General features: G+C 56.0%; 57 protein-coding genes (2 of these 57 only partly in view). 41 read left to right on the plus strand and 16 right to left on the minus strand.

Features of this window, described 5'->3' with window-relative positions; translation table 11 throughout:
• A protein-coding gene (rsmD, locus tag HUO07_RS04165) for a 16S rRNA (guanine(966)-N(2))-methyltransferase RsmD (protein ID WP_176302504.1) crosses the window boundary here: on the minus strand, nt 1-567 show its 5' portion. 66 nt of this gene lie to the left of the window's left edge; only the first 567 of its 633 coding nucleotides appear in the window; the start codon lies at nt 565-567; its stop codon lies off the left edge, out of view.
• Between the two features lie 90 nt (nt 568-657).
• Here rsmD and ftsY point away from each other — a divergent pair, with 90 nt between their 5' ends.
• The 4 genes from ftsY (at nt 658) to rpoH (ending at nt 4,658) form a co-directional block, all read left to right on the plus strand.
• Complete coding sequence (ftsY, locus tag HUO07_RS04170; protein ID WP_176302505.1) at nt 658-1,953, plus strand: signal recognition particle-docking protein FtsY; 1,296 nt, start codon at nt 658-660, stop codon at nt 1,951-1,953.
• On the plus strand, nt 1,950-2,618 hold the full coding sequence (gene ftsE / locus HUO07_RS04175) for a cell division ATP-binding protein FtsE (protein WP_008959902.1): 669 nt from the start codon (nt 1,950-1,952) through the stop codon (nt 2,616-2,618). Before ftsY ends, ftsE begins: the two co-directional genes overlap by 4 nt.
• Nucleotides 2,615-3,658: a permease-like cell division protein FtsX gene (ftsX, locus tag HUO07_RS04180; protein WP_176302506.1), complete on the plus strand. Its 1,044-nt coding sequence runs from the start codon at nt 2,615-2,617 to the stop codon at nt 3,656-3,658. Before ftsE ends, ftsX begins: the two co-directional genes overlap by 4 nt.
• 133 nt (nt 3,659-3,791) lie before the next feature.
• Nucleotides 3,792-4,658 (plus strand): RNA polymerase sigma factor RpoH, encoded by an 867-nt coding sequence (gene rpoH, locus HUO07_RS04185; protein ID WP_008959900.1) that lies wholly within the window; start codon nt 3,792-3,794, stop codon nt 4,656-4,658.
• A gap of 86 nt (nt 4,659-4,744) precedes the next feature.
• Here rpoH and slmA read toward each other — a convergent pair whose 3' ends face one another.
• From slmA to coaBC, 5 genes are all read right to left on the minus strand, one after another.
• Complete coding sequence (gene slmA, locus HUO07_RS04190; protein WP_176302507.1) at nt 4,745-5,353, minus strand: nucleoid occlusion factor SlmA; 609 nt, start codon at nt 5,351-5,353, stop codon at nt 4,745-4,747.
• Nucleotides 5,354-5,372: 19 nt separating this feature from the next.
• The gene (gene argB / locus HUO07_RS04195) at nt 5,373-6,272 is read right to left on the minus strand and encodes an acetylglutamate kinase (RefSeq protein WP_113268485.1); all 900 of its coding nucleotides are present in this window, start codon (nt 6,270-6,272) and stop codon (nt 5,373-5,375) included.
• A 119-nt stretch (nt 6,273-6,391) separates the two neighbouring features.
• Nucleotides 6,392-7,777 carry a phosphomannomutase/phosphoglucomutase gene (locus tag HUO07_RS04200; RefSeq protein WP_176302508.1) on the minus strand — a complete coding sequence of 462 codons (1,386 nt, stop codon included), beginning with the start codon at nt 7,775-7,777 and terminating at the stop codon, nt 6,392-6,394.
• An 87-nt stretch (nt 7,778-7,864) separates the two neighbouring features.
• On the minus strand, nt 7,865-8,323 hold the full coding sequence (dut, locus tag HUO07_RS04205; RefSeq protein WP_176302509.1) for a dUTP diphosphatase: 459 nt from the start codon (nt 8,321-8,323) through the stop codon (nt 7,865-7,867).
• Complete coding sequence (coaBC, locus tag HUO07_RS04210) at nt 8,320-9,657, minus strand: bifunctional phosphopantothenoylcysteine decarboxylase/phosphopantothenate--cysteine ligase CoaBC (RefSeq protein ID WP_176302510.1); 1,338 nt, start codon at nt 9,655-9,657, stop codon at nt 8,320-8,322. Before coaBC ends, dut begins: the two co-directional genes overlap by 4 nt.
• Nucleotides 9,658-9,829: 172 nt before the next feature.
• Between coaBC and radC the strand changes: the two genes are divergently transcribed.
• From radC to ald, 7 genes are all read left to right on the plus strand, one after another.
• A complete protein-coding gene (gene radC / locus HUO07_RS04215; protein ID WP_101147429.1) occupies nt 9,830-10,504 on the plus strand; it encodes a RadC family protein in 675 nt (224 codons plus the stop codon).
• A gap of 258 nt (nt 10,505-10,762) precedes the next feature.
• Complete coding sequence (gene rpmB, locus HUO07_RS04220) at nt 10,763-10,999, plus strand: 50S ribosomal protein L28 (RefSeq protein WP_022520205.1); 237 nt, start codon at nt 10,763-10,765, stop codon at nt 10,997-10,999.
• A 25-nt stretch (nt 11,000-11,024) separates the two neighbouring features.
• Nucleotides 11,025-11,180, plus strand: a complete 156-nt coding sequence (gene rpmG, locus HUO07_RS04225; RefSeq protein WP_007111734.1) for a 50S ribosomal protein L33 — start codon at nt 11,025-11,027, stop codon at nt 11,178-11,180.
• A 157-nt stretch (nt 11,181-11,337) separates the two neighbouring features.
• On the plus strand, nt 11,338-12,180 hold the full coding sequence (mutM, locus tag HUO07_RS04230; RefSeq protein WP_176302511.1) for a bifunctional DNA-formamidopyrimidine glycosylase/DNA-(apurinic or apyrimidinic site) lyase: 843 nt from the start codon (nt 11,338-11,340) through the stop codon (nt 12,178-12,180).
• A gap of 153 nt (nt 12,181-12,333) precedes the next feature.
• Complete coding sequence (locus HUO07_RS04235; protein ID WP_176302512.1) at nt 12,334-13,524, plus strand: class I SAM-dependent methyltransferase; 1,191 nt, start codon at nt 12,334-12,336, stop codon at nt 13,522-13,524.
• Between the two features lie 34 nt (nt 13,525-13,558).
• Nucleotides 13,559-13,993 (plus strand): acyl-CoA thioesterase, encoded by a 435-nt coding sequence (locus tag HUO07_RS04240; RefSeq protein WP_176302513.1) that lies wholly within the window; start codon nt 13,559-13,561, stop codon nt 13,991-13,993.
• 175 nt (nt 13,994-14,168) lie between these two features.
• Nucleotides 14,169-15,287, plus strand: coding sequence for an alanine dehydrogenase (gene ald, locus HUO07_RS04245; RefSeq protein ID WP_176302514.1), 1,119 nt, complete (start codon nt 14,169-14,171; stop codon nt 15,285-15,287).
• Between the two features lie 31 nt (nt 15,288-15,318).
• Here ald and HUO07_RS04250 read toward each other — a convergent pair whose 3' ends face one another.
• On the minus strand, nt 15,319-15,567 hold the full coding sequence (locus HUO07_RS04250; RefSeq protein ID WP_101147424.1) for a SlyX family protein: 249 nt from the start codon (nt 15,565-15,567) through the stop codon (nt 15,319-15,321).
• A 112-nt stretch (nt 15,568-15,679) separates the two neighbouring features.
• Here HUO07_RS04250 and HUO07_RS22010 point away from each other — a divergent pair, with 112 nt between their 5' ends.
• Nucleotides 15,680-16,219: a cold-shock protein gene (locus HUO07_RS22010; protein ID WP_281362637.1), complete on the plus strand. Its 540-nt coding sequence runs from the start codon at nt 15,680-15,682 to the stop codon at nt 16,217-16,219.
• A 77-nt stretch (nt 16,220-16,296) separates the two neighbouring features.
• Here HUO07_RS22010 and HUO07_RS04260 read toward each other — a convergent pair whose 3' ends face one another.
• From HUO07_RS04260 to map, 7 genes are all read right to left on the minus strand, one after another.
• Nucleotides 16,297-16,686 (minus strand): hypothetical protein, encoded by a 390-nt coding sequence (locus HUO07_RS04260; RefSeq protein ID WP_035564767.1) that lies wholly within the window; start codon nt 16,684-16,686, stop codon nt 16,297-16,299.
• Entirely contained in the window at nt 16,683-17,855 is a 1,173-nt protein-coding gene (gene dapE, locus HUO07_RS04265) for a succinyl-diaminopimelate desuccinylase (RefSeq protein WP_176302515.1), read from the minus strand. The genes HUO07_RS04260 and dapE overlap by 4 nt, the downstream gene beginning before the upstream one ends.
• The gene (gene dapD, locus HUO07_RS04270; protein WP_176302516.1) at nt 17,842-18,867 is read right to left on the minus strand and encodes a 2,3,4,5-tetrahydropyridine-2,6-dicarboxylate N-succinyltransferase; all 1,026 of its coding nucleotides are present in this window, start codon (nt 18,865-18,867) and stop codon (nt 17,842-17,844) included. The genes dapE and dapD overlap by 14 nt, the downstream gene beginning before the upstream one ends.
• 57 nt (nt 18,868-18,924) lie before the next feature.
• Nucleotides 18,925-19,269 (minus strand): Spx/MgsR family RNA polymerase-binding regulatory protein, encoded by a 345-nt coding sequence (locus tag HUO07_RS04275; protein ID WP_176302517.1) that lies wholly within the window; start codon nt 19,267-19,269, stop codon nt 18,925-18,927.
• 31 nt (nt 19,270-19,300) lie between these two features.
• On the minus strand, nt 19,301-20,497 hold the full coding sequence (dapC, locus tag HUO07_RS04280) for a succinyldiaminopimelate transaminase (protein WP_176302518.1): 1,197 nt from the start codon (nt 20,495-20,497) through the stop codon (nt 19,301-19,303).
• A gap of 90 nt (nt 20,498-20,587) precedes the next feature.
• Nucleotides 20,588-23,263, minus strand: a complete 2,676-nt coding sequence (locus HUO07_RS04285; RefSeq protein ID WP_176302519.1) for a [protein-PII] uridylyltransferase — start codon at nt 23,261-23,263, stop codon at nt 20,588-20,590.
• Nucleotides 23,263-24,054, minus strand: coding sequence for a type I methionyl aminopeptidase (gene map, locus HUO07_RS04290; protein ID WP_176302520.1), 792 nt, complete (start codon nt 24,052-24,054; stop codon nt 23,263-23,265). The genes HUO07_RS04285 and map overlap by 1 nt, the downstream gene beginning before the upstream one ends.
• A 347-nt stretch (nt 24,055-24,401) precedes the next feature.
• Between map and rpsB the strand changes: the two genes are divergently transcribed.
• From rpsB to tilS, 18 genes are all read left to right on the plus strand, one after another.
• The gene (gene rpsB / locus HUO07_RS04295) at nt 24,402-25,151 is read left to right on the plus strand and encodes a 30S ribosomal protein S2 (RefSeq protein ID WP_176302521.1); all 750 of its coding nucleotides are present in this window, start codon (nt 24,402-24,404) and stop codon (nt 25,149-25,151) included.
• Between the two features lie 228 nt (nt 25,152-25,379).
• Nucleotides 25,380-26,249, plus strand: a complete 870-nt coding sequence (tsf, locus tag HUO07_RS04300; protein ID WP_176302522.1) for a translation elongation factor Ts — start codon at nt 25,380-25,382, stop codon at nt 26,247-26,249.
• A 178-nt stretch (nt 26,250-26,427) separates the two neighbouring features.
• On the plus strand, nt 26,428-27,207 hold the full coding sequence (gene pyrH, locus HUO07_RS04305) for a UMP kinase (protein ID WP_176302523.1): 780 nt from the start codon (nt 26,428-26,430) through the stop codon (nt 27,205-27,207).
• 4 nt (nt 27,208-27,211) lie between these two features.
• The gene (frr, locus tag HUO07_RS04310; protein WP_101147412.1) at nt 27,212-27,769 is read left to right on the plus strand and encodes a ribosome recycling factor; all 558 of its coding nucleotides are present in this window, start codon (nt 27,212-27,214) and stop codon (nt 27,767-27,769) included.
• Between the two features lie 93 nt (nt 27,770-27,862).
• Nucleotides 27,863-28,651, plus strand: coding sequence for a polyprenyl diphosphate synthase (gene uppS / locus HUO07_RS04315; protein ID WP_176302524.1), 789 nt, complete (start codon nt 27,863-27,865; stop codon nt 28,649-28,651).
• The gene (locus HUO07_RS04320) at nt 28,644-29,474 is read left to right on the plus strand and encodes a phosphatidate cytidylyltransferase (protein WP_176302525.1); all 831 of its coding nucleotides are present in this window, start codon (nt 28,644-28,646) and stop codon (nt 29,472-29,474) included. The genes uppS and HUO07_RS04320 overlap by 8 nt, the downstream gene beginning before the upstream one ends.
• Nucleotides 29,471-30,688 carry a 1-deoxy-D-xylulose-5-phosphate reductoisomerase gene (gene ispC, locus HUO07_RS04325; protein ID WP_176302526.1) on the plus strand — a complete coding sequence of 406 codons (1,218 nt, stop codon included), beginning with the start codon at nt 29,471-29,473 and terminating at the stop codon, nt 30,686-30,688. Before HUO07_RS04320 ends, ispC begins: the two co-directional genes overlap by 4 nt.
• 47 nt (nt 30,689-30,735) lie before the next feature.
• A complete protein-coding gene (gene rseP, locus HUO07_RS04330; RefSeq protein WP_176302527.1) occupies nt 30,736-32,094 on the plus strand; it encodes an RIP metalloprotease RseP in 1,359 nt (452 codons plus the stop codon).
• A gap of 100 nt (nt 32,095-32,194) precedes the next feature.
• Nucleotides 32,195-34,546 (plus strand): outer membrane protein assembly factor BamA, encoded by a 2,352-nt coding sequence (bamA, locus tag HUO07_RS04335; protein WP_422822680.1) that lies wholly within the window; start codon nt 32,195-32,197, stop codon nt 34,544-34,546.
• Nucleotides 34,547-34,668: 122 nt separating this feature from the next.
• A complete protein-coding gene (locus HUO07_RS04340; protein ID WP_176302663.1) occupies nt 34,669-35,169 on the plus strand; it encodes an OmpH/Skp family outer membrane protein in 501 nt (166 codons plus the stop codon).
• A gap of 53 nt (nt 35,170-35,222) precedes the next feature.
• Nucleotides 35,223-36,257: a UDP-3-O-(3-hydroxymyristoyl)glucosamine N-acyltransferase gene (gene lpxD, locus HUO07_RS04345; protein WP_176302528.1), complete on the plus strand. Its 1,035-nt coding sequence runs from the start codon at nt 35,223-35,225 to the stop codon at nt 36,255-36,257.
• 159 nt (nt 36,258-36,416) lie between these two features.
• Nucleotides 36,417-36,860 (plus strand): 3-hydroxyacyl-ACP dehydratase FabZ, encoded by a 444-nt coding sequence (gene fabZ, locus HUO07_RS04350; protein ID WP_008959868.1) that lies wholly within the window; start codon nt 36,417-36,419, stop codon nt 36,858-36,860.
• Nucleotides 36,857-37,624, plus strand: coding sequence for an acyl-ACP--UDP-N-acetylglucosamine O-acyltransferase (gene lpxA, locus HUO07_RS04355; RefSeq protein WP_035564734.1), 768 nt, complete (start codon nt 36,857-36,859; stop codon nt 37,622-37,624). The genes fabZ and lpxA overlap by 4 nt, the downstream gene beginning before the upstream one ends.
• 17 nt (nt 37,625-37,641) lie before the next feature.
• Complete coding sequence (gene lpxB / locus HUO07_RS04360; RefSeq protein WP_176302529.1) at nt 37,642-38,814, plus strand: lipid-A-disaccharide synthase; 1,173 nt, start codon at nt 37,642-37,644, stop codon at nt 38,812-38,814.
• Complete coding sequence (rnhB, locus tag HUO07_RS04365; RefSeq protein ID WP_176302530.1) at nt 38,804-39,436, plus strand: ribonuclease HII; 633 nt, start codon at nt 38,804-38,806, stop codon at nt 39,434-39,436. Before lpxB ends, rnhB begins: the two co-directional genes overlap by 11 nt.
• A gap of 38 nt (nt 39,437-39,474) precedes the next feature.
• A complete protein-coding gene (gene dnaE / locus HUO07_RS04370) occupies nt 39,475-42,981 on the plus strand; it encodes a DNA polymerase III subunit alpha (RefSeq protein ID WP_176302531.1) in 3,507 nt (1,168 codons plus the stop codon).
• 103 nt (nt 42,982-43,084) lie between these two features.
• Nucleotides 43,085-44,041, plus strand: a complete 957-nt coding sequence (accA, locus tag HUO07_RS04375) for an acetyl-CoA carboxylase carboxyl transferase subunit alpha (RefSeq protein ID WP_176302532.1) — start codon at nt 43,085-43,087, stop codon at nt 44,039-44,041.
• Nucleotides 44,022-45,362 (plus strand): tRNA lysidine(34) synthetase TilS, encoded by a 1,341-nt coding sequence (tilS, locus tag HUO07_RS04380; RefSeq protein WP_176302533.1) that lies wholly within the window; start codon nt 44,022-44,024, stop codon nt 45,360-45,362. The genes accA and tilS overlap by 20 nt, the downstream gene beginning before the upstream one ends.
• Here the strand turns inward: tilS and ppx are convergent.
• The gene (ppx, locus tag HUO07_RS04385) at nt 45,325-46,878 is read right to left on the minus strand and encodes an exopolyphosphatase (protein ID WP_176302534.1); all 1,554 of its coding nucleotides are present in this window, start codon (nt 46,876-46,878) and stop codon (nt 45,325-45,327) included. The two genes, tilS and ppx, sit on opposite strands and share 38 nt — an antisense overlap.
• A 549-nt stretch (nt 46,879-47,427) precedes the next feature.
• On the opposite strand from ppx, the gene rho reads away from it, so the two are divergent.
• From rho to HUO07_RS04420, 9 genes are all read left to right on the plus strand, one after another.
• Nucleotides 47,428-48,687, plus strand: coding sequence for a transcription termination factor Rho (rho, locus tag HUO07_RS04390; protein WP_176302535.1), 1,260 nt, complete (start codon nt 47,428-47,430; stop codon nt 48,685-48,687).
• A gap of 57 nt (nt 48,688-48,744) precedes the next feature.
• Nucleotides 48,745-50,235 carry a 4-hydroxy-3-polyprenylbenzoate decarboxylase gene (gene ubiD, locus HUO07_RS04395; RefSeq protein ID WP_176302536.1) on the plus strand — a complete coding sequence of 497 codons (1,491 nt, stop codon included), beginning with the start codon at nt 48,745-48,747 and terminating at the stop codon, nt 50,233-50,235.
• Nucleotides 50,236-50,296: 61 nt separating this feature from the next.
• Nucleotides 50,297-51,037, plus strand: a complete 741-nt coding sequence (locus HUO07_RS04400) for an NAD(P)H-flavin reductase (protein WP_176302537.1) — start codon at nt 50,297-50,299, stop codon at nt 51,035-51,037.
• Between the two features lie 59 nt (nt 51,038-51,096).
• Nucleotides 51,097-51,225, plus strand: coding sequence for a hypothetical protein (locus HUO07_RS22015; protein WP_008959857.1), 129 nt, complete (start codon nt 51,097-51,099; stop codon nt 51,223-51,225).
• Nucleotides 51,226-51,333: 108 nt separating this feature from the next.
• Entirely contained in the window at nt 51,334-51,465 is a 132-nt protein-coding gene (locus tag HUO07_RS22020) for a hypothetical protein (RefSeq protein ID WP_269801109.1), read from the plus strand.
• Nucleotides 51,466-51,612: 147 nt separating this feature from the next.
• A complete protein-coding gene (locus tag HUO07_RS04405; protein ID WP_176302538.1) occupies nt 51,613-51,783 on the plus strand; it encodes a hypothetical protein in 171 nt (56 codons plus the stop codon).
• 2 nt (nt 51,784-51,785) lie between these two features.
• Entirely contained in the window at nt 51,786-52,871 is a 1,086-nt protein-coding gene (locus HUO07_RS04410) for a 3-deoxy-7-phosphoheptulonate synthase (protein ID WP_176302539.1), read from the plus strand.
• Nucleotides 52,872-52,948: 77 nt separating this feature from the next.
• Complete coding sequence (locus tag HUO07_RS04415) at nt 52,949-53,461, plus strand: DUF3087 family protein (RefSeq protein WP_176302540.1); 513 nt, start codon at nt 52,949-52,951, stop codon at nt 53,459-53,461.
• Nucleotides 53,462-53,506: 45 nt separating this feature from the next.
• Nucleotides 53,507-54,238 (plus strand): MliC family protein, encoded by a 732-nt coding sequence (locus HUO07_RS04420; RefSeq protein WP_176302541.1) that lies wholly within the window; start codon nt 53,507-53,509, stop codon nt 54,236-54,238.
• A 44-nt stretch (nt 54,239-54,282) separates the two neighbouring features.
• On the opposite strand, the gene HUO07_RS04425 is transcribed toward HUO07_RS04420, so the two are convergent.
• A complete protein-coding gene (locus HUO07_RS04425) occupies nt 54,283-55,353 on the minus strand; it encodes a metal-dependent hydrolase (RefSeq protein WP_176302542.1) in 1,071 nt (356 codons plus the stop codon).
• A 127-nt stretch (nt 55,354-55,480) separates the two neighbouring features.
• On the opposite strand from HUO07_RS04425, the gene gloA reads away from it, so the two are divergent.
• The gene (gene gloA / locus HUO07_RS04430; RefSeq protein ID WP_101147392.1) at nt 55,481-55,921 is read left to right on the plus strand and encodes a lactoylglutathione lyase; all 441 of its coding nucleotides are present in this window, start codon (nt 55,481-55,483) and stop codon (nt 55,919-55,921) included.
• A 37-nt stretch (nt 55,922-55,958) separates the two neighbouring features.
• On the plus strand, nt 55,959-56,154 hold the start of the coding sequence (locus HUO07_RS04435; protein WP_101147391.1) for an META domain-containing protein. It continues 263 nt past the right edge of the window; the window shows 196 of its 459 coding nt (coding positions 1-196); it begins with the start codon at nt 55,959-55,961; its stop codon lies off the right edge, out of view.

Here is a 56,154-nt window from a genome sequence, read left to right on the forward strand (position 1 = left end):
CCAGTTGGCGGGCACCTCTGGGGCAAGCGATGTCTCGGTTTCTAGGTAAATCATTGCCCCGTCACTCAACCAGCCGCCACTCTCCAGCGCTTTACAGCATGGTTCGGCCAACTGCTGATGAAAGGGCGGGTCGAGAAATACCAGTGAATAGGGCTGTGCAGGACGTGTCAGGTAGGTCTGAACATCGTTAATATGCACCGCGCTTGAGGTAATATGCAGAGAGGTCAGATTAGTCGACAGCTGCGCTGCCACCCGCGGGTCGCGCTCGACAAAATCGACACAGGCCGCACCGCGAGAGACCGCTTCAATTCCGAGTGCGCCGGTACCGGCGAAGAGGTCGAGTACCTGTTGACCATAAAGCTGCTGCCCTAGCCAATTGAACAGCGTTTCACGCACGCGGTCAGGTGTTGGGCGCAGGCCGGGGCTATCCAATATGGGCAGCTGGCGGCGGCGAAACTCACCGCCGATAATGCGCAGTTTGCCAAGTGATTTACCAAGCGGTTTGCCACCTCGCTGAGCAGGCGTGCGGCGGGAAGCGGATGAGCGGGAGGAGCGTTGTCGTGTCATGAGGCGGATTGTAGCGGGCTGCTTATCCAAAGTCTCGGGTTAGGGTGTTAGCATAACCTTAATGTTCACTATTTATATTGAGTAACACACATGTTTGGTTTTTTTAAGCGTAAGAATAAGCAAGACCCGCAGCAGGCGCCAGAGGAAGAACAGCGTCTAAAAGATCAGCCTCAAGAGCGAGCTGATGAGGGGGGCATTGAGGCTCCAGATACCTCTTCGGAAGCCGTTGAGGAGGTCCCGCCCGTGCCGGATACTTTGCCAGAGCCAGAGCCAGAGCCAGAGCCAGAGCCAGAGCCAGAGCCAGAGCCAGAGCCAGAGCCAGAGCCAGAGCCAGAGCCAGAGCCAGAGCTAACGCCCGCCCCAGAGCCAGTTCGTGAAACGGCTCAACGTCCTGCTTTACAGGAAAAGCCAGTCGCCGAAAAAAGTGAACAGCAAGGCGAACAGAAAGGCTGGTTTGCGCGCATCAAATCAGGCCTTGGGAAAACCCGCGCCAATCTAACCGACGGCATCGCCGATCTGTTTTTAGGCAAGAAACAGATTGATGACGAGCTGCTGGAAGATCTGGAAACGCAGCTGCTAATGGCCGATGTCGGTATTGACGCGACGACCGAGATTATTGGCCGCCTGGAAGCGCGCGTCTCACGCAAAGAGCTAAATAACCCTGAGGCGCTTTACCGTGGCTTGCAGGAAGAGCTGTCCACCATGCTGGCGCCGGTCGCCAAGCCGCTGGTGCTGGAGAAAGCGGGCAAGGGGCCGTTTGTTATTTTAGTGGTGGGTGTTAATGGCGTGGGTAAAACCACCACCATCGGTAAGCTCACTCAGCGGTTTCAGCGCGAAGGCAAAAGCGTTATGTTGGCGGCTGGTGACACTTTTCGTGCCGCGGCCGTTGAGCAGCTCAAAGTATGGGGCGAACGCAACCATGTGCCGGTGATCGCCCAGCACACCGGTGCGGACAGCGCCTCGGTAATTTACGATGCGGTAGCGGCCGCCACTGCGCGAGGTGTAGATGTGCTGATCGCCGACACCGCCGGGCGGCTGCATAACAAAAGCCACCTGATGGAAGAGCTGAAAAAAGTCCACCGGGTGATGCAGAAGCTAGATGACACCGCGCCACACGAGGTGATGCTAGTGTTGGATGCGGGCACCGGGCAAAACGCTATATCCCAAGCCAGCACCTTTAATGATGCCGTGCCAGTGAGCGGGATCACGCTAACCAAGCTGGATGGCACCGCCAAAGGCGGCATTATCTTTGCACTGGCCAAACAGTTGGAAACACCCATTCGCTTTATCGGCGTAGGGGAGGGTATCGACGACCTGCGCCCCTTCGAGGCTAATGATTTTGTCCACGCGCTGTTTGACCGCCAAGGGGACGATGCCAGCGCATGATTGCCTTTGAGCATGTGGGAAAACGCTACGGCGGTCGTTTCGAAGCCCTGGCGCATCTCAACTTTCGGGTCGCTCGGGGCGAGATGGTGTTTCTGACCGGCCACTCCGGTGCGGGGAAAAGCTCGCTACTACGCTTAGTGATGCGTCTTGAGAAACCTAGTCGCGGACGCGTCGTCGTGGCGGGGCACGATATTGCCCAACTGCATGCCAGTCAGGTGCCGTTCTATCGGCGTCAGATTGGCGTGGTCTTTCAGGATCACCAACTGCTATTTGATCGCAGTATTTTCCACAATGTCTCGCTGCCACTGGAGATCCAAGGGGTTGAGCCCCGTGAAGCCGCCCGCCGCGTGCGTGCAGCGTTAGATAAAGTGGGGCTGCTGCACCGTGAAAAGGCGTTGCCGATAGAACTGTCGGGTGGCGAGCAGCAGCGCGTCGGTATTGCCCGGGCGGTGGTCAATAAGCCTGCGCTACTGCTTGCCGATGAGCCCACGGGTAATCTGGATCCACAGCTGTCAGCGGATATTATGGCGCTGTTTGAGGATTTTAACCGAATTGGTACCACGGTAATGATCGCCAGCCACGACTTGGCCCTGATTGCCCAGTTGCGCCACCGCATCCTGCGTTTAAGCGATGGTCGTTTGGTGGCCGACGAGGGGGCAGCATGAAGTCCTCCGCGACCCCAAGGCGCCAGCAGGGAGCGGCATTAAAAACGCCGCGTAAAGCCGCTGCTAAACCACTGGCCGATAAACCCTCACAGCGAGGTGCGCGTTCCCAGCAAACGCGCTTTTCCAGCCGCCTGCGGGCCTGGGGACGCCACCATCGCAGCATGGCGTGGGATAGTTTTCAGCGCTTGGTACGTTATCCCTTGGGTAACCTGCTGACGATGCTAGCCATCGCCATTGCCCTGGTGCTGCCCGCTGCGTTGTGGTTGACCCTGGACAGTGCGCGCCTGCTGGATGCCGAGCTTGATGAAAGCGCCACGCTTACCGTTTATCTGGAATTGAGCACCGACGCTGCCCAGGCGCAACGTATAGAAGAAGCGGTCAACGCTGAGCAGAGCGTGCTCGAAACCCGGTTGATCAGCGCTGAGCAGGGCATGGCGGAGTTTCAGCAGTCGCTGGGGCTGGATAATGCCTTGGCGGGTTTGGAGAGCAACCCGCTGCCCATCAGTATCGTGGTGCACCCGTCAAGCATCGAACCGGTCGCCATGCAGCAGTTGGCTGCTACGCTTGAAGCCTTTTCTGGGGTTGATGAGGTGCGTCTTGATCTGGCCTGGGTGGAGCGACTGAGGAATCTGGCTGAACTGGGAAGGCGCGTTGCCCTGGCGCTGGGAGCGCTGTTTGGCCTGGGCGTTTTGCTAGTGGTTGGCAACACTATTCGCCTGTCGGTGGAAAGTCGCCGCCGCGAGATTGAAGTGGTGATGCTGATTGGCGCCACTCACGCCTTTGTCAGACGCCCATTTCTGTACAGCGGGGCTTGGTACGGTGTCGGTGGTGGGCTGTTAGCGCTGGGTCTGTTAGGCCTGGGGAATCATTGGCTTTCTCTCCCGGTAGCTGCCCTGGCGGCGAGCTACGGTGCCAGCTTCTCATTACCTCAACTCGACGTGACAGGCTCTACAATTCTGCTATCTTGCAGTACACTACTAGGCTGGTTGGGTGCTTGGTTGGCGGTAACTCGCCATCTCTCAAGTATCCGCCCAAAATGATTCAGCAGGCCGATTCAATAGCGCGTGAACCTTATTCTCGCGATAGGGTCTTTGTAGGACAGAATTTAAGGTAATAGGTTATTGATAACGTGCTACGTCAACCACGATGGGTTACAGGGGAGACCACCTGCACATGAGCACTAGTCTTATACCGGTGGGGCAGCTTTCACCCGGCGGTGATCTGGGCGGCTATATCCGCGCAGTTAATGGAATTTCGGTTTTAACCGCTGATGAAGAGCGAGAGCTCGCCTATCGCCTTTACGATGACGGTGATCTAGAAGCTGCTCGGCGTTTAGTGATGTCACATTTGCGCTTTGTGGTTCACATTGCGCGTAGTTATTCTGGCTATGGGTTACCCCAAGCCGATTTAATTCAAGAAGGTAACGTCGGCTTAATGAAAGCCGTCAAGCGCTTCGACCCTAATCAAGGCGTTCGTCTGGTCTCTTTTGCCGTGCATTGGATCAAAGCGGAAATTCACGAATTTGTGCTGCGTAACTGGCGTATCGTCAAGATTGCCACCACCAAAGCACAGCGTAAGCTGTTCTTTAATCTGCGTAGCGCGAAGAAGCGCTTGGCGTGGCTGAACAACGACGAAGTGTCCGCCATTGCTAAAGATCTCGACGTTAAGCCTGAGATCGTGCGCGATATGGAAGGGCGTCTCTCCTCTTACGATGCTGGCTTTGATGCGCCCGCAGGCGATGATGAAGAGAGTACCTATCAGGCGCCGGTGCATTTCCTGGATGACGCCGCATCAGACCCTGCCACGCAGTTGGAAGATAGCAACTTCGAGGAAGACTCGACGCGCCGGTTACAGGTCGCGCTTGAGGGGCTTGATGAGCGCTCGCGGGATATCCTGCAGCGTCGCTGGTTAGCCGATAGTAAAGAGACGCTGCACGACCTAGCCGATGTCTATGGGGTCAGCGCTGAGCGTATTCGTCAGCTTGAAAAGAATGCGATGAAAAAGCTGCGCCAGAAAATGGGCGAGCCGATGGTGGCTTAAGTCAGCTGGTAGTATTTGTCGTATTAAAAAACCGGCCCTTGCAAAAGGTGCCGGTTTTTTTGTGTAGCCTTCATCTGCGGTTTAATCTAGGCGGGCTGTGCCGCGGCGCGCAGTAGTTGCGCAGATAACAGCGACCATTGATCTTCCCAGTGTTCGGTGGGTAGGCGCTTAAAGTCGCTGCGTACGTACTGCGAAATCCGGCCTTCTGCCTGGGCCGCTAGCAAATTAGCGGCGGCGGAAGCGGGAATCGTAGGGCGCAGACCTTCACGCAGCTCGGCTTCGCGCAGAATCTGCTTGAGCTGCATCTCCAGGCGTTCAAACAGTTGATTAACCCGCTGGCGTAGCCGGGCTGTTTCGCCGGTGAGTACGTCGCCCCCCATCACCCGGGCCAGCCCAGGATTTTTCTCAGCAAAGCCCAGTAGCAGCGCCAAGATGGTGCCGCAACGGGTAGTGGCGTCGGGCACGTCGTCTAAAATACGCGTAATGCGTTCAAAAATGCTCTCTTCAATAAAATCAATCAGCCCCTCAAACATACGTGCTTTGCTGGGGAAGTGACGGTAGAGCGCTGCTTCTGAAACACCTACCTGACGAGCGAGAGCGGCGGTAGTAATGCGTTTGCCACTGTCTTCTTCAAGCATCAATGCCAGTGCTTGGAGTATCTGCTCGCGGCGGCGAGGTTTTTGATCTTCGCTCATGATGTGCCCTCCGTCGCGGTTAGCTCGCGTCCGTGATTAGGGTGCCCACCCCAGCATTGGTGAAAATTTCCAGCAATACCGCGTGGGGGACACGGCCATCAATAATGTGCGAGCTATTCACACCGCCTTTCACCGCATCCAGTGCGCAGCGAATTTTGGGCAGCATGCCGCCATAGATAGTGCCATCTTCGATCAGGGCATCGACTTGTGTGGTGGTTAAGCCAGTGAGCACCTCGCCTTCAGCGTTCATGAGTCCGGCGACGTTAGTGAGCAGCATCAGCTTTTCAGCGTTAAGCGCTTCGGCAATCTTGCCCGCTACCAAGTCAGCATTGATATTGTAGCTATGGCCCGCAGCATCGACGCCAATCGGGGCGATTACCGGGATAAAGTCGCGCGCTGCCAGCATCTCAATCAACTCGGTTGAGATCGACTCCACTTCGCCCACGTGGCCGATATCGATAATTTCCGGGGCCGTCATTTCGGGGCTTTGATGTTCGACCTTGAGTTGGCGGGCACGAATTTGCGCGCCGTCCTTGCCGGTCAGGCCGATCGCCTTGCCGCCGCTCTGGTTGATCAGATTCACGATGCTTTTATTAACCAAACCGCCCAGCACCATCTCGACCACGTCCATGGTTTGCGAGTCGGTGACGCGCATGCCGTTGACGAAGCGTGACTCGATATTGAGCTTTTTGAGTAGGTCGCCGATTTGCGGCCCGCCGCCGTGCACCACTACCGGATTGATGCCGACTTCCTTCATTAGCACGATATCGCGGGCAAAGGAGTCAATCAGGGTGCTTTCGGTCATGGCGTTGCCGCCGTATTTGACCACCACGGTTTTACCGGAAAACTGCTGAATATATGGGAGGGCTTCGGAAAGCACCTCCACAACGACCTGCGGGTCGCGACTGGCTGAACTCATGAGGTTGTCCCTTGCGAACGTTTATTATGCTGCTAACGTTTATGTCGATTGTGTCGTGAGGGTCGCGCTTTCTAAGCGCGCGATCCCTTCAGTGCCTGACTTTGTGAAGAGCTATCCCATTACTGGGGCAGCTCGATATCTGGCGCGACGCGCTGTAGCGCGTTATTAAATACCGCTTTGATACGTGCGAGGGCGGCATCGTCCTTCCCTTCAAAGCGCATGACCAGGGCAGGCGTGGTGTTGGAGGCGCGGCACAATCCCCAGCCATCCGGGTAATCAACGCGAATGCCATCTAACGTGGTTTTGATACCTTCGCCGAAGTCGCCCTCGCGAGCAAGCTTATCCATTAGAGAAAATTTGTTAGCGTCGGTAACCGCAATATTTATTTCCGGGGTACCAACGTCTTGGGGAAATGTGGCGAAAAAAGTATCCGCATCGTCAGGCTGGTTGGCGAGAATTTCTACCAGCCTAGCGGCGGCATAAAGGCCATCGTCAAAACCATACCAGCGCTCTTGGAAAAAAATATGTCCGCTCATCTCTCCGCCCAACTGAGCGCCGGTCTCTTTCATGCGCGCTTTGATCAGGGAGTGACCGGTTCGCCACATCTCAGGCTCGCCCCCAGCATCACTAATCACTTTGACTAGATTGCCGGTGCACTTGATGTCAAAAATCACTTTGGCGCCGGGCAGGCGCGTGAGCATATCGGTGGCAAATACCATCAGCAGGTGGTCGGGATAAATCAGCTTGCCGGTGGAGGTGACCACGCCTACTCGGTCGCCATCGCCATCAAAGGCAAGCCCGATATCAGCGCCCGTTTCTTGCACCTTGCGCATCAAATCCTGCATGTTTTCCGGTTTGCCAGGATCCGGGTGGTGATTGGGAAAGTGGCCATCGATCTCATCGAACAGCGCAGTTGTATCAATGCCCAAGCGGGTCAGCAGCTGCGGGCCTAGCTCGCCAGCAACCCCGTTGCCGCAGTCGACCACGGCTTTGATCGGCCGGTTGATCTTAACGTCACCTAATATGCGCGCTAAATACGTTTCGCGGAGATCCTGCTGGGTGATGCTGCCTTGACCGCTCTCCAGGTTGCCAGACTGAATACGCTCAAACAGCGCGGAAATCGCATCGCCGGAGAGCGTTTCGCCGCTCAGCACGATTTTAAAGCCATTGTAATCAGGCGGGTTATGACTGCCGGTAACCATCACGCCTGATTGGGTGCCTGGCAAGATATGGGTGGCGAAGTACAGCACCGGCGTGGGCACCATGCCGATATCAATAACGTCTCGTCCTGCAGCATTCAAGCCACGCATCAGCGCTGCTTGCAGCCGAGCGCCTGAAAGGCGACCGTCGCGTGCGACTACCACGCTGGATTCTCCCCGTGCGGCGGCTTCCGAGCCAACGGCGCGTCCGATCATTTCTACCGTCTCTTCGGTGAGCGTGTCGTCAACGATACCGCGGATATCGTAGGCGCGAAAAATCGAAGCGGGTACGGTCTGTGCGTTCATAGGCTTCCCAGCTAAACAGAAATTGCCTTGCAAAGGTTTCTTAACCACGTCCTGTCAATTGCTACTGCTAATGGCTATTGCTAATAGCTACTGACTGCCGGTGCTGCCAAACCCGCCGCTTCCCCGCAGTGAGTCTTCAAACGCGTCCACAAGAGTGAGTTCGGCTTGCACAACAGGCACAAGCACGTACTGTGCCAGGCGGTCGAAGGGGGCAAGGGTAAAGTCGCTCTGGCCCCGGTTCCAGACCGAAATCATCAGCTCGCCCTGGTAATCGGAGTCGATCAAGCCCACCAAGTTGCCCAGTACAATGCCGTGCTTATGCCCCAAACCGGAGCGCGGCAGAATCATGCCTGCTAAGCCTGGGTCTTCAATATAGATGGCAATACCCGTGCGCACGAGCTGGCAGTCGCCGGGTGTCAAGGTCAGTGGCGTGTCCAGCAGGGCACGTAGATCCATGCCTGCAGAGCCTGCCGTTGCATAGGTAGGGAGGTAGTCGTGCAAGCGTTCATCTAATACTTTGCACTGCAGGCGGGGGCGGGCACTCATTGGGATTCTCCAGAAGCGTTAGTAGAAGTTGTTTCAGATGCTGTCGTCGATAGCAGGGTGAGCGCCTGGTGAATGATCGTAGCGGCCAGCTGGGTTTTCGGCTGGGGTGCTTCCGCCCGGCTTTCAACGCCTTCTGCGGTGCGCCATAGTAACCAGGCGGCATTCTGATCGCTGCCAAACCCCAGGCCCGCCTGGGAAACATCGTTAGCCACGATCATATCCAGCCCTTTGCGCTGCAGTTTATCCTGCGCGTAGCGCTCTATTTCTTGGGTTTCGGCGGCAAAGCCAACTACCAGCGGGCGCTGCCCAGCGGGAAGCGCCGCTATGCTGGCGATAATGTCAGGATTTTTCACCAGGGTCAGGGTGAGAGTGTCGCTATCGTCCCGCTTCTTGAGCTTGTGCTCGGCGGGTGCCGCCGCACGGTAATCAGCAACCGCCGCGCAGCCGATAAATAGCGCCGCTTGAGGCGCTAACCGCTGTGCTTCACTGTGCATCTGCTCGGCTGACTCAACGTCAACCCGCGTAACGCCCGGCGGGGTGGGTAAGTTAACTGGCCCGCTGATCAGCGTCACTTTAGCGCCTTGCGCCACTGCCGCTGCAGCTAAAGCAAAGCCCATTTTTCCCGAACTGTGATTGGAAATATAGCGTACCGGGTCCAACGGTTCGCGAGTTGGGCCAGCGGTGATCACTACATGAGGAGTTCTGGCGGAGGAGCCGTAATAAGGAGAAGGTGGCGCTGCAAACAGTGTCATCACGGCGCTAAATATCTCTTCAGGCTCACTCATGCGGCCAGGCCCCACATCACCACAGGCTTGATCGCCCGCGGCAGGGCCTATTTGCTGCCAGTCATCTTGCTGCAGCTGCGCCACATTGCGCTGAGTGGCCGGGTGGCGCCACATCGCCTGGTTCATTGCCGGGGCAATCAGCTTGGGCGCTTCTGAGGCCAGGCAGAGCGTGGTGAGCAAATCATCAGCCATGCCGTGCACTAATCGAGCGATTAAGTCGGCCGTGGCTGGGGCGATGAGTACTACATCCGCCCAGCGGGCCAGCTCAATATGGCCCATGCCCGCTTCGGCTTCCGGGTCGAGTAAGGAGGTGCGCACCGGCTCACCGGAGAGCGCCTGCAGGGTGAGCGGCGTAATAAAGGCCTGAGCCCCATCGGTCATTACCACACGCACCTCGCAGCCCGCTTGCTTAAGCAGGCGCACAAGCAACGCGCTTTTGTAAGCAGCAATACCCGCGCTAACCCCGAGTAGCACCCGTTTTCCAGCGAGTGTTGAGGCAGCGGTGAAAGCGTTTGTCGGGGTGCTTGTTGTGTCAGCAACAGAAGCCATGTTCAGTCATCCGCATCAGCGTTCGTGAGGAGGCTTACCATACCACTGGCACCACCAATTTGGCATATTGAGGGGAAACAAGGGTAAGCTAGGTTTACTGAGGCAGGCCGCGTGATTGGGTTTGAAGGCGGTTTGCGTTAATTACCAAGGGCGGACAAAGCGGGAAGGTGCGATGGGAATCAATCACTGGCCAGAGGGTGAGCGGCCGCGGGAGAAATTATTAAACGCAGGTGCCCAGGCGCTTTCGGATGCGGAGTTGCTGGCGATTTTTTTGCGCGTCGGCGTACAGGGGCGCTCAGCGGTTGATTTGGCGAGGGATTTGCTCACAAGCTTTGGTGGCTTACGCCAACTGCTGGAGGCTGATCAAGCAAGTTTCTGCGCTGCCCATGGGCTAGGCACCGCTAAGTATGCCCAACTACAAGCTACGCTTGAGTTGTCGCGGCGCCATTTGGCTAGCCAGTTGGCGCGTGGCAATGCACTGACATCGCCTGCTTTGGTGCGCCACTACCTGAGTTCCCAGCTGCGCCATTTAGGCCATGAAGAGTTTGCCGTGCTTTTTTTGGATACACAGCACCGAATTATTCGCTATGAATCGCTGTTTCGCGGTACCCTAGACAGCGCATCTGTTTACCCCCGCGAAGTTGCCAAGCGCGCTTTAGAACTTAGTGCTGGCGCTGTTATCCTGGCTCACAATCACCCATCGGGTGTGGCAGAGCCAAGCGATGCTGATCGACGAATCACCGAACGCTTAAAAGACGCGCTCGCGCTGTTTGAAGTGCGCGTGTTGGACCATTTCGTAGTGGGGGATGGAGAAGTGGTCTCTTTTGCCGAGCGTGGCTGGCTATAAGCAGAATCAACGCGCAGTACATTGCGTGACACTATCTAAGTTAAGTGAGTAAAATGGCGCTTATTTAACCTTTTTAGTGGGTTTTGCTTGCTGCTAGTCGGGTGCTCTGGTATAAAGTGCCACCTTTAAACTTGGGTTGAATAACGGATTTGGATAAAGCTTGGCGGTTAACGGCGCCGACACCTTCCCTGCTCCGGTTTGCCCGACAGTTTTGAACACTCAGGTTCTTATATCCTGGCCAAGCAGTTGGAGGCTCTAATGTCCAAAGTATGTCAGGTTACCGGCAAGCGTCCGGTAACTGGAAATAACGTTTCACACTCCCAGCGTAAGACACGTCGTCGTTTCTTGCCAAACCTGCACACCCACCGTTTTTGGGTTGAGTCTGAAAACCGCTTCGTCAAGCTGCGCGTTTCCACTAAAGGAATGCGCATCATCGATAAGAAAGGTATCGACACAGTTTTGGTCGCTATTCGTAAGCGCGGCGACGCTATCTAAGTAAGCCTATTGGGAGAGTTGAACCATGCGCGATAAAATCAAGTTGGTGTCTAGTGCCGGTACTGGTCACTTCTACACCACTGATAAGAACAAGCGGAATACCCCGGATAAGTTCGAATTCAAGAAATTCGACCCGGTTGTCCGTAAGCACGTTATCTACAAGGAAGCCAAGATCAAGTAATCGCGTAAGCGATAATGATCGGTTTTCTCTGCAGGCGAACGTCTGTTCAAAAACCCGGCCCCAAGCCGGGTTTTTGCATGCATGCTTTTTATGCGCAGCATGCCTAGCGAATCCATCTTCATTAGGCTGTCATCACAAGCCGTTACGATGCTCAAATATGCCCGAACTGCCCGAAGTTGAAACCACCCGCCGAGGGATTGCGCCTTATATTGAAGGTCAGGAAGTCACCGAAGTGCTGGTGCGTCAGCCGCGGCTGCGCGTGCCCGTGCCGGATGACTTGGCCGAGCGGTTGGTGGGCGCACGCATTGGCGTATTGAAGCGGCGGGCAAAATATCTGCAGATTCCCATTCAGCCGGTTAGTGCGCTTGCAGATGATGCTAGTGCCACGCTGTTATGGCATTTGGGCATGTCGGGTAGCCTGCGTATTGCCCAGGTGGGGGATTTGCCTAAAAAGCATGACCATGTCGATGTGGTCACCGCTAACGGCTATGTGTTGCGTTATCACGACCCCCGTCGGTTTGGCTTTGTGGATTGGCAGGCCAAGGATGAAACGCTGGATAAGCGTCTTGCGCTTTTGGGGCCCGAGCCATTGTCTGATGCGTTTAATGGCAAGTGGCTTTACGCCCGCTCGCGCAACAAGCGTGTGGCAGTAAAGCCATTTCTGATGGACAACCAGGTAGTGGTGGGTGCCGGTAATATCTACGCCGCGGAAGCACTATTTATGGCGGGCATTGATCCGCGCCGTGCGGCAGGGAGAGTTTCTCGCGCTCGCTATGACGCTTTAGCCCTTGCTGTGAAAGAGGTGCTGGCGGCGGCGATTACCCAGGGTGGCACTACGCTGAGAGACTTTGTCAGCGGCCAGGGTGAGCCCGGCTACTTTGCTCAGCGGCTAAATGTTTACGGCCGCCACGGTCAGCCCTGTTTGCGCTGCGGCGCGGAGCTTCGCCGCATTACGCTTGGCCAGCGAGCCAGCGTGTTTTGCCCCGGTTGCCAACGCTAATGCCCGCCTATAAGTGCTAATGTTTTACTTAATTTTTACCTTGCCTTATTTTTGCTTTGTCTATGTTTTGAAGATCATGTTTTTAAGACCATGTTTTTTAAGGCAAGGTTTTAAAGACAAGGTTTTTAAAGACTAAGCTTTTTGGAGATTGCTGTGACCCAACGCCTGCGCCTGAATAAAAATGCTGACCGCCGCCTGAAAGCGGGCCATCTCTGGATCTACTCTAATGAAGTAGATATCAAAGAGACGCCGCTGAAAAACTTTGCGGCAGGCGAAACCGCCCTGGTAGAAGCCTCCAACGGAAAAGTCATGGCGGTGGCTTACGTTAATCCCCATTCGTTAATCGCTGCCCGCGTTATGTCGCGTGACCCTGAAATGCGCTTGGATCGTTCGCTGTTTGTGCACCGCTTTAACCAAGCGTTAGCACTACGTCAGCGTCTTTATGAGCAGCCGTATTACCGCTTGATTCACGGTGAAGGCGATTTGCTGCCAGGCTTGGTGATTGATCGTTTTGGCGATGTTCTCGTCGTGCAGCTCAATACCGCTGGCATGCAGGCGTTGGCGGATGAGATTGTTGATGCGCTGGAAAAAGTCATCAAGCCTGAAGTGATCGTTTTCCGTAACGATACCGGCGGTCGTCGTCAGGAGGGTCTCGAGGCCCACGTTGATGTTATCAAGGGCACGTTGCCTGACGAAGTGGTGCTGGAAGAGAACGGCGCACGTTTTGTCGTGCCGGTACTTAATGGCCAGAAAACCGGCTGGTTCTTCGATCACCGCGTTAATCGCGAATGGCTTAATCGCCAAGTGGCCGGTAAGCGCGTGCTGGATGTCTTCAGCTACGTGGGTGGCTGGGGCGTGCAGGCAGCCGTTCATGGCGCGAAAGAGGTGGTGTGCCTTGACTCTTCAGGCCCAGCGCTAGACCAGGTTGCACGCAACGCTGAGCTCAATGGCGTTCAGGAGAAAGTGGCTGTTAGCGAGGGGGATGCGTTTGAAGCCTTAGCAGCATTGAAGGCTGAGGGGGAGGAGTTTGATGTGGTCATTCTTGACCCGCCTGCGTTCATCAAAAAGCGTAAGGATATCCCTAACGGCGAGCGTGCCTATGCCCGCTTGAACCGCGAAGCCATGCGATTGCTGGGTCGCGACGGCCTGTTGATGTCCGCCTCCTGCTCAATGCACCTAGCGCCCGAGCGGTTGATGGATGTGGTGCGTGGCGCCGTTCGCCACCAGGACCGCCATGGTCAGGTGATTTTCCAGGGCCATCAAGGCCCCGATCACCCGGTGCATCCCGCTATTCCTGAGACGTCTTACCTGAAAGCGTTGGGAGTGCGCGTGTTCCGCGACTAATTCACACGAGAGTCAGGATAAAGAGGAGCCAAGGATGGAGTGGGCGCTGCCCGATCCTTTTGTGATCGATATCCGCGTCGCTGATGAGGCGATTGATGCTTATCAGCACGTTAACAACAGCGAGTACCTGCGCTGGGTTGAGCAGATTAGCTGGGCGCACTCTGAAGCGCTTGGCCTCTCGATTGAGCGTTACCGAGAGCTTGACCGTGCGATGGTGGTTCACCGGCATGAGCTGGATTACCTCGCGCCTGCTTTTGCAGGCGATGAGCTACAGTTGGCGACCTGGATTATCGATTGCGATGAACGGTTGAGTCTGACGCGGCGTTTTCAACTAGCGCGCACCAGCGATTCCAAAACACTGCTTTATGCCCGCACGCGCTTTGCCTGCGTGGCGCTCTCAACGGGGCGGCCCAAACGTTTGCCCGAGGAATATCGTCGCATTTATGGCGGCGCCGTTATCGTTGAGTAATTTAAAGTAGAGTGGAATTTTTCGTGCAGAACCGGCAATCGTTAGATTTTTCTCCTAAAAAACGCCTTAACCGGCGTTTTTTTTGTTTTGCTTTGCTGGGGTGGTGGTCAACGTTAGCTGTGCTGTAATTTGCTTAACAAGACGACTGACCTTTAAAAGCACAGGGAAAAAACCAATGAAAATCGCCGTCCCCAAAGAGATCAAAAATCACGAGTATCGTGTCGCGTTGACGCCCACTGGTGCGCGTGAGTTAGCCGGTCGTGGCCACCAGGTCAGCGTTCAAGCTAGTGCCGGTGAAGGCGCTGGCTTTACCGATGCCGATTACCAGGCCGCCGGTGCTCAGATCGAAGCCGATGTGGACACACTGTGGTGCAATGCCGAGCTAATCCTCAAGGTGAAAGAGCCCCAGCCTGACGAGGTGGCGCGGCTCACTCCGCAGCATACCCTGTTCACCTATCTTCATCTGGCCGCCGAAGAGCCCCTTACCCGTGGGTTGATGAAAAGCGGCGCCACCTGCATCGCCTATGAGACGATTACCGATGCCCGTGGCGGCTTACCACTACTCGCACCGATGAGCACCGTAGCGGGGCGAATGGCCGTTCAAGCCGGTGCCCATAGCCTGGAAAAAGCCCAGGGCGGTGCAGGCGTGCTGCTGCCCGGTGTGCCCGGTGTGGCGCCGGGGAAAGTGACGGTCATCGGTGGTGGCGTCGTCGGCGAAAACGCTGCTCGCATGGCATTGGGGTTAGGCGCAGAAGTCACCATTCTGGATAAATCTCTGGCGCGGCTGGAAGTGCTGGATGACCGCTATCAGGGACGCATCAAAACGGTTTATTCCACCGCCGATGCACTTGAAACGGCCACCCGTGAGTCGGATATGATTATTGGCGCGGTGCTGGTGCCCGGCGCCGCTGCGCCTAAGTTGATCACTCGTCGCATGCTAGCCGATATGAAGCCCGGCAGTGTACTGGTCGATGTGGCGATTGATCAGGGCGGCTGCTTTGAAACCAGTAAGCCCACTACCCATGCCGAACCGACCTATATCGTTGATGGCATTGTTCACTACTGTGTCGCCAATATGCCCGGCGCCGTGGCCCGTACCTCTACCCAGGGGCTGACTAACGCCACGCTGCCCTTCGTGCTTGCCCTGGCGGATAAAGGCTGGCAGCAGGCGCTACGTGACGACCCGCACTTCCTGCCCGGTCTTAATGTGCATGCTGGTCAAGTTACTTATCAAGCCGTGGCAGACGCCTTTGGGCTGGAAAGTAGTGATCCCGCGAGTGTTGTTGGAGGCTAATAAATACGCAGTCGTTGGCGCTACCATTGGCTTAATAGTGTGGCGGAAGTTCATCCTCGGGGCGTTGGCCGCCCTGGGGTTCGCTTGCTTGAAGTGCTTGATGCTGCTCGCGCAGGCGTTCGCGCATCAGCCCACTCAACTGCTCCAGTTTTTCCAGGCGGCGCTCCTGCTGAATCACCGCTTGGTCCAGCGTGTCCAGCCAGTGTTCTTGATGCGCTAAGCGGCTTTCTAAAGATTCCACAAGCTGGGTTAGCTCGGCAGGCGATAATTCGTGGGTCATGATAACATTGCAACCTTATGTAGTAGTATGCCAGTACTATTGGGAATGGGCCTGATAGTGCGGGTATTGTCCTTCGTCTGTTACCCATACAACAAGAGAGCTTTTATTGTCTATGAACCCAAAAGTTGTGTTTCGCTGTTTCTTAATCAGTGTATTACTTGCCGCCCCCACGCCACTTCTGTTGGCGGGGATTGTTCGTTTAACCAATAGTGCCCTCGCCGAGCAATTAATGGAGGTGTTGGCAGACAGTAGCGGTGTCTATATTGCTGTTGCTATCGGATGTTTTATTGTTCTGTGTATTGGCACATTAGCGTCTGCCGCTTTTGCGCCCTCAGTAGTGGTGGCGTCTGATGTGGTAGCGCGTCCTAAGCCTGCATCGCGCCAGCCTCAAGCGGCTGCTCCCATGGACGATGATGAGGAAGAAGACATCATCGACCCCAATGATGGCCGTGAAGAGGGCGAAGTGAAGTGGTTCAATACTAACAAAGGCTATGGTTTTATTACCCGCGATAATGGTGAAGATGTTTTTGTACACTTTCGCGCCATTCGCGGCCGTGGCCCGCGTATGTTAGCTGAAGGCCAAATTGTGCGTTATCACGTGATAAAAAATGAGCGTGGTTTGCAGGCCGACGATGTGAGTATTATTGAGTAAGCTTAACGGCTAGCTAAATTGATCGTAGGATAGTAAACGACCCCGCTTCGGCGGGGTCGTTTACGTTATAGGGTCTGTTAACGGCCCGAATCAGGCCACTCTATGGCTCCCTCTTTACCGCCTGGAAGCACTTGCCAGAAGCGGTCAGGGTCATCGCCGGGGTTCCAGCCGCCCAATGAGCATCGTACCTCGGTCTGAAGCGCCTCTGCGGCTTGCTGAGCGCACTCTTGGTCAGTCATCCAAGGGGTATGGTTGCTATCAAACCATAGGCTGGCAAAGCCATCGGCGGCTTTATCGACCAGTAATACCGGCACACAGTCGCCCTGATACTGACCTCGGGTTTGCCATTTGCCTTTGCCTGCCGGGCTGAGCGGCGGTGCGATTAGCGTGCTTTTTAGCCACTCATTGAGCGCCTCCAGCGAAACGCTAGCCAGGTAGATTTCTATATCGGGATAACGCTCCATCATACGTTTACCTCGCCGGAGACGAGCAGCGCCTGCAGCGTCGCTTCGTAAATCCGGCTTAAGTCGTCGAGGTCGCTAGCGCGAACGCGCTCATTGACCTTGTGGATGGTGTCGTTCAGCGGGCCTAGCTCGACCACCTGAGCGCCCAGAGTAGCAATGAAGCGGCCATCTGAGGTGCCGCCGCTGGTAGAAAGCGCTGGACGCTCGCCAGTCACCGCTTCAACGCCTTTGATGGCGGCATCGACAAGCTCGCCCTCGGCGGTCAGGAAAGGCTCGCCGTTAAGCGTCCAGTCTATCTGATACTCCAGGCCATGCTGAGCAAGAATGGTTTCCGTGCGCGCTTTGAGCTCTTCATGAGTCACTTCGGTTGAGAAGCGAAAATTAAACACCACTTCGACATCGCCAGGAATCACATTAGTGGCTCCGGTGCCTGCACGCAGGTTAGAAATCTGAAAACTGGTGGCAGGGAAGAAATCGTTGCCCGCGTCCCAATGCTCATTGACCAGCGCGTCGAGTGCTGGCATCGCTTGATGGATAGGGTTGCGCGCTAAATGCGGATAGGCCACGTGGCCTTGTACGCCCTTGATGTGTAGCGTGGCACCAAGCGACCCGCGACGACCGTTTTTGATTACATCACCCAGCCGATCGGTGGACGAAGGCTCGCCGACAATACAGTAATCAAGGCGTTCATTGCGCTCACGCAGATGCTCAACCACCGCGCGGGTGCCGTCGACCGCTGGGCCTTCTTCGTCGGAAGTGATCAGAAAGGCAATGCGGCCGTCGTGCTCTGGATGATTCGCGACAAAGCGTTCAACGGCGGTCAGCATGGAAGCGAGGCTGCCTTTCATATCGGCAGCGCCACGCCCGCACAGCATTCCCTCTGCGTCGATGCAGGGCTCGAACGGGGGGGACTGCCAGTTGATATAGGGGCCGCTGGGCACCACATCGGTGTGGCCCGCGAAAGCCACGACAGGGCCGTGATGACCGCGCACTGCCCAAAAATTCTTTACATCGCCAAAGGGCAGCCGCTCAACATTGAAACCGAGCGCTGTTAAACGCTCGATCATGAGTTCCTGGCAACCTTCGTCGTCCGGCGTTACCGAGGCTCGGCTGAGCAGCTCAAAGGCAAGTTGTAGCGTCGGCGACAGCGCTTCAGGCTCAGTTGTGGGCATGCAACGCCTCGTTCAGAGCGATGGCACTTTTGTTGGTCAGGCACTCAATGCGACCGTTCTGCGAGTTGCGGCGCCACAGCTGATCGTCTTGGCCTGCTAGCTCCCGAGCGGCAACGGTGTTCACTTCCTGCCCCTGGTCATCAAGCAGCGTCACTTTGGAGCCAGCGGTGATATAAAGCCCTGCTTCCACCGTGCAGCGGTCGCCCAGCGGTATACCGATGCCCGCGTTGGCGCCGATTAAGCAGCCTTCGCCGACTTTAATGACGATATTGCCGCCGCCGGAGAGGGTGCCCATGGTCGAGCAGCCGCCGCCGAGGTCTGAACCTTTGCCGACCATCACACCCGCCGAAATGCGGCCTTCGATCATACCCGGGCCTTCGGCGCCTGCATTGAAGTTGACGAAGCCTTCGTGCATCACTGTGGTGCCTTCGCCCAAGTAAGCGCCCAGGCGCACGCGGGCAGTGTCGCCGATGCGGATACCGGTAGGCACCACGTAGTCGGTCATTTTGGGGAATTTGTCGACGCAGTCCACGGAGAGCGCACGCCCCGCCATGCGCGCCTTCAAACGGCGTGCAGGCAGCTCTTCAATATCGATCGCGCCTTCATTGGTCCAGGCAATATTACGCAACAGACCAAACATGCCAGTCAGATCCAGCCCGTGGGGCTTCACTAAACGGTGGGAAAGCAGGTGGAGCTTGAGATACACCTCGGGGGCAGTCTGTGGTGGCTGATCGGTGTCCAAAAACATGGCCACCAGCGGGCGCTGGCTAGCGGAAAGCGCTTCAGCAAGCTCTGCCTGGGCGGTGTGGCCAGCGGCCTCTAAGGCTTTTGCCAGGCGTGTGCAGTCTTCCGGCAAAAAGCTAATCGCCGCGTTGCCTTGCGGCGCATCCAGCGCTTGCTGAGCAGCGGCTACCAAGCTCGCATCGGGGTTGAACAGCGGTGCCGGGTAGTAGATTTCTAGCCAATCACCTTGAGTATTTTGGGTGCCAATTCCAAGCGCAAAGCTCAGCATAAGAGAGTGTCCTTTAGTAATGAGTAGTGGAGAATGAAAAATGAGTACGGCTAGCGGTTAACCGCTTAGCTTGTCGTAATCGCCGTCGCGGTAGCCAATCAGGATGGTTGAGTCGTCTACTTCCAGTAGCGGCCGCTTCAGTAGCGTGGGATGTTTCACCAGTATCTGGCGGGCAGACGTATCAAAGGCGTCTTTCTCTTCTTGAGGGAGGTCGCGCCAGGTTTTGCTACGCTTGTTGACGGCATCGACAAGCGGTACACGTTCTAAAATGTGCTCAAGCAGACCCGCCGAAAGACCATCTTTGCGCAGGTCGTAGGTCTTGAACGCAATACCTTTGCCTTCCAAGGCTTTTCGCGCCTTACGGCAGGTGTCGCAGGTATTAATAATATAGAGCGTCAGCATACAGCCTCCATGAAGCAAAGCGTTATCGCGGTTAACCGCACTCAATAAGATGACGAATACGCTGTGCCGCTTCCAGCGTAGGCGCCAATTCGGCCACCAGCGCTAATCGCACACGCCCTGCGCCAGGGTTAATGCCGTGTGCCCCCGTGCGCCCCATTAAGCTGCCGGGTAATACGCTTACATGTTGCTCGGCAAACAGGCGCTGGGTGAAAGCAATATCATCGCCGCCCGGTACTGCAGGCCAGAGATAGAAACTGGCTTGAGGCGCTGGGAAGCTCATGACAGGCGCAAGCACATCGGTCACCGCGCTAAATTTTTCCCGGTAGGCGTCGCGGTTAGCGCGCACGTGCTGCTCATCCTGCCAGGCAGCAATAGACGCGTGCTGAATGGGTAGCGACATGGCGCAGCCGTGGTAGGTGCGGTAACGCTTGAAGGGGGTTAGCAGGGCTGCGTCGCCCGCCACAAAACCCGAGCGCAGGCCGGGCAAGTTAGAACGTTTGGAGAGCGAGTGAAATACCACGCAACGCCGATAATTGTCACGGCCCAGTTCGGCGCAGGCTTGTAATAGGCCGGGCGGTGGGGCGGTCTCGTCCAGGTACAGCTCCGAATAGCACTCGTCTGACGCGATGATGAAATCATGCTCATCGGCCAGAGCAATGAGTTGCTTGAACTCTTCAATGGGCGTGACGGCCCCGGTGGGGTTGCCCGGTGAGCAGATAAATACGATCTGCACTTCACGCCATGTCTCGGCGGACACAGCGTTAACGTCAGGTCGAAATTTGTTCTCAGCGGTGCAGTCTAGATAGAGCGGTTCACCGCCTGCCAAGAGCGCCGCGCCTTCGTAAATCTGATAAAAAGGATTGGGTACCGCGACTTTCGCCGGGCGTGTGCGATCCAAGGCTGCCTGCACAAAGGCAAAAATCGCTTCCCGAGTGCCGTTGACCGGAACGACATGCTGTTCGCTGTCGAGGTCGCGTAGCTGAAAGCGCTGCGTTGCCCAGTTAGCGATGGCTTCACGAAGCGTTGGCAGGCCGTTGGTGGCCGGGTAGCGGGCCATTTCCAATTGGTGCGCTACTAGGGCATCAAGCGCTGCTGGGTAGGGCGCGTGCTGGGGTTCGCCAATGGTCAGCGGTATATGGGCGAGCTCGGTAGGCGGGGTGAGCGTCGCCTTTAGCGCCGCCAGCTTTTCAAACGGGTAGGGATGCAGGGCGTCGAGATCGGCGTTCATGATATGTCCGTTAATGGCTGGCTGGCGTAAGGCGACGATTATAGGCAAGCCCCGGTGCAGGCTCAAACCCAACCGGGGTTGCAAAGAGACTTAAACCCCTAACACTTCAATCAAACGTTCGCGCAGCTGCTGCTGGCGCTCGGGGTCGGTCAGCGGTTCGCCAGCCTTGGTGGTAATGAAAAAGACGTCTTCCACCCGCTCGCCGAGGGTGGCGATTTTCGCCGCTGAAAGCGAGATATCCTGCTCCATAAAGATTCGACCTACGCGAGCCAACAGGCCGGGGCGGTCGGGGGCCGTTAGTTCCAGCATGGTGCGCTCATTAGCCGGGTCCTGCTCAATCAGTACTTCCGTGGGTACCTTGAAATGCTTTAGCTGGCGCGGTGTGTGGCGCGTGACGATATCTGGATAGTCATCGGGGTCATCGAGCTCTTCGACTAAGTGTTGGCGCATTTCTTCGATGTGCGCAGGGTCGCGAATCGGTTGGCCATGGCTGTCGAGCACAATAAAGGTATTTAGCGTCCAGTCGTTGTGGGAAGTGGCGATGCGTGCGTCGTGGATCGATAGCCCCAGCTGCTCCATGGCGGCGGCAGTGGCGGCGAACAGATCATCCACCGAGCGGGTATGGATAAACACCTTGGTGCCGCCTTCGGCCATGTCGGCGGTGGGGGCGCTGATCAGCACCAGTGGCAGCGGCGACTGGTTGTGGTTCAGGATGCCTTGGGTCTGCCAGACAATCTCGCTGGGCGCATACTGGAGAAAGTAGTCCTCTCCGAGGGATTCCCAGAGCTCGTCGATTTGTGCCCGGTTGACGCCGATGGTTTGCAGCAGCGAGCGCGCCTCGGTGCGCGTTTCGCGTACCCAGTCATCTCTGTCGGGTGGATTGTTCAGGCCGCGGCGCAGAGCACGCTTGGTCTCGGCATGCAGCTGGCGTAGCAGTGTCGCCCGCCAGCCGTTCCATAGCGTTGGATTGGTCGCGTTGATATCGGCAACGGTGAGCACATACAGGTAATCCAGGCGGGTTTCGTTACGCACCACCAGGGCAAAATCGCGAATCACGTCGGGGTCGCTAATATCGCGCTTTTGCGCGGTCATCGACATCAGCAGGTGGTGCTCCACCAGCCAGCTGACCAAGTTCGTATCGTGAGGCGAAACGTGATGCCGCTGGCAGAACTGTTCAACGTCCCGGGCGCCAATTTCCGAGTGGTCACCGCCACGGCCCTTGCCGATATCGTGAAATAGCCCGGCAATCCACAGCAGGTCCAGCTTGGGAAGCTGTTGCATCAGCGCTGCCGCCACGGGGAAGTCGCCTTTCGCTTCCGGCTTACGGAAGCCGTGCAGAAACTTGAGCAGCCGCAGCGTGTGGGCATCGACGGTATAGATATGAAACAGGTCGTGCTGCATCAGCCCCACGGCGCGGCCAAACTCGGGCAGATACTTGCCCAAAATGCCGTAGCGGTTCATGCGGCGAAGCTGGCGCGGTACGTTGCCAGGGGCGCGCATAATGGCCATAAACAGCCGCTGGTGGCGCGGGTCTTCCCGGTAGTGGTCGTCAATTTGGTGGCGATGATCACGGATCAGCCGGATGGTATCGGCGCGTACCCCTTCGATCTCGGGGTGTTTGGCCATCAACAGAAACAGCTCCAACATCGCTGCCGGTCGCTCGCGGAACAGGCTGCGCGAGCGTACTTGAATATAACCGCCCTTAGTTTCAAAGCGCTCGTTCAATTTAACGGTGGTCAGTGCCTCCTTGCCGCGCAGGATGACTTCGTCAAAATGCTGCAGCAGCATATCGTTAAGGCCCGCTAGCGCGGTGACATGGCGGTAGTAGCGCTTCATAAACTGCTCAACCGCCAAGCGCTCGGGCGTATCGCGGAAACCAAACATTTCGGCAATGGTGCGCTGGTGATCAAACAGCAGGCGGTCTTCGGCGCGGTCGGTGAGCATATGCAGGGCGTAGCGCACTTGCCATAAAAATGCCTGCCCCTGGCTCAAAATGCGCAGTTCGGCGTCGTTCATAAAGCCGTTAGCGACGATGTCGGTGTACTGTTCGGTGCCAAAGTGGCGTTTGGCTACCCAGCCGATCATCTGAATATCGCGCAATCCACCGGGAGAGCTTTTGAGGTTGGGCTCCAGGTGATACTCGGAGTTGTTGTAGCGGTAGTGACGAGCAATCTGCTCCTGCCACTTGGCCTCAAAGAAGCGGTCGGCGGGCCAAATGTGCTCGGCGCTAAGGCGCTCGCGCATGGCTTCACGCAATGCCTCCGGCCCCGCGATCAAACGTGATTCGAGCAGGTTGGTAATCACGGTCACGTCCGCTTCGGCTTCCCGTTCGCAGTCGTTGAGCGAGCGTACGCTGTGACCTATCTCCAGGCCAATATCCCACAAAAACGTGATAAAGGCGGTGAGCGGTTCGCGGTAGGCGGTGTCGTCGTCCTGCTCCAGCAACAGCAGCAGGTCAATGTCGGAGTGTGGGTGCAGCTCGCCCCGGCCATAACCGCCGACTGCGACCAACGCGATGCCGTCATCGGGCCACTCATGCTGCGCCCAGGCAATGGCAAGCAACTGATCGAGATACCAGGCGCGGCCGCGCACCAGGTCCCGAATATCCGCACCGGCGCGAAACTGATCGTCGAAGCGCGCTTGTAGTTCGCGCAGCGCAGCTTTGAAAGGGGCGACTGGGGAGCGCGAGCCAGCAAGCTCGGTGCGAAATAGGTCTAAATCGAAAAGCGAGGTGTCCGGTTCAAACCGGTAGTGGTGAAGAAGCATTAGTTGTTCAAGAAACTGAAGTCTTCGTCGCGACGCGCGGTCAGCACTTCAACACCAGATTCAGTCACCAGCAGCGTGTGTTCCCACTGGGCGGAGAGACTACGATCCTTGGTGACGGCGGTCCAGCCATCGCGCAGTACCTTGGTTTTATAGTCACCGACATTAATCATCGGTTCGATGGTGAAGCACATGCCAGCAGCAAGCTTGATGTCGGCATCCGGCGCGTAGCCGTCATAGTGCAAAAACTGCGGCTCTTCGTGGAAATCAGCACCGATGCCATGGCCGCAGAAGTCGCGCACCACCGAATAGCCATGCTCTTCGGCATGCTTTTGGATCACTCGAGCCAGTTCGGAAAGGCGTACACCAGGCTTCACCAGTTCAATGCTCTTGTACAGGCACTCCTGGGTGATGCGACACAGCCGTTCGCCCTGAATAGTCTCGCCCACCACGAACATCACGCTGGAGTCGCCGTGATAGCCGTGCTTGGTCTTGACGGTGATATCCAGGTTCATGATGTCGCCGTTTTTGAGCTTCTTGGCGTCATCGGGAATGCCATGGCACACCACATGGTTAATGGATGTACAGGTTGCCTTGGGAAAACCGTGGTAGTTCAGCGGCGCCGGGGCCGACCCCAGTTCGTTAACGATATAGTCGTGGCAAAGACGGTCGATTTCCCCCGTGCTGACCCCTGCCTGGACATGTGGGGTGATCATTTCGATAACGCTAGCCGCTTGGCGCCCGGCTTCGCGCATGTGTTCGATTTCAGAATGCGTCTTGATAGGAACGTTCATGAATACTCGATATGGATTCAGAATGGAAAAATTGAATGGCGCAATTTAAGACCGTCAAACGGGGTGCGACTTCATCTTGGCAATGATCTATGGTATAAAGCCGCGCGCTTTCCTGCAATCGTGATTCCAAGCTTCTTAGCTGGGAAAGACGGCAGTAGGGCAGGGCGATGAATCCGCAGCATGCTCATTAAAGAGCACACTGCTTGTTTGATCACTAAAAACATCAAGCCTTAAAAACACACATGCACCGGCACATGGTCCCGGGTGCCGCTGGCAGCGTTTAACGCGGTCAACGGTCGGATCCATGGGGTGCGTGGAGGCCTAACCCGAGTTTGAGGAGTTTTACCATGTCTCACGTTAATATGCGTGACCTGCTCAAAGCAGGCGCTCACTTCGGTCACCAGACCAAGTACTGGAACCCGAAGATGAGCAAGTTTATCTTCGGCGCGCGCAACAAGATTCACATCATCAACCTCGAGCACACCCTTCCGGCGCTGAACGAAGCGATCGATGTGGTCGAGAAGATGGCGGCATCCAACAACAAAATTTTGTTTGTTGGCACCAAGCGCAGCGCAAGCAAGGTAATTAAAGAAGAAGCGAACCGTGCAGGTCAGCACTTCGTCAACCATCGTTGGTTAGGCGGCATGTTGACTAACTTCAAGACCATCCGTCAGTCGATTAAGCGTCTGCGCGATCTTGAAACCATGCGCGAAGACGGCACGTTCGAGAAGCTGACCAAAAAAGAAGTTCTGGTAGCAACTCGCGAGCAAGAAAAGCTTGAGCGTTCTATCGGCGGTATCAAGAACATGGGCGGCCTGCCGGACGCACTGTTCGTGATCGACGTTGACCACGAGCGCATCGCGATCAACGAAGCCAACAAACTGGGTATCCCGGTTATCGGCGTGGTGGACACTAACTCCAACCCGGATGGCGTTGATTACGTAATCCCAGGCAACGATGACTCCATCCGCGCTATCCAGATCTACGTTAAAGCGATTGCGGATGCGTGTGGTCGTGCCAAAGAAGGCAACGCGCAAGAGTTCGTTGAAGTGACCGAAGAGGCCGCTACAGCTGAAGACAACACTGCCGCTGAGTAAATGCAGCAGTGGGTGCGGTAAGTAGAAGTGCCGCATCAAGATAAAGGGGGCTATGCCCCCTTTTTCCCGCAACAGATGAACTGTCTGAGCGGACGAATTTGCCGGCACTCAATACCGGCCCCGCAATACAGAGAGACATAGGGCAGTGTGATACATGATGGTCATTTATCATGCCTATACTCTGTGTTGCGTTTAACTCTCATAGAACCATTTCAGAGGTGAATTCTCATGGCAGCTATCAGCGCCTCTCAGGTCAAGGAACTTCGCGAACGTACCGGTCTCGGCATGATGGAGTGTAAAAAAGCACTCACCGAAACCGACGGTGATATCGAAGTTGCGATTGAAAACCTGCGTAAAAGCTCAGGCCTAAAAGCGGCTAAGAAAGCCGACCGCATCGCCGCCGAAGGTGTTGTGGTAACGCGTGTAGCGGAAGACGGTAGCTACGGCGTAATGGTCGAAATCAACTCCGAGACTGACTTTGTTGCTCGTGATGACAACTTCATCGCGTTTGCTGACAAGATCGCCGGTGCTTTCTTCACTGCTAAAAGTGAAGATGTTGCCGCTGTTATGGCGGGCGATCTGGAAACAGCGCGCGAGCAGCTGGTTCAAAAAATCGGTGAGAACATTGGCGTGCGTCGTGCCGTCGTTGTTAACGCTGCTGACGGTGGCTTAGTGGGTGAATACGTCCACGGTGGTCGCATTGGCGTTTTGACCGTGCTGACCGGTGGCTCATCAGAAGTTGCGAAAGATGTGGCCATGCACGTGGCGGCGATCAATCCCTCTGTTGCCCATCCGGAAAACATGCCTCAGGAAGAGCTGGACGCTGAAAAAGCGATTATCCTGGCGCAGCCGGACATGGCTGGCAAGCCGGAGCAGATCGCTGAGAAGATGGTTCAGGGCCGCTTGAAAAAGTACCTGGCTGAAAACAGCCTGACCGAGCAGCCGTTTGTAAAAGATCCGAACCAAACCGTTGCTGAGTTCGTCAAAGCGGCGGGTGGCGAAGTGGTTGGTTTCACTCGCTTTGAAGTGGGCGAAGGCATTGAGAAAGAAGAAGTCGATTTCGCCAAGGAAGTTATGGAACAGGCTGGCCGTCGCTGAGGTCAGAGGTTTCAGAAAGAAGATGGCGTGCGCGCGAGCGCACGCCTTCGCGTATCCGGCCTCTGTATAATCGATGCTAGTATAACCGGCTCTTTTTTATCGGTTTTATATATTATCAGTTTTATGCATAGGGGCTGCCCCGCCTGCCTGTGTTCAGGTCTGCCTCAGGAGAGATGCCATGTCACGTGATGTTCAAGAGCCTACCCCCCACGTAGCACCCAGCAAAGGCACTGCTGAGAGTTCGAAGTCAAAATACAAGCGTATTTTGCTCAAGCTTTCTGGCGAAGCGTTGATGGGTGAACACGATTTTGGGATTGACCCCAAGGTGCTTGACCGCATGGCGCTGGAAATAGGTCAGCTAGTTGGCATTGGGGTGCAAGTCGGTATCGTGATTGGTGGTGGCAACTTGTTCCGCGGTGCAGCACTCAATGAAGCTGGCATGGATCGCGTCACGGGTGACCATATGGGCATGTTAGCCACCGTGATGAACGCGTTGGCGATGCGCGACGCCTTAGAGCGCTCCAATATCCGTTCGCGGGTGATGTCTGCTATTCCGATGAGCGGCGTGGTAGAACATTATGACCGCCGAACCGCTATTCGTTACTTAACCTCCGGGGACGTGGTGCTGTTCTCTGCAGGGACGGGTAACCCCTTCTTCACCACCGATTCGGCTGCCTGTTTACGCGGCATTGAAGTGGACGCAGACGTGGTCATCAAAGCGACCAAAGTGGATGGCGTCTACAATAAAGACCCGGTAAAACACCCAGATGCTGTGAAGTATGACCAGCTCTCTTACGATGACGCCCTGGATCAAAAGTTGGGCGTGATGGATTTGACCGCAATCTGCCTGGTACGTGACCATAATATGCCGGTGCGGGTATTTGATATGAATAAGCCTGGTGCTCTACTGAATATGGTAGTAGGGGGCAAGGAAGGCACGCTGATATACAGAGGGTAATGACGTGATTAACGATATTAAGAAAGATGCCGAATCGCGCATGAAAAAAAGCGTTGAGGCGCTGCATAGTAACTTCAACAAGATTCGTACCGGCCGTGCTCACCCGAGTATTTTAGACGCCGTTACGGTGGAGTATTACGGCAGCCAGGTGCCGCTTAGCCAAGTGGCGTCGGTTAATGTTGAAGATGCTCGCACGCTGAGTATTGTGCCGTGGGAGCAGGGTATGGTGCCTAAAATTGAAAAGGCCATCATGACCTCTGACCTTGGCTTGAACCCGGCCAGCGCTGGTACGGTGATTCGGGTGCCGATGCCGATGCTCACCGAAGAAACCCGCAAAGGTTACATTAAACAAGCACGTAGCGAAGCCGAAAATGCTCGCGTTGCGGTGCGTAATGTACGTCGTGATGCCAACGGTGATTTCAAGTCGTTATTGAAAGATAAAGACATTACCGAAGACGATCAGCGTGAAGGTGAAGACGCCATCCAAAAGCTGACCGACAAGTATATTGCTGAGATCGATAAAGCGCTGGTCGCTAAAGAGCAGGATTTAATGCAGGTATAAACCTGCGATTTATGCAGCCACGGGCAGCTTATGCTGCCCGTTTTGCCACACTTTGGCTGGTTTTTTTATGACTGATCTTTGGTGCGAGAAACCATGACGTCACCGCAGCTTCCTGAAGAACAGCAGGACGAGACCGGTGCGCTGTCTCAGGCCGGGGAGGCGCCACCGGCACACGTTGCTATCATTATGGATGGTAATAATCGCTGGGCGCGCGCGCGTGGACTTTCAGGCGTACGTGGGCACCGCGCGGGTGTAGAAACGGTTCGTGCAGTGATACAGCGTGCCGCCGAGCGCGAGGTGAAAACGCTGAGTCTGTTTGCCTTCTCCAGCGAAAATTGGAAGCGCCCCGCCGCAGAAGTTAATGCGTTGATGGAGCTGTTTTTGATGGCGCTTAAGCGTGAAGTCAAAAAGCTCAACGAGCGCAATGTTCGCCTCTCGATTATTGGCGAACAGCGCGGTTTCTCCCATGCGATACAAAAGCATATTCAGCGTGCTGAAGCGTTAACCGCACAGAATACGGGCATGCACTTGGTGATTGCCGCCAACTATGGTGGCCAATGGGACATTGCCCGCGCGGCGCGCGCCCTGGCCGAGCAAGTCGCGGCAGGCGATTTGGCACCGTCGGATATTGACGAAGCTTGCTTTGATAAAGCGATGGGGGTTGATAATGTGCCGCCCATCGATCTGTGTATTCGCACCAGTGGTGAGCAGCGGCTATCTAATTTTATGCTTTGGCAAATGGCCTATGCCGAGCTGCATTTTTCACCGCTGCTATGGCCTGATTTCGGTGCTGATGCGTTTGATGCGGCATTAAACGACTTCTGTCAGCGCCGTCGTCGCTTTGGTATGACGGACGAACAAATAGAGGCGCAAGGTGCTTAAACAGCGGATTATCACCGCAGCCTGGCTAGCACCGCTGGTGTTGGCTGGCCTGTTTGGATTGGACGGTGTCGCCTTTGCGCTGTTTACGGCGCTGATTGTGCTGCTCGGCACCTGGGAGTGGGCCAATTTAGCCGGTATCACCCGCACAGCGCAGCGTGCTCAACTAGTGGCCGGTATGGCGGCGTTAATGCTGATGATGTGGCTAATAGATGCCGCAACCTCTGCATGGCCGCTTTGGCTGGCCGCTGCAGGTTGGCTAATCAATCTTTACTGGGTGACCCACTACCCTGCCGCTGGTCAGCAGTGGCAAGCTACCTCGCGACGACTGGCGATGGGCCTTTGGGTGCTATTGCCTTGTTGGGTCGGTTTTAACGTGCTGCGTGAGAGCGGTATGGCGTGGCTGTTGTTTGTGCTGTTGCTGGTGTGGTGTGCAGATATCGGCGCCTACTTTGTAGGTCGCAACTGGGGTAAGCGCAAACTGGCACCTCGCGTCAGTCCTGGTAAATCCTGGGAGGGCGTGTACGGCGGCTTAGCAGCGACGGCTATTCTGGCCGTTGTGTTTGCCGTGTGGCTATCACTGGGTATGGCCAGTAGCCTCACGCTTATCCTCGTGACAGCAGTCGTCACCTTGACCTCTGTGCTTGGGGATCTGCTGGAGAGCATGCTTAAACGTCACCGCAATATCAAAGATTCAAGCCAACTGCTGCCAGGCCACGGCGGGGTGCTGGATCGCATCGATAGCCTGACAGCGGCGATTCCGCTATTTGCGCTGTTTTATCTTGAAGTGCTTATGCCGATGCTGGTTCAGGGGCAGTCGCTATGAGCCAACGGCAGCATCCGCAAACTAAACCATCTACGCAGCGTGTGACGGTGCTTGGATCAACAGGCTCCATCGGCACTAGCACGCTGGATGTAATCGGTCGTCATCCCGACCGCTATAGCGTCCATGCGCTTACCGCGCATACTTCAAAAGAGTCCCTGTTAGCCCAGTGTTTAACGCACCGTCCTGCAGTGGCCGTGTTGGATGATGAGGCCGATGCAGCTTGGCTACGCCAAGAGCTCAGACGTGCGGGTCTGCCAACCGAGGTGAACGCAGGGCCAGAGGCGCTGTGTGAGGTTGCTCGTGACGCTAGTGTAGATTGCGTGATGGCGGCTATCGTGGGTGCAGCAGGCTTGCTGCCTGCACTGGCCGCCGCCGAAGCGGGCAAGCGCGTGTTGCTGGCCAATAAAGAGGCACTGGTGATGAGCGGCGCATTGTTTATGGACGCTGTTTCGCATTCAGGTGCGACGCTGTTACCGATTGATTCCGAACATAACGCCATTTACCAGTGTCTACCAGCAGAACATCGCGGTGGCTTGGCGCGCCACGGCATTAGCCAATTGCTGCTAACGGCCTCCGGCGGGCCCTTTCGTACCTGGAGCCAGGCTGATATTAATAACGTCACCCCCGAGCAAGCCTGCGCTCATCCAAACTGGTCAATGGGGCGTAAAATCTCCGTTGATAGCGCCACGATGATGAACAAAGGACTGGAGCTCATTGAAGCCTGCTGGCTGTTTGATGCGACGCCTGAGCAGATCCAGGTGGTGGTGCACCCACAAAGCGTGATTCACTCCATGGCGGCGTATCATGATGGCTCGGTGATTGCGCAGCTAGGTAATCCCGATATGCGCACACCCATCGCCTATGGGTTAGCGTGGCCTGAACGTATTGACGCTGGGGTCGAAACACTGGATCTTTTTCAGGTGGCGCGGCTAGATTTTGAAGCCCCCGATGAAGTCCGTTTCCCTTGTTTGGGGCTCGCCCGTGAAGCAATGCAGCAGGGCGGTATGGCGCCGGTAGTACTGAACGCGGCTAATGAAATAGCGGTTGATGCTTTTCTACAGCGTCAGCTCCGTTTTACGGCGATTGGACAACTGGTGGCCGAGATCTTATCGCGCCCCTATGAAGGGCGGGTCGACAGCCTTGAAAGCGTTTTAGCAACCGATCAATGGGCGCGACAGCAGGCGTTGGAACTGGTAACAAGGTGGTCCGCTTAAGCATTCGCTGGGCTGGTCGTTAAGCGCGGGTCGTTAAGGAGTGCAGTGTGGGCCTGATACAGAATATTTTAGCGGTCATTGTGGTGCTGGGCCTGTTGGTAACCTTTCACGAGTTTGGTCACTTTTGGGTGGCGAGACGCTGTGGCGTCAAAGTGCTGCGTTTTTCGGTAGGCTTTGGCAAACCGCTATGGTCACGTGTTGACCGTCAAGGCACGGAATATGCGATAGCCGCGATTCCGCTGGGCGGCTATGTCAAAATGCTCGATGAGCGAGAGGCGCGGGTACCCGAAGATCAGCTCGATCAGGCATTTAATCGCAAGACTGTATGGCAGCGCATTGCTATTGTGGCCGCGGGTCCAATCGCTAACTTTCTGTTGGCGATTGTTGCCTACTGGGCACTGTTTGTCGCGGGGACTACGGTGGTTTCGCCGATGGTGGGCAGTGTTGCGCCTAATTCACCAGCGGCGGAAGCAGGGCTGACTCATGGTGATGAAATTGTTGCCATTCAGGGCGATGAGATACGCTCTTGGGAAGAATTAAATCTAAAACTAGTTTCCATTATTGGTTTTAGTGGTGGGCTGGAAATTGACGCGCGCTCTGAAGGGGCGAATGCTTCCCAGCGTTATGTCTTACCGGTTACTGATTATTTGGTACGTCAAGATCCGCCCCAGCCGCTGCAAACATTGGGTATTACGCCTTGGCAGCCAGAATTTCCGGCTATTTTGGGCCAAGTCGTCAGTGGGGAGGCCGCCGAACAAGCGGGCCTAATGGCTGGCGACAGAATGGTCGCTATTAACGGCGAACCCGTGGATGATTGGATGCACTTCGTTAATATTGTGCGAGGTAATCCTGACAAAACGCTGGAGCTCACCTACGAGCGAGATGGCAAGCGAGCAACCGTGGATTTAACTCCCGGTCGTAACAGCTTAGACACTGGGGTGGAAATTGGTTATATCGGTGCTGGTGCCGAGCAAGTTGAGTGGCCGGCTGCGTTTCAACGTGAAATTCGCTATGGTCCTGTTGAAGCAGTAGGGCATGCATTATCCCGTACCGGGGAAATGACGCTATTAACCGTTGATGCCATACGGAAAATGCTAGTAGGGCTCATTTCGCCTTCCAATCTGTCGGGGCCCATCACCATTGCGCAGGTGTCTGGCGATTCAGCCCGTGCTGGGATGGAAGCGTTTATCGGTTTTCTAGCGTATCTTTCTATCAGCCTTGGGGTGCTTAACTTACTGCCTATCCCGGTGCTCGATGGTGGACACTTGTTTTATTATTTTATGGAGGTCGTACGTGGACGGCCAGTATCTGAAAAAACTCAAGCTGTAGGATTGCGCATTGGGCTTGCCATGGTCGGCACCCTGATGTTGATGGCCCTCTATTTTGATCTGATGCGCCTGTGGTAATGACGCGTGTAGCGCGCAGGATGCCTTGTCATCTGCCTGCACAAATGTATATGGTGCCTTTCTGGAATGAACGGCAGACCAACGCGAGCGAATTGACTGCATGAAAATCAAGACCCTTGGAATGGCGGCACTCTTGCTGGCAGGCGCCAGCGGCGCCCAAGCACAATCCTTTGATGTTTCTGACATTCGAGTGGAAGGACTGCAGCGGGTATCCGCCGCCTCGGTCTTCAATGCATTCCCGGTGAGCGCCAATGAGCGTGTCAGCGAAGCGCAGTTGGCTGCCGCTGCCCGTGACCTGTTTGCCACCGGGCTATTCGATGATGTTTCCCTGGCCCGTGAGGGGGATGTGCTCGTTATTCAGGTGGTCGAACGACCCACCATTGCTCGGCTGGACATCAGCGGTAACGATCAAATATCCGAAGAAGACCTGCGCGACGGGTTGCGCCAATCGGGGCTTTCGGAAGGCCAAGTACTGGAGCTTTCCACGCTGGAAGAGATTCAGCGCGAATTGGAAGGTGTCTACCAGGCTCAAGGTCGTTATAGCGCCAGTATTGATACCGAAGTTGAAGAAGTTGATGAAGGCCGCGTTCAGGTCAATATCAATATCAACGAAGGCGAAGTCGCCAAAATTCGACAAATCAATATTGTCGGCAACGAAGCCTTTGACGACGAGACGCTACGCGAAGTGTTTGAGTTAGAGGATCGACCGGGGCGTTTTTTTGGCTGGTTCTCTAGCGATGAATACTCCCGTGAAGCGCTATCCGGTGATATTGAACGGCTGCGTTCGTTCTACCTGGACCGTGGCTACGTCAACTTTGATGTGACATCCACTCAAGTGTCGATTGGTCCAGAAAAATCCGAAATCTTTATCACCTTAAACGTTGATGAAGGTACCCAGTATCGCGTTGGTAATATTCGTTTCGCAGGTGATCTACAGATCAGCGAAAATGAAGCCCGCCAACTGCTGACCGTCGAAGAAGGTGAGATTTTCTCCCGCGGCGATGTCAATGCGTCCACGGAAGCCTTACGTCAGCGTTTAGGTGCTGAAGGTTTCGCTTTTGCTGATATCCAGGGCGTGCCTGAAATGTCAGATGATGGTGAAACGGTGGATCTGGTCATTGCCGTCAATCCCGGTGAGCGTGCCTATGTGCGCCGTATTGAGTTCTTTGGTAATACCACGACTCAAGATGAAGTGCTACGCCGTGAAATGACGCAGTTGGAAGGCGCACCTGCTTCCACCGAAGCCATTACACAATCGCGTCAGCGTCTTGAGCGTTTGGGCTTCTTTAGCCAAGTAGAGGTGGATACTCAGCCTGTTCCTGGTGAGCCGGACTTGCTCGACGTCACCTATAACGTGGAAGAGCAGCCTTCTGGCTCGGTTTCTGCAAGCGTCGGTTTCTCCCAGAGCGCTGGTGTTATTTACGGTGTAGGCCTATCGCAGAATAACTTCCTCGGTACAGGTAATCGCGTCAATGTTGGTGCTCAGCGCAGTGATACGTTTACTAGCGTTAACTTCGGGTTCACCGATCCCTACTGGACGTTGGACGGGATCTCGCGTGGTTACAATCTGTTCTATCGCGAAACCGACTATGCCGATTCGGATATTTCGACATTCTCAACCGATGCCTACGGTGCTGGGATCAACTTCGGTTACCCCGTCAGCGAGCTGTCGCGACTTAACTTCGGCGCCAGCGTTGAAGACCTCACGGTAAAAACCTACTTCGATACGGCCTCGGAAATCCGCCGTTACGTAGAAGATGAGGGCGAGGATGCGCAAAGCCTGAAGCTGACTGCCAGTTGGACTCGTAACAATCTCAACCGCGGTATTATGCCGACAGATGGTAGCTACCAGCGCCTGTCGGTAGAAACGGGCGCTCCCGGCAGCGATGCGGAGTATTACAAGCTCCGCGCGCGGGCGCAGCAGCTGTTCCCGATTAACAATGATGAAACCTGGGCGTTCAAATTTACCGGCAATGTCGGCTATGCCGATACGCTGGGTGGCAACGATCCCTTCCCGTTCTATGAAAACTTCTACGCAGGTGGCTTAGGCTCAGTGCGTGGCTACACCTCCAATACGCTGGGTCAACGCACCACGCCAGCAACTGAAGGCGGCCGGGATCGCACCATGGGCGGTAACGTTTCAATCGAAGGCAGCGCCGAGATCATTTTCCCGATGCCCTTTGTTGAAGATCAGAGTGCGCTGCAAACATCGCTGTTTTTGGATGGCGGTAACACTTTCCTGAGTTCGTGCTACGACGTGCTTGCAGAAGACGCAGGCCGCCAGCAGTGTAGCTCGGGCGTTGATTTAGGTGATTTGCGCTACAGTGCTGGTATTGGCCTTTCATGGCTAACGCCGGTCGGCCCGCTGACCTTTAGTGTTGCCGAGCCATTGAACGATGAGAGCGGGGACGATACCCAGTTCTTCCAGTTCTCATTAGGGCAAACGTTCTAAGGGGTGATTGTTCTAAGAGGCAATTGTTCTAAGAGATAATTGTTCAAAAGAGCAGTCATTCTAATATTGCTAGACCGCGTGCCATGGCGGCGCGCGCTAGCGTGACCTAAGGAGATTACATGATGCGTAGACTAACAGCGGTGGTATGCCTGTTGGGCGCGATGATTTTGCCCGCTCATGCTGCAGAGGTCGCAGTGTTGGATTGGCGCGCGGCGCTGATGAATACTCAATCAGCACAGGCGTCAATGAGCACCCTGGAAGGGCAGATTGGCAATCAACAGCGGGAAGCGCAGAACCTGGGTAATGAGCTTCAGCAGCTTCAGCAGCGTCTTCAGAACGAAGGCGAAACCATGGCACAGTCCCAGCGTGAGTCGCTGATTAGCGAGCTACAGCAAAAGGGCAGCCGCTTTGAACAGCTGCGTCAGGAAGTCATGCAGGCCCAGCAACGCTCTGAACAGCAGTTTTTAGAAGGTGCTGAACCGAAGTTGGAGGAGGCGGTTGCGCAGGTACTTGAGCGCCACGGTATTGATGTGCTGGTCGAGCCCCAGGGCGTTCTGCACTCAGGGGTTGACCTGCCAAACGTGACCGATGAAGTCACTCAGATTTTTGATACCTTGAACTAATTTTAAACGATAATTGGTGTGGCCTAGCCACACCAACGCTTCCCTGGGTTCTCATGACGCACGCTTCTCATCACCTTACCCTCGCAGACATTGCGCACCAATTGGGCATCGCCGTCAGCGGTAATGCTCAGCAGCCGATACGTGGCTTGGCGACGCTAAAAGAGGCCCAGCCGGACCAAGTGGCCTTTCTAGCCAATCGCGCTTATTTGAAAGATTTGGCGACGACTAAAGCAGCGGCGGTGCTTCTGCACCCTGAGCATGGCAAGCACTGCCCTGTACCGCGCCTTGAGATTGATAACCCTTATTTAGGCTACGCCAAACTATCGCAGCTGTTTGATCCCTTACCCGCTCGCGACATTATGGGAATACATCCCACGGCAGTAGTGGCGGAAGATGCTCAGCTAGGTGCCGATGTCTCCATTCAAGCCCATGCTGTGATTGAAGCAGGTGTGGTACTGGGTGATCGCGTGGTGATCGGGGCTGGCAGCGTGGTCGGCGCCGACAGCATCATTGGCGAGGGAACGCGGTTACATGCCAACGTCACCCTCTGTCATGGTGTAGTGATTGGCAAGCGGGGAATCTTGCAAAGCGGCTGTGTGATCGGCGGTGATGGGTTCGGTTTTGCCCACGACGGCGCAGGCTGGCATAAGATTGCCCAGCTGGGCGGGGTCGTGCTGGGTGATGACGTTGAAGTAGGAAGTTGTTCCAGCATTGATCGCGGCGCCCTGGGTGATACGGTGATTGGCGATGACGTCAAAATCGATAGCCAGGTACAAATTGCTCATAACGTGATCATTGGCGACCACAGTGCTCTAGCGGGCTGTGTAGGTATTGCGGGCTCTACCAAGGTCGGTAAGCACTGTATGCTCGGGGGTGGCGTCGGTTTGTCGGGCCATCTGACTATCTGCGATGGGGTGCAGGTGACCGGAATGAGTTTGGTCACGAATTCAATCCATGAGCCAGGGGTTTACTCTTCCGGTACCGGCGCCATGGCCAATACCCAGTGGCGAAAAAATGCAGTGCGTTTTAAACAGCTTGATGACATTGCTAAACGCCTAGCGAGGCTGGAAAAAAAGCAGCGTGATTAGTCTATGTGGTGAGTCGTCGCTGAATGATTTATCCGCTGCTGGCTTGAGACTGGTTAGCGGCGGGGTATAATCCTCAGCCTTTTAACCAGCAGGCGTGCTGGTGTTTGCCTGACTCTCTTCACGAGTTCCAGGTTTTTTGTAATTTTAGAGGTCGCTACGATGGTTATGGATATTAATGAAATTCGCGAGTACTTGCCCCACCGTTACCCCTTTTTGTTGGTGGATCGAGTAACGCAATTAACCACCGGCGAATCCATCGTTGCGTACAAAAACGTCAGCATTAATGAGCCGTTCTTCAATGGCCATTTCCCCCATCACCCGATTATGCCCGGTGTATTAGTGCTCGAAGCCCTTGCTCAGGTATGTGGCATTCTCGGTTTTAAAACGGTCAATAAACTGCCTGCTGATGGTTACGTTTATTATCTGGTAGGCAGTGATAACGTGCGCTTTAAGCGCCCGGTCATGCCGGGCGACAAACTCACGTTAGAAGCCGATGTGATCAAAGGCAAGCGGGGTATCTGGAAATTTGCATGCCGTGCCACGGTGGATGGCGAACTGGCCTGCGAAGCAGAAATTATTTGTGCCGAGAGGAAGGTGGCTTGATACATCCTACTGCACTGGTCGACCCGACGGCGCGTCTTGCTGACGATGTTGAGGTAGGCCCATTTAGCATCATCGGGCCAGACGTCACTATCGGCGCTGGTTCTGTGATTGGCCCGCATGTGGTGGTGAAAGGCCCCACCACGTTAGGCGAGCGAACGCGTATTTTTCAGTTCGCCTCGGTAGGCGAAGACTGCCAGGACAAAAAATACGCAGGCGAGCCGACGCGGTTAGTCATGGGCGATGATAATGTAATTCGTGAAGGCGCCACGATCCATCGTGGTACCGTTCAGGATCGCAGCGAAACTACTATTGGTTCGCGCAATTTGTTGATGGCCTACGTGCATGTCGGGCATGACTGCGTGATCGGTAACGACTGCATTTTAGCCAATCAGGTCACCTTGGCGGGGCATGTCACCGTTGGCGATCATGTCATTTTGGGTGGTTTGGCGGCAGTGCACCAGTTCTGTCACTTTGGCGATCACGCCATGGCCGGTGGTGGTTCGATCATCACCAAAGACACGCCTGCCTATATCATGATCAATGGCAACCCTGCCGAAGCGCGTGGCCTCAATCTGGTGGGCTTAAAGCGACGTGGCTTCAGCCGCGAAGCGATTAACGCCTTAACCGCCGCCTATAAGATAGTCTATCGCCAAGGGCTGACCACAGAACAGGCGCTCGTTGAAATGCGCAGCCGCTTTGAACTGCCTGAAGTCGAGCATTTTGCCGCCTCTATTGAGCGTTCGACCCGCGGCATTACCCGCTAACTCATGCTAAACCGCTTATGACCCTGCAACGTGTTTACCTCGTGGCCGGGGAGCTTTCCGGCGATATTCTTGGCGCTGGGCTGATACGTGAGCTCAAAGCGCGCCACCCCGGCGTTGAGTTTCGTGGTATCGGCGGCCCCCGCATGCAGGCCGAAGGCATGACGAGCCGCTTCCCCCTCGAAACGTTGGCGGTAATGGGGCTGGTGGAAGTGCTCAAGCATCTCCCAGAACTGATCCGTGTGCGTCGTACCCTGAAAGCCGAAGCCTTGGTCTGGCAGCCGGACATTATGCTCGGCATTGATGCACCTGACTTCAATTTAGGCCTAGAGCGCCAGCTTCGTGAAGCGGGCATTACGACCGCCCACTACGTGAGCCCTTCCGTATGGGCGTGGCGACAGGGGCGGGTAAAAGGTATTGCCAAGTCGGTAGACGGCATGCTGACACTGCTGCCTTTTGAAGCCGTCTTCTATCGCGAACACCGTGTCCCCGTCGCCTTTGTGGGTCACCCTCTGGCCGACGAAATGCCGCTGGAAAATGACCGTGTTGCCACCCGCCAAGCGCTGGAGCTGGCGCCTGATAGCCAGGTGTTGGCGCTGTTGCCAGGCTCTCGGGCCAATGAAATTCGGTTTTTGGGCGATACCTTTCTTGCCGCCGCCGAACTGCTCTGCCAGCGCCACCCAGCGCTGCGCGTGGTGGTTCCTGCCGCGACGGTGGATCGTCATCGTGAAATTAGCGAATTGTTGACGCACTACCCATTGCTGGCTCAGCGCGTCACGCTGCTCAATGGACAAGCCCGTGAAGCGATGGTAGCCAGCGATATCGTGCTGCTGGCCTCGGGTACCGCCGCGTTGGAAGCCATGTTGTGCCATCGCAGCATGCTGGTGGCCTACAAGATGGCACCAATGACGCATTGGCTAGCCAAGCGAATGGTGAAAACTCAGTGGGTGTCGCTGCCCAATCTGATCGCTCAGGAGACGCTGGTGCCGGAACTGATTCAAGAGGCCGCCTCACCCGATGCGATTGCCGACCAGCTCAGTGCCATGCTGTCAGATGAGGCAAGCCGCCATGCGTTGGAAGCACGTTTTGCCGAGATGCACGCTACGCTACAGCGCAACGCCAGTCGGCGCGCCGCCGAGGCGATCAGCCAGCTAGTAGCAGGTCAGCCACTGGAGACTGTTGATGGCCATTGAGCATTGGTTAATTGAGCACAAGGATTTTCAACCGCTAGAAATTACCTACAGTGGTGAGCGTCTGGCAGGAGTGGATGAGGTAGGACGTGGGCCGCTGATCGGCAGCGTGGTAGCCGCCGCGGTAATTCTCGACCCCGCTCAGCCGATTGACGGTCTTACCGATTCTAAAAAGCTTACTGCCAGTAGGCGTGAAGCGCTGGATAGCCAAATTCGCGAGCGGGCATTCGCCTTTGCCGTGGCAGAAGCCAGCGCTGCCGAAGTGGATGAGCTGAATATTTACCACGCCACCCACTTGGCCATGCGTCGAGCCATTGATGCACTGGCTCCGGCGGCGGAATATCTACTTGTGGATGGCAATAAATTACCTGGGCATCTGCTGCCCGGGCAGGCCGTGGTGAAAGGCGATGCGCGCCACGCGGCCATCGCCGCCGCATCGATTTTGGCCAAGGTTGCCCGGGATGCCCAAATGGTCGCCTTGGATGAGTGCTATCCTGAGTATGGTTTTGCGCGCCATAAAGGCTACCCGACCAAAGAGCACCTGACGGCGCTAGCGGCTCACGGGCCACTTGCCGAACATCGCCGTAGCTTTGCGCCAGTGCAGCGCCAGTTGGCGCTGCTTTAACGTATTTCTTCTTCATCTAGCGTTTTTCTGAGAGTCTCATGACGGTCCCGTTCGTTCATTTACGTTTGCACAGTGAATACTCACTGGTCGACGGCCTGGTTAAGCTCAAATCGCTGGTCAGCACGACTGCTGAACGGGCGATGCCAGCGCTGGCCTTGACTGATGAGACCAACCTGTTTGGTCTGGTCAAGTTTTACAAAGCCGCCCAGGGGGCGGGGTTGAAACCGATCATTGGCAGCGACTTATGGCTGCAGAACCCTCATGACGAGTCTCACCCTTATCGGCTAACGCTGCTGGCCATGAATGAGGTTGGTTATCGCAACCTGACCGAGCTGATCTCGAAGGGCTGGACGCATGGCCAGCGCCAGGGCCGCGCCATTCTCGATAAACAGTGGGTGCTGGAACAGAGCGAAGGATTGATTGCGCTGTCTGGTGCGCGAGAGGGCGAGATTGGTCGCCATCTGCTCTCTGACCACGAACGAGAAGCGCGACAATTGCTTGAAGAGTGGCAGGTCGCGTTTCCTGATCGCTTTTACCTAGAGCTGGTGCGCACCGGGCGCCCGCTGGAAGAGGCTTGTGTTCACGCCAGCGTCAAGCTAGCGATTGAAACCGGCACGCCGGTGGTGGCGACCAACGACGTACGCTTTTTAGAGCGCGAAGATTTTTGGGCCCACGAAACCCGCGTTGCCATTGGTGAAGGCAAGGCACTTGACGATCCACGTCGCGAGCGTCGCTACACCGAAGAGCAGTACCTAAAAAGCCCCGACGAGATGGCGGCACTGTTTGCCGACATCCCCGAAGCGCTGGAAAACAGCGTGATGATTGCCGAGCGCTGTAGCGTGGACGTGCGTCTGGGCGAGATTTTCCTACCCGAATTCGGAATTCCTGAGGGTATGACCCAGGATGAGTTCTTCCGCAAGGTCTCTCACGATGGCCTGACGGATCGACTCGATTTTCTCTTCCCTGCTGAACGCTATCCCCGCGACAGCGATGAATACAAGGCGATCGACCAGCGCTACCGCGATCGGCTGGAGTTTGAGCTTAACGTTATTATCCAGATGGGCTTTCCTGGCTACTTCTTGATCGTAATGGACTTTATCCAGTGGGCAAAAGATAACAGCGTTCCTGTAGGCCCTGGACGCGGCTCAGGTGCTGGCTCGCTGGTGGCTTATGCGCAAAAGATCACCGACCTGGACCCGATCGGCTATGACCTTCTCTTCGAGCGCTTCCTGAACCCGGAACGTGTCTCCATGCCCGACTTTGACGTCGATTTCTGTATGGAGAAACGCGATAAGGTAATTGAGTACGTGGCCGAGCGTTACGGACGCAATGCGGTTTCTCAGATTGTCACCTTTGGCACCATGGCCGCCAAGGCCGTGGTGCGAGACGTTGCACGCGCTCAGGGGCGGCCCTACTCGCTGGGGGATAAGCTCTCCAAGCTGATCCCCTTTGAAGTGGGCATGACCCTGGCCAAGGCCATTGAGCAGGAACCGGCACTCAAAGAGTTTATCGGCAACGACGAAGAGGCCGAAGAGATTTGGGAGATGGCCCTTAAGCTGGAGGGCACCACGCGGGGCACAGGTAAGCACGCAGGCGGTGTGGTCATTGCGCCGACCAAACTGACGGACTTCTCGCCGCTGTTATGCGACGAGGACGGTTCAGGCTTGGTGGTGCAATTCGATAAAAACGATATCGAAGAGGCGGGGCTGGTTAAGTTTGACTTCCTGGGTCTACGCACGCTGACGATTATCGACTGGGCGCTGGAGATGGTCGATAAGGTGCGCAGCGTTAATGGCCAGGGGCCGCTCAATATCGAGAGCATCCCGCTGGACGACGCGCCGACCTTTGAGATGCTCAAACGCGCTGAAACCACCGCGGTGTTTCAGCTCGAATCCCGTGGCATGAAAGAGCTAATCAAGCGCCTGCTGCCTGACTCACTAGACGATATGATCGCCCTGGTGGCGCTGTTCCGCCCCGGCCCGCTGCAGTCGGGCATGGTGGATGACTTTATCAACCGTAAGCACGGCCGGGCCGAAGTCTCTTATCCACACCCGGATTACCAGCACGAGCTGTTGAAACCAGTGTTGGCACCTACCTATGGCATCATTCTCTACCAAGAGCAGGTCATGCAGATCGCTCAGGTCATGGCGGGCTACAGCCTTGGCCAGGCCGATATGCTGCGCCGTGCCATGGGTAAGAAAAAGCCCGAAGAGATGGCCAAGCAGCGCGATGGCTTTATGGATGGCTGCGCCGCCAACGGTATCGATAAAGATCTTGCCGGTAACATCTTTGACCTGGTTGAAAAATTCGCCGGTTACGGCTTTAACAAGTCGCACTCGGCCGCCTACGCCTTGGTTTCCTACCAAACGGCGTGGCTGAAAGCCCACTATCCGGGGCCATTTATGGCCGCCGTAATGTCCACCGAAATGGACAACCTGGATAAGGTGGTGCCGCTGATTGAGGAGTGCCGCAACCTCAAGCTCACCGTGACGCCGCCGGATGTTAACGTGGGCGGTTACAAGTTTACCGTCGATACCGATGCCCGAGTGGTTTACGGTCTGGGCGCGATTCGTGGCGTGGGCGAAGGACCGATTGGCGCCATTGTCGAAGCCCGTGAGGCAGATGGTCCGTTTAAAGATATCTTCGACTTCTGTCGTCGCATGGACCCTAAACGGATGAATAAGCGCACCCTGGAAGCACTGATTCGCTCCGGCGCGCTGGATACCATCGGTCCCAATCGCGCGGTGCTATTCGCTGCCATGGAAGATGCGCTGAAAGCCGCCGCCCAGAACCATACCAATCAAAACCTGGGTATGCTGGATATGTTCGGTGACGCCTTCGTTGAAGCTGACGACAGCGATAGCAACGTTTACGCCGAATATATCAACGCCCGAGAGTGGACTGATCGCGAGCGCCTCTCTGGGGAGAAAGACACCCTGGGGCTTTACCTAACGGGTCACCCGATCGACGAGTACGAGCGGGAATTAAAGCGCTTTGTGTCTACCCGGATCAGTGATTTAAAGCCTTCCCGCGATCCCCAGCGTGTCGCCGGTCTGGTGGTCGGCGTGCGCACCATGAAATCCAAGCGCGGCGACACCATGGCGTTTATTACCCTTGACGACCGCACCGGGCGTATTGAAGCCTCGCTGTTTGGGGAGCTTTTTGAGCAGTTACGCGGTCAGATTGAGGCCGATCAAGTGTTGATCGTTGAGGGCGAGGTTTCCAGCGATGAGTTCTCCGGCGGTCTGCGCCTGCGTGGTAAAGACGTGACACCCATGGTGACGGCGCGCATTCGCTACGGCCAAGCCGTGGAGCTGGCACTGGACGCGGGGCAGATCAATGGTCGCTTAATTGAAACCCTGCGCGATAGTCTGACGCCTTATCGTGATGAAGCTGGTCTTCCAGTACGGCTGCAGTATCGCCACCCGGCAGCGGTCGCTTGGCTGGAACTTGCCGATGAGTGGAAAGTCGCGCCGAGCGACGATTTACTGCTGGCGCTGCGGGATGTACAGGGCCAAGCGGGTGTACAGCTACGCTATCGCTAAGTTAAAGAGCGGGTGCCCAGCTTGCGTGGCAGGGTGAGGGTGCGATAATGCGCTTTATTACATTCTTGTTTTTGAACAGGCTTCTTTTTTACAGGCAGCGCCGATGAATCCTAATTATCTCGATTTTGAACAGCCGATTGCCGAACTACAGGCAAAAATTGAAGAGCTGCGTCTAGTCAGTTCCGATAGCCAAGTGAACCTTTCCGACGAGATCTCTCGGCTGGAAGAGAAAAGCCGTAAGCTGACGGAATCGATCTTCAAGGATTTGACTCCCTGGCAGGTTTCGCAACTATCTCGTCACCCCCAGCGCCCTTATACGCTGGACTATCTCGAACATATCTTCACCGACTTTGACGAGCTGCACGGTGATCGCAACTTCGCCGATGATGCCGCGCTGGTGGGTGGCATTGCGCGGTTGAATGATGCACCAGTGATGGTGATTGGTCATCAAAAAGGTCGCGATGTAAAAGAGAAAGTGCGCCGCAACTTTGGTATGCCGCGCCCAGAAGGATACCGCAAAGCGTGCCGTCTGATGGAAATGGCCGAGCGCTTCAAAATGCCGATTCTGACCTTTATCGATACCCCCGGCGCCTATCCCGGCATCGACGCCGAAGAGCGCGGCCAGTCCGAGGCTATTGCCTACAATCTGGCCGTTATGTCGCGGTTGAAAACGCCGATTATCTCCACGGTGGTGGGCGAGGGCGGCTCCGGCGGCGCGCTGGCCATTGGCGTTTGCGATGAACTGCAAATGCTGCAGTACTCTACCTACTCGGTGATCTCGCCAGAAGGCTGCGCCTCGATTCTATGGAAAAGTGCCACCAAGGCTTCTGACGCTGCCCAGGCCATGGGAATCACAGCCGAGCGCCTAAAAGAGCTGGGCTTTGTCGATTCGTTGATCAAAGAGCCGCTCGGTGGGTCTCACCGTCATCCGCTTACCACTGCCGAGCGCGTCAAAGAGGCGCTCACGGCGAGTCTGGAGCGTTTGCAGGCAATGGATACGGACGCGCTACTAGAGCGCCGCTATAAGCGCTTGATGAGCTATGGCGCCTCAGCCGCTTAATACGCTTGAAGGCCTGCTCAACGACGCCCTGGCGGAAACCCCGCCGGGGCGCTCTATTTGGGTGGCACTCTCAGGCGGTTTGGACTCCTGTTTGCTGCTCGCGTTAGCCGCACAGGTCTGTGAGCAAGCAGAACGCCCCCTGCGAGCCATTCATGTCAATCATGGCCTGCAAGCGGCAGCATCGACATTTGAAGCCCACTGTCGGGCGCTTTGTGAGTGTGCCAACGTTCCCCTCACAGTCGCCGAGGTGGTAGTGGATACGCAAGGCGAGGGTATTGAAGGAGCGGCGCGCAATGCCCGTTATGAGGCTTTCTTCGCCACTCTTCCCGCCGGTGACACGCTTTGGCTCGCCCAGCATCAGGACGATCAGGCGGAAACCTTCCTGCTTGCTGCCCTGCGCGGCAGTGGCGTACGCGGCCTGGCGGGTATGCCTTATCGGCGTGATGCCCACGCTATTACGCTGCTGCGCCCGTGGCTTACGGTAGGGCGGGCCGCGCTTGAGAAAGCCGCGCAGTCACTTGATCTCTGCTGGTGCGAAGACCCTACCAACAGGGATATCAGCCTTGATCGCAACCGCCTGCGCCACCGGGTGCTGCCGACGCTTCGCGAACGTTGGCCAGCGGCAGATGAGGCCTTGGCGAGTAGCGCCCAACATGCCAGCGAAGCCGACACCTTGCTGAGTGAGTATGCCCAGCAAGAGCTGCAAGCGTTACTTACCATTGATGACCAATGCGTCGATAATCAATACTTGGACGCCGCAGCGCTAAGCGCGCGTTCGCGCCCCCGTCAGCGGCTTTTGGTGCGTACGCTTTGCCAGCAGCAAGGGTTGCCGACGCCGCCGCAAAAGCGCCTAGAGAGCCTGCTGGATCAATTAACAGCGAAGGTGGATGCCCAGGTATGCGTCGAGTGGCAGGGCGCTCAGGCGCGCCTGTGGCGTCAACGGCTCTATCTGATGGCGCCTCTTGAGCCGCTACCGGCGTGGGAGGTTAGTTGGGATGGTGAAACGCCCCTGGAAACACCCATCGGGCCGCTGGGCTGGCAAGTATCTTCGTTACCAACGCCATCCCAAGCGTCGTCTCAACTGCTCAGGGTCACTTGGCGACAGGGAGGCGAGGTCATTCAACTGCCAACGCGGGGTAGGCGCGATGTAAAGCGACTTCTTCAGGAGGCAGAGGTACCGCCCTGGGAGCGCGGACGGCTGGTGGTGATCATGCAGGCATCAGCGTGTATCGGAGTGATTGCTCCCCCTGGCAAGCTGCTATGGCAAGCCGAGGGGGCGCGCTTCATCCGTCAGACTTTCCCTGCTGTATCAAAAGCTTGAAAGCGGCGGCTTCCATAAACGCCTGCTCCTGCTCCAAGTCGGTACTCAGCAGGGTGGGTTCATCACTGGCAGGCAGCGTGATGGTCAGGCTATCGCTGTCAGCGCTTATCTCCGGCAGCGAGGGAGCGGTTTCAGGGCGCGAATGATTAAGCAGTACGGCTAAACGTAGCAGCCGGGCGAGCTTCTGCGTCACTTCCTGTTGCGCGTCGGGCAAAGCCTGCCACTCTTTAAGCGGAAATTTGCGTCGATGCGCGCGCACCAGAAACGCCAACCGCCGCTGTTCAGGACGGGAGAAGCCAGCGAGATCGGAGTGCTCCAGCAGGTACGCACCGTGGCGATGAAATTGGCTGTGGGAAATCGCCAAGCCGATTTCATGCACATGGCTAGCCCACTGCAAATAGCGCGCTTGATCGGGGTTGAGCGACCACGCGTGGCGTACCTGATGGAATAAGCGCTCAGCGGTGTTGGCGACATTAAGCCCCTGGCGCGTATCGACATCGTAGGTGCGCTGCAGCGACTCCAGGCTTTTCGAGCGCGAGTCTTCTGCGGTATTACGCCCGGCCATATCGTAGAGCACGCCTTCACGCAGAGCGCCGTCGGCGAAGCGCATTTGGGTTAAATCGAAGGCTTCAAAAATGGCCCCGAGAATGGCAATCCCCGCCGGGAAAACCTTGGCGCGGTCGGCTTTGAGTCCGTCCAGCTCGACTTTTTCCAGCTGTTTGCACTTGAGCAGACGCTCGCGCAGTTTCTTTAAGCCGCCGCGGGTAATAACGCCTTCATGGGGCGTATCGCCGTAAGCGTAAAGTACGCTGGCGGCGGCCTTGATTGTGCCGCTGGAGCCGACTGGGTCATCCCAGCCCAGGCGCTGATAGGGGCGCTGAATATTGGCAAGCTCCGAAAGGGCCGCCAGCTCGGCGCGGCGCATGCGCTTTTCGTTTAACTCACCGTCGGGGAAGAAGCGCCGTGAAAAAGTGACGCAGCCCATTCGTAGGCTTTCCAGCGCCTTAGGCTCAAACGCCTCGCCGATGATGAATTCGGTCGAGCCGCCGCCAATGTCGACGATTAATCGACGGCCACTTTCGGCCAGGGCGTGGGCGGCACCCAAATAAATCAGCCGAGCCTCTTCGCGCCCAGCAATAATTTCGATGGCGTGACCTAATTGGGCCTCAGCGCGTTCGATAAATGCTTGGCTATTATGCGCATCGCGTAACGCGTTAGTGCCCACGATGCGCAAATTGGCGTTGGTAATATCGCTTAAAAAGGGCGCGAAGCGGCCTAAGCAGTCTAGCGCGCGCTGCATAGCCGCCTCGCTCAGCATGCCGTCATCGTCTAAGCCTGCGGCGAGCTGCACTTTTTCACCCAAGCGGGCCACCACCTGGAGGCGTTCATGCTGGTAGTTGGCCACCAGTAGGTGAAAGCTGTTGGAGCCCAGGTCAATGGCGGCGAATCGCTGCGGCGCGCCGCTGTTTGCCTCAGCGGCAGAGGCGTCAATGGGGAGCAAAATGTCCTTGGGCATGAGCTTTCCTTCGTGTTGGCTGTGCCAAGGTTGCGGTGACCTTTATCTATTGTCAATTGCAAAGGCTTGCGTTTGTCGCGGGGCTTGACTACCATCGAGCTACTGGCTTGATCTGACCTGGTTAGTTAGTGTGTCCACAAGTACTTCGTTGTTAAGATCGTTTGGATAGACCGTTTAGATAGAAGGCTTAAATAGACAGTTTAGATAAATCATCTTGCATGCGTCGTTCAAGTACGGCACCTTGGTCGCCCCAGACGTTATTCATTGTTTATCCCGTTAGCGTCAGCCAGAATTCCAAGTCGTCAGATAGCCCACTGGTTCAACCACTCTTCCTGTGTGAACCAGAGTAGACAAGTGTTAGCACCCTCGAGTTGAGTCTTAATAACAACTAGCAGCAGCGTTGTTAGTTAAGTCCAACGCCGTTCCTTTCATCTTCGAGCGCGTGCCTTTACCGGGGTCTGAACGCATCACACGGCGTCACTTTCACGCCTCCTGTCTTACTCCCGGCGCCTGGCGCCCAGCTTCCATGAGCAACTTTCTAACACACCGATGAATCTCACTGAACTCAAGCAAAAAACCGTTCCCGAGCTCCTCGATATCGCCCATGAAATGGGTATTGATAACCTGGCCCGTTCGCGCAAGCAGGACATCATTTTCGCCATCCTCAAGAAACACGCCAAAAGTGGCGAGGATATTTACGGCGACGGTGTGCTGGAAATTCTTCAGGATGGCTTCGGCTTCCTGCGTAGCGCTGACAGCTCGTATCTCGCCGGTCCCGACGATATTTATATATCGCCTTCGCAGATCCGCCGTTTCAATCTGCGCAAGGGTGACTCCATTTCCGGCAAAATCCGTCCGCCGAAGGAGGGTGAGCGTTATTTCGCCCTGCTGAAGGTCAGTCAAATCAACTTTGACCGTCCGGAGAATGCCAAGCACAAGATTCTGTTTGAGAACTTGACGCCACTGTTCCCAGACGATCGCATGCGTATGGAGATCGGTAACGGCTCCACGGAAGACCTTACCGCGCGGATCATCGATCTAACCGCGCCGATTGGTAAAGGCCAACGTGGTTTGCTGGTATCGCCGCCGAAGGCGGGTAAAACGCTGATGTTGCAAAACATCGCGACCTCCATCACGCGCAACAACCCAGAGTGTCATTTGATCGTTCTGCTGATTGATGAACGCCCTGAGGAAGTGACCGAAATGTCGCGCACCGTGCGTGGCGAAGTAGTGGCATCGACCTTCGATGAGCCGCCAGCGCGTCACGTGCAAGTGGCCGAAATGGTTATCGAGAAAGCCAAGCGTTTGGTTGAGCACAAGAAAGACGTGGTCATCCTGCTCGACTCGATTACTCGTCTCGCGCGTGCCTACAACACCGTGGTACCCAGCTCCGGCAAAGTGCTCACCGGTGGTGTCGATGCCCACGCCCTTGAAAAGCCGAAACGTTTCTTTGGTGCGGCGCGTAATATCGAAGAGGGCGGCAGCCTGACGATTATCGCCACGGCGCTGGTCGACACCGGCTCCAAGATGGACGAAGTCATCTTCGAAGAGTTCAAGGGTACCGGTAACATGGAAGCCCACCTGGACCGCAAACTGGCCGAGCGTCGCGTATTCCCGGCGATCAATATTCGTCGCAGTGGCACCCGTCGTGAAGACCTGCTGGCCTCTGAGGATGAAATGCAGCGCATGTGGATTCTGCGCAAGCTGCTTAATCCGATGGAAGACACCGCCGCCACTGAATTCCTGATTGACCGTCTGAAAGATACCAAGACCAATCTTGAGTTCTTTGAAGCGATGAAGCGCCGCTAGTATTTAGTCAATAAGGGCGCCGCTGACGCGGCGCATTCGCCAGCCAGGGAGCGTGCCTTGAAGTACAAAGACTTGCGTGAGTTCATCGCGGCGCTTGAAGCGCAGGGTGAGCTCAAGCGTATTTCCGTCGAAGTCGATCCTTATCTGGAAATCACCGAAATTTGCGACCGCACGCTACGTGCCGGTGGCCCGGCGCTGCTGTTTGAAAACGTCAAAGGCCACGACATGCCGCTGCTCGGTAACTTGTTTGGCACCCCTAAACGGGTCGCGCTTGGCATGGGACAAGATTCGGTAGAAGCGCTAAGAGAAGTGGGTAAGCTGTTGGCTTTCCTCAAGGAGCCTGATCCGCCCAAGGGCTTGAAAGATGCCTGGGACAAGCTGCCGATCTTCAAGCAAGTGCTCAGTATGGGCCCCAAAAACGTCAAGCATGCGCCGGTACAAGAAGTGGTGTATGAAGACGACGAGGTCGATCTTGGCCTGCTGCCGATTCAGCACTGCTGGCCAGGCGATGCAGGGCCGCTGGTTACCTGGCCGCTGGTGATTACCAAAGGGCCGAACAAGAAGCGCCAAAATCTAGGAATTTACCGACAGCAAAAGATTGGCAAGAACCGGCTGATTATGCGTTGGCTATCCCATCGTGGCGGCGCCTTGGATTTTCTGGAGTTCCAAAAAAGCCATCCTGGCGAGCCTTTCCCGGTCGCGGTGGCGCTGGGTGCCGACCCGGCGACGATTTTGGGCGCCGTAACCCCCGTGCCGGACTCGCTTTCAGAATACGCCTTTGCGGGCCTGCTGCGTGGTTCACGCACCGAGCTTGTAAAGTGCGGTCATGCGGATCTTGATGTGCCTGCATCGAGCGAGATTATCCTCGAAGGCTTTATCTATCCGGACGACATGGCGGCGGAAGGCCCCTTTGGTGACCACACTGGTTATTACAATGAGGTCGATCACTTCCCGGTATTTACCGTCACGCGCATGACCATGCGCCGTGATGCGATTTACCACTCGACCTACACCGGGCGCCCGCCGGACGAGCCGGCCATTCTGGGCGTGGCCCTGAACGAAGTGTTTGTGCCCATTCTGTGCAAGCAGTTTCCCGAAATTGTCGACTTCTACCTGCCGCCGGAAGGCTGCTCTTATCGTATGGCGGTCGTGACGATGAAGAAGCAGTACCCCGGACACGCCAAGCGCGTCATGATGGGTGTCTGGAGTTTCCTCCGCCAGTTTATGTACACCAAGTTTGTGATCGTGCTGGATGACGATGTGGATGCGCGTAACTGGGAAGACGTGATCTGGGCGATCACCACGCGGATGGACCCCGCACGGGACACCGTCATGGTCGAGAATACGCCGATCGATTACCTCGATTTCGCCTCGCCGGTCTCAGGCCTTGGCTCGAAAATGGGGCTTGATGCCACCAACAAGTGGCCGGGAGAGACCGATCGCGAATGGGGCACCCCTATTGTGATGGACGAAGCGGTTAAAGCGCGGGTAGATGAACGCTGGGAAGCACTGGGCATTGGCCTGGCGTTACCGCCCTCTCGCCTTTGATAGACTGAAGACAGCCGTTGATCATGCGTATCGCTGACCGAATTTGTTAAAAGAGGCTTTCATGAGTGCAAGGACGTTGACTTGCCAAGTCACCGAGGTTGAGAACTTAAACCCCGATGTGTTTGGCGTAACGCTAGCCGGGCGCGCCGAAGCCATGCAGCATGCGCCGGGGCAATATTTAGAACTGAAGATAGACGACACAACCTGGGTACCGTTTTCGATTGCCAGCGCTGAACGGGGCGATGGCATCATTGAACTACATATCCAACACTGGCCAGAACGGGATAACTCCGCGCGGTTACGTGAGCTGCTTCAGGTGGCCAACCAGCTTACCTTGCGTTTGCCGTGTGGGGATTGCGTGTTGGATCGTCAGAGCGAGCGGCCATTAATGCTGATAGCCGCTGGCACCGGTTTCTCGCAGATGAAAGCGATTATTGAAGCAGTACTCCACGAGCAGCCAGAGCGTGAAATTTCGCTATGGTGGGCAGCGCGTGAACATCGCGACCTGTACTTGGAGCAATTGGCGAGTTCGTGGGCGCAAACCCATGCTAACGTCTCGTTTCATGCAGTGACCGAGCTTCCGTTAGAAGAGCCGATGGCAGTGGGCGAGCGGATCAACCACCACCAGGGGCGTGTTGACCAAGTCTTGAAAGACGCAGAGATAACGCCGGACACCCATGATGTATATATCTCGGGTTCACCCGGCATGGTATATGCCTGCTTGGATGTGCTCGAGACGAAAGGCGTGAAGCTTGAGCGAGTGTTTTCGGATGTGTTTGCCTACGCCCCTCGAACTACTTAATATGACCGCAGGTTTTTTAAGACTCCCCTGATATAGCGTTGATAAAAAAGGAGGCTAACATGGCCCATCACGACGAAGACTATAAAGACGAATCTGGCTTTTTATCCATTTTTCTCGGCATAGTGGTATTGGTTAGCATGGCAGCACTGCCCGCGACGATTGGCTGGGTACAAGCTTTTAGCGGTTGAGTGTTGCCATTTGCAACGCTTGCAGGCAGGATAAAAACCACAACATCATTGCGGCAGCCTTAGCGGACGATTCTTTCGGGCGAGCCATTACTAACGGAAACTAGAGACATGCAGCGACTCACCACGCCACACACGATGAAACCACTGCCAGACATGGCTGATGGCGTGTGCGTGCTCATGGGTAGCGCAGGCTCTTATTGGTATTGGTTTAGCCACGGTGTGCCCTTGGCCGACGCCTAACGTCGCGCCACCAGGCACACCACTCGGTTGCCTGCCGCAAGCACAGAAGCCCCGGTCGGTAACCCCGCCGGGGCTTTTGGCGTTTTTAGTCCCTGCTACTAACGGGTTTGGTTAACTTTCATCACTATTTTATCAAGGAGCAGCATCATGATTTATCGTGGACTGACTAACGCGTTCGCTACCGGCTATGTGGGCTATGGCTATGGCTATGGCTATGGTTGGCGATTTAGCGACGCGCGGTCGGTGCTAGCTGCCACCTCCGACCGCGTGCGCCTGGGTGGTCACCTAGTCAAACGATGTAAGATTGCGGAGAATTAATCATGAATGCGCCCATCAGCTCTGTTGTAAATAAACCAGCCGTCAATACTGCCCAGGTCACTTCGCAGCTTACGCCTACCACCTCTAAAAGGCTGCCTACCCCCGCCGAACTGCGTCAGCGTATCTCGTTAAGCGACCCGCTAAGTGAGCAAATTGCCCGCCAGCGTCACGCTGTACAGCAAATCTTAAGCGGTCACGATGACCGTCTACTCGTGGTGGTCGGCCCCTGCTCAGTGCACGACCCTGATGCCGCGCTTGAGTACGCCGACCGCCTGGCAGCGCTCAGTGAAGAAGTGAGCGAGCAGATATTACCCGTGATGCGTGTCTACATTGAAAAACCCCGCACCACCGTGGGTTGGAAAGGGCTGGCCTACGATCCTGATTTAGATGGCAGTGGCGATATGCCCCGCGGCCTGGCGCTCTCCCGTGAACTGATGCACGCCGTGGCGGCGCGTGGCCTGCCGGTGGCCACCGAGCTTCTGCAGCCGATGCTGGCACCTTATCTGGACGATTTGCTGAGCTGGGTCGCGATTGGTGCACGCACCACTGAATCGCAACTGCACCGGGAGCTGGCTAGTGATTTAGCCGCGGCGGTGGGGTTCAAGAATGCTACCAGTGGCGACGTTCAAGTCGCGATTGATGCCATGAGTGCGGCGGCCCACCCGCACCAGCGTTTTGCCGTCGATCCTCAAGGCCATCCGATCGTCCAGCAAACCATTGGCAACCCACACACCCACGTAGTACTGCGCGGTGGTCACGGTGAACCCAACTACCCGACTCAGCACGTACGAGCTGCTTCCACCGCACTACGTAACGCGGGCCAAAACCCACGGCTGATGGTGGATTGCAGCCACGCTAACGCACGTAAGGATCACCGTCGCCAGAGCGAAGTGATGCTGGATGTACTCGCCCAGCGCCAGTCGGGGGAAGCCAATCTGGTGGCATTGATGTTGGAAAGCCATTTATTCGAAGGCAAGCAGCCGCTCAAGCCAGGTGCTATGCGCTACGGTGTTTCGGTGACCGACGCCTGCGTGGGCTGGGAGACTACCGAGCACTTACTTAAAACAGCCGCGGAGCGTTTGAGTTAAGTCTCGCTAACACTAGTACTTGTTTGCCATGGCCAGCCCCGTATCATAAGAAACTTATTTTGATGATGAGGCTGGCCATGGTATTTGCCCTAGAAGATCACGACCCTGAGACCTACCGCCGTAAAGCCCGCATGATCAGTTTTGCCATGGCAGGGCAACTGATTATTTTTGGCCTGCTGTTCTCCATGCTGCTCACGACCACCTTTGGCAGCAGTCTTTGGCTCAACGCCCTTGGCGTACTACTTGGGTTACTGGCCACCAGTGCACTTTTTGCCGTGCTGCGTGAGCGCCCGTGGATGAAGGAAGTACGCTATGTTTGGCAGCTCAAACATCACTTGTCGCAAGTCAGCGGCTACCTTTCCCAGCTGCGTAAAGCAGTGGAAGAGAATAATCGCACAGCCTTGGACCTGCTCACCTTCTATCACCAGGGCATGGCGCAGTTGGCAGAGCTTAACGGGCGTACCACCGACGACGATTCGGAGCGGCTGGCTGAAAAAATGCAGGTGAAGATCAAACGCGAAGAGCTGGGGTTGCCCCCGAAGGTGGAGAGTATCGATACCCATGACCTGCAGGCGTTCAAGCGCGGATAAACACTATAGACAGCAAGAGCACTAGACACAAAGGGAGCGCGGTGTATGAAGAGGTTAAAAGCATGGGGTGGAGCCATTGCCGCAGCAGGCATGACGGTCGTCATTGGCGGCTGTGCAGCGACGCCTTCCGCCGAAACGACGACAGCCAATCAAGCCACACTGGATAATCGAGCCCCCTTTTTACCATCGTCACTTTTTCCTGGTTCGGCGCAGCGCTTTGATGCGTGGCACTGTAGCCCAGCGCGCCAGAATTTAATCACCGCTGTCGACGGCGAAACGCTGCGTCTTTGGTCGCTGCATGGCGCCTGGCGCTTGCCGCAAGCGGTGGTGGCCAGCGGTGCTCGCTATCAAGACGGCGAAATCAGCTTCTGGAATCGCGGTGAGCAGGCATTGGTCGAAACGCCTCGTGGTCAACTCAAGTGCGAGCTGGCCGCTAGCCGTGATGCCTCAACCCGGAAGGATCACCCCGGGATAATGTTCCGCGGGCAGGGTAATGAGCCCGGCTGGTCGGTTGCCTTGGCGAACGATACGCCAACACTGACGATGGAACTCAACTATGGGGAAGAGCGCGTTCAACAACCCTATATGATTAGCGTGATGGACAACGAAGCAGGCAGGGTCGTCATTGAAAACGCGGATATGGAACCTTTCTTCCGCGTTCGCATTGAAGCTGGCGCCTGCTTTGACGACATGAGCGGCAAGCCTTTCCCTGCCAGGGTCACGCTAACCTACGGTGGGGAGCAATATAGTGGCTGTGGCCAAGGCATTGCTCCCTAATGGGTTTAGCAGCTTGGTTGAGTAACTTGGTTGAGTAACTTGGTTTAGCAGCGATAGATAACCCGCTCGGCCCGCCACTCTTGCGCCACAAAGTCGCTGGCGCAGAGGGCCGAGGTGTTGCCAGCGGCGCGAGCGGCAAGCCGCGATAGCGTTGTCATATGAAGGCCGCGCGAACTTTCCACTTGTTCGCTCACTGCCAGCGGTACCCAGCGCTCCTCTTCTAACGTTGCCAGGGTGAAACTAAATGGATGAAACCCCGGAAAGCCGAGCCGTATATCGGTGGCAATAAGCGTCTCTTTACCGTCCAGCCAACGCTCTTCATAGCGCAGAAAAGGCCCTGCGAACCACGCCAAGCGCTGCCCTTGTAGGCTGGTCAAAAAAGGGGCTTCTAACGCTGCGTTACGAATCAGCGGTTCCAGGCGGGGCGGGCTATTACCGTCAAACACACTGTTCAAACTTTCATAATAACGATCCCCATCCATCACCGTGGCGCGCCATAGCACAATATTGAACGGGGTTGGCTGAATCAGCAGGGGAGCCTCTTGTAGCCCCTTCTCCGCCAGCACTGGGGCGATACGCTGTTCAATCATTACTTTCGCCCCAGCCGCCATGGTCAGATAAACACAGCTGATGACCAGCCCCCAAGTGCAGGCCTTTCTTACCCGCAAAGAGACCAAACCGAATCTCAGAGCGATTAGCAAGGCAAGGGTGTAAAGCGGGTCGATAATGAAAATGATTGGCCAGGCCGCAGGCGTTACATCAAGTGGCCACAACAGCTGGGTACCGTAGGTGGTGAGGGCATCAAGTAGCGGGTGCGTGACCAGAATAAGTGTATAAAAGCACCACCAGCGGGGCAGGCTAATCGCCTTGATGGGCGCAAAGCGTGCGCTCAGTAGTGCCAGCAGCGTGGCCAAGCCCGTCAGCACAAACAGTGAATGGCTAAAGCCGCGATGCTCGGTAACATTGGCCACGGCATCGCCGTAATCGATTACCACATCAAGGTCAGGCAGGGTGCCCAGCACGGCGCCAATGAGAATGGCTTTTCGGCCCAAGCGCCGGCCCAGCACGGCACCGCCAATGGCTGCGCCAAGCGCAGCTTGCGTGACTGAATCCACAGGTTTCTCCGACGGGTAAACCCAGCTAAGATAAACGTTATGGTTTAATTGTACAGCGTTGCGGCGTTTTATGTACGCTGTCACGTTTTTGTAAAGTATGGCTACGGTCGTTTTTTGAGGAGTCGATATGCAATACCTACATACCATGGTACGTGTGAGTGACCTAGATGCTTCGCTACGTTTTTACTGCGATCTGCTGGGCCTTAAAGAAGTCCGTCGTAAAGAAAACGAGAAGGGCCGCTTTACGCTGGTGTTCCTTGCCGCCTCCTTTGATGAAGCGCGCTCGGCGCGTCTCACCGCTCCTGAACTAGAGCTGACCTACAACTGGGATCCAGAAGAGTATTCGGGCGGTCGCAACTTCGGTCACTTGGCCTACCGTGTCGACGATATTTATGCGCTTTGCCAAAAGCTTCAAGACAACGGTGTGACCATCAATCGTCCGCCTCGCGATGGCCACATGGCGTTTGTAAAATCACCAGATGGTATCTCGGTTGAACTGCTGCAAAAAGGCGATGCACTCGAGCCGCAAGAACCCTGGGCGTCGATGGAAAATACCGGTAGCTGGTAGCTATTCCAGAAAGGCTAGCAAACAAGGACGATTCACCATGACCAAGAAAAGTTGGCGTTTATTGCCACTGCTCGCCTCCACTGTGCTCCTGTTAAGCGCCTGTAGCAGTGCGCCAGGGCCAAGCACATCGCCGCAAGGGTCGAGTGGTTCCTCGCTTTCCGGCGCCATTGTTGATCAGCGTTGGAACTTACTGTTGGTGGGCACCGATGAGCGGCTGTCGATGCCGGAAACGC

Source organism: Vreelandella maris (assembly GCF_013371085.1).
Classification (GTDB): Bacteria; Pseudomonadota; Gammaproteobacteria; order Pseudomonadales; family Halomonadaceae; genus Vreelandella; species Vreelandella maris.

What these genes read in the sequence shown, in the direction of transcription:
- ftsY (WP_176302505.1), top strand. Translation starts at nt 658, where the DNA reads ATGTTTGGTTTTTTTAAGCGTAAGAATAAGCAAGACCCGCAGCAGGCG.
- ftsE (WP_008959902.1), top strand. Translation starts at nt 1,950, where the DNA reads ATGATTGCCTTTGAGCATGTGGGAAAACGCTACGGCGGTCGTTTCGAA.
- ftsX (WP_176302506.1), top strand. Translation starts at nt 2,615, where the DNA reads ATGAAGTCCTCCGCGACCCCAAGGCGCCAGCAGGGAGCGGCATTAAAA.
- rpoH (WP_008959900.1), top strand. Translation starts at nt 3,792, where the DNA reads ATGAGCACTAGTCTTATACCGGTGGGGCAGCTTTCACCCGGCGGTGAT.
- slmA (WP_176302507.1), bottom strand. Translation starts at nt 5,353, where the DNA reads ATGAGCGAAGATCAAAAACCTCGCCGCCGCGAGCAGATACTCCAAGCA.
- argB (WP_113268485.1), bottom strand. Translation starts at nt 6,272, where the DNA reads ATGAGTTCAGCCAGTCGCGACCCGCAGGTCGTTGTGGAGGTGCTTTCC.
- HUO07_RS04200 (WP_176302508.1), bottom strand. Translation starts at nt 7,777, where the DNA reads ATGAACGCACAGACCGTACCCGCTTCGATTTTTCGCGCCTACGATATC.
- dut (WP_176302509.1), bottom strand. Translation starts at nt 8,323, where the DNA reads ATGAGTGCCCGCCCCCGCCTGCAGTGCAAAGTATTAGATGAACGCTTG.
- coaBC (WP_176302510.1), bottom strand. Translation starts at nt 9,657, where the DNA reads ATGGCTTCTGTTGCTGACACAACAAGCACCCCGACAAACGCTTTCACC.
- radC (WP_101147429.1), top strand. Translation starts at nt 9,830, where the DNA reads ATGGGAATCAATCACTGGCCAGAGGGTGAGCGGCCGCGGGAGAAATTA.
- rpmB (WP_022520205.1), top strand. Translation starts at nt 10,763, where the DNA reads ATGTCCAAAGTATGTCAGGTTACCGGCAAGCGTCCGGTAACTGGAAAT.
- rpmG (WP_007111734.1), top strand. Translation starts at nt 11,025, where the DNA reads ATGCGCGATAAAATCAAGTTGGTGTCTAGTGCCGGTACTGGTCACTTC.
- mutM (WP_176302511.1), top strand. Translation starts at nt 11,338, where the DNA reads ATGCCCGAACTGCCCGAAGTTGAAACCACCCGCCGAGGGATTGCGCCT.
- HUO07_RS04240 (WP_176302513.1), top strand. Translation starts at nt 13,559, where the DNA reads ATGGAGTGGGCGCTGCCCGATCCTTTTGTGATCGATATCCGCGTCGCT.
- ald (WP_176302514.1), top strand. Translation starts at nt 14,169, where the DNA reads ATGAAAATCGCCGTCCCCAAAGAGATCAAAAATCACGAGTATCGTGTC.
- HUO07_RS04250 (WP_101147424.1), bottom strand. Translation starts at nt 15,567, where the DNA reads ATGACCCACGAATTATCGCCTGCCGAGCTAACCCAGCTTGTGGAATCT.
- HUO07_RS22010 (WP_281362637.1), top strand. Translation starts at nt 15,680, where the DNA reads ATGAACCCAAAAGTTGTGTTTCGCTGTTTCTTAATCAGTGTATTACTT.
- HUO07_RS04260 (WP_035564767.1), bottom strand. Translation starts at nt 16,686, where the DNA reads ATGATGGAGCGTTATCCCGATATAGAAATCTACCTGGCTAGCGTTTCG.
- dapE (WP_176302515.1), bottom strand. Translation starts at nt 17,855, where the DNA reads ATGCCCACAACTGAGCCTGAAGCGCTGTCGCCGACGCTACAACTTGCC.
- dapD (WP_176302516.1), bottom strand. Translation starts at nt 18,867, where the DNA reads ATGCTGAGCTTTGCGCTTGGAATTGGCACCCAAAATACTCAAGGTGAT.
- HUO07_RS04275 (WP_176302517.1), bottom strand. Translation starts at nt 19,269, where the DNA reads ATGCTGACGCTCTATATTATTAATACCTGCGACACCTGCCGTAAGGCG.
- dapC (WP_176302518.1), bottom strand. Translation starts at nt 20,497, where the DNA reads ATGAACGCCGATCTCGACGCCCTGCATCCCTACCCGTTTGAAAAGCTG.
- HUO07_RS04285 (WP_176302519.1), bottom strand. Translation starts at nt 23,263, where the DNA reads ATGCTTCTTCACCACTACCGGTTTGAACCGGACACCTCGCTTTTCGAT.
- map (WP_176302520.1), bottom strand. Translation starts at nt 24,054, where the DNA reads ATGAACGTTCCTATCAAGACGCATTCTGAAATCGAACACATGCGCGAA.
- rpsB (WP_176302521.1), top strand. Translation starts at nt 24,402, where the DNA reads ATGTCTCACGTTAATATGCGTGACCTGCTCAAAGCAGGCGCTCACTTC.
- tsf (WP_176302522.1), top strand. Translation starts at nt 25,380, where the DNA reads ATGGCAGCTATCAGCGCCTCTCAGGTCAAGGAACTTCGCGAACGTACC.
- pyrH (WP_176302523.1), top strand. Translation starts at nt 26,428, where the DNA reads ATGTCACGTGATGTTCAAGAGCCTACCCCCCACGTAGCACCCAGCAAA.
- uppS (WP_176302524.1), top strand. Translation starts at nt 27,863, where the DNA reads ATGACGTCACCGCAGCTTCCTGAAGAACAGCAGGACGAGACCGGTGCG.
- ispC (WP_176302526.1), top strand. Translation starts at nt 29,471, where the DNA reads ATGAGCCAACGGCAGCATCCGCAAACTAAACCATCTACGCAGCGTGTG.
- bamA (WP_422822680.1), top strand. Translation starts at nt 32,195, where the DNA reads ATGAAAATCAAGACCCTTGGAATGGCGGCACTCTTGCTGGCAGGCGCC.
- HUO07_RS04340 (WP_176302663.1), top strand. Translation starts at nt 34,669, where the DNA reads ATGCGTAGACTAACAGCGGTGGTATGCCTGTTGGGCGCGATGATTTTG.
- lpxD (WP_176302528.1), top strand. Translation starts at nt 35,223, where the DNA reads ATGACGCACGCTTCTCATCACCTTACCCTCGCAGACATTGCGCACCAA.
- fabZ (WP_008959868.1), top strand. Translation starts at nt 36,417, where the DNA reads ATGGTTATGGATATTAATGAAATTCGCGAGTACTTGCCCCACCGTTAC.
- lpxB (WP_176302529.1), top strand. Translation starts at nt 37,642, where the DNA reads ATGACCCTGCAACGTGTTTACCTCGTGGCCGGGGAGCTTTCCGGCGAT.
- rnhB (WP_176302530.1), top strand. Translation starts at nt 38,804, where the DNA reads ATGGCCATTGAGCATTGGTTAATTGAGCACAAGGATTTTCAACCGCTA.
- dnaE (WP_176302531.1), top strand. Translation starts at nt 39,475, where the DNA reads ATGACGGTCCCGTTCGTTCATTTACGTTTGCACAGTGAATACTCACTG.
- accA (WP_176302532.1), top strand. Translation starts at nt 43,085, where the DNA reads ATGAATCCTAATTATCTCGATTTTGAACAGCCGATTGCCGAACTACAG.
- tilS (WP_176302533.1), top strand. Translation starts at nt 44,022, where the DNA reads ATGGCGCCTCAGCCGCTTAATACGCTTGAAGGCCTGCTCAACGACGCC.
- ppx (WP_176302534.1), bottom strand. Translation starts at nt 46,878, where the DNA reads ATGCCCAAGGACATTTTGCTCCCCATTGACGCCTCTGCCGCTGAGGCA.
- rho (WP_176302535.1), top strand. Translation starts at nt 47,428, where the DNA reads ATGAATCTCACTGAACTCAAGCAAAAAACCGTTCCCGAGCTCCTCGAT.
- HUO07_RS04400 (WP_176302537.1), top strand. Translation starts at nt 50,297, where the DNA reads ATGAGTGCAAGGACGTTGACTTGCCAAGTCACCGAGGTTGAGAACTTA.
- HUO07_RS22015 (WP_008959857.1), top strand. Translation starts at nt 51,097, where the DNA reads ATGGCCCATCACGACGAAGACTATAAAGACGAATCTGGCTTTTTATCC.
- HUO07_RS22020 (WP_269801109.1), top strand. Translation starts at nt 51,334, where the DNA reads ATGCAGCGACTCACCACGCCACACACGATGAAACCACTGCCAGACATG.
- HUO07_RS04405 (WP_176302538.1), top strand. Translation starts at nt 51,613, where the DNA reads ATGATTTATCGTGGACTGACTAACGCGTTCGCTACCGGCTATGTGGGC.
- HUO07_RS04410 (WP_176302539.1), top strand. Translation starts at nt 51,786, where the DNA reads ATGAATGCGCCCATCAGCTCTGTTGTAAATAAACCAGCCGTCAATACT.
- HUO07_RS04415 (WP_176302540.1), top strand. Translation starts at nt 52,949, where the DNA reads ATGGTATTTGCCCTAGAAGATCACGACCCTGAGACCTACCGCCGTAAA.
- HUO07_RS04420 (WP_176302541.1), top strand. Translation starts at nt 53,507, where the DNA reads ATGAAGAGGTTAAAAGCATGGGGTGGAGCCATTGCCGCAGCAGGCATG.
- gloA (WP_101147392.1), top strand. Translation starts at nt 55,481, where the DNA reads ATGCAATACCTACATACCATGGTACGTGTGAGTGACCTAGATGCTTCG.